Genomic DNA, 57,671 nt, shown 5'->3' with positions numbered 1-57,671 from the left:
GAGACCCGGCCGGCGGATGCGCACAGGCAGGGGGAGGCATCTCGTGGGCGCTGACCGCGAGGGGCGCGGCCGGCGCAGGCACGCGCGCGTGACGGCGTTCGCCACTGGGGGCGTCCTGGTGCTGGCGGGGTGTGCCTCGATGCCGGACAGCGGCGATCTGAGGGACGTGGAGTCCACGCCGCGCCAGGAGACCCAGGTGCGGGTGTTCGCCGTGCCGCCGGGCGAGGACGCCAGGCCCCAGGACATCGTGCAGGGCTTCCTCGAGGCGCTGACCAGCGACGATCCCGACTACAAGACGGCACGGCAGTACCTCACGGGCGACGCCGCGAAGACATGGCGTCCCGAGGTGTCCACCACCGTGCTGACGGACGGGCCCGGCGCGAAGGCCGTGGGCGCGGACGGCCGGGAGGACACCGGCGAGATGTCGTACATGCTGACCGGCACCAAGGTGGCCACCGTGGACGCGCAGCAGTCCTACGCGCCGGCGACCGGGGCGTACGGCAGGACGGTGCACCTGACGCAGGACCGCAAGCGGCAGTGGCGGATCGACGCACTGCCGCAGGGGGTCGTCATGGGGCAGTCGGACTTCCAGCGCAACTACATGTCCGCCAGCAAGTACTACTTCGCCTCGAACACCGCCGAAGCGGCCGCGGACAGCCAGCCCACGGCCGTCGCCGACCCCGTGTACGTGCGCAGGCGCGTCGAGCCCGTGAAGCAGATGGTGAACTCCCTGCTCAACGGGCCGAACCGGTGGCTCGGGCCGGTGGTCCGGTCGAGTTTCCCGACCGGCACGGCACTGGCGAAGAACGCGGGCGCGCTGACTCCCGACGACCGCAACCGGCTGACCGTCCCGCTCAATGACAAGGCCGCGGGCGTCGGCACCAACCGGTGCGAGGAGATGGCGGCCCAGCTGCTGTTCACGCTGCGGAACTTCAGCCCCACCGTGGAATCGGTCGAGCTGCGGGCCGGCGGGGCGGAGCTGTGCACCCTCGCGCGGGAGGGAGCCGACGCGGCCGCCTTCCGCACCACGGCACGCCCCCCGAACTTCCTGTACTTCCTCGACGGCAAGCACCGGCTCGTCCGGACCTCGGTCGGCAACGGCACCGACACCGACCCGGCGCCCGGGGCGCTCGGCGACGGCGAGACGGCCCTGCGGTCGGCCGCGGTCTCACGCGACGAGCACAGGGCGGCCGGTGTCGGTCTCGACGGCAAGTCGCTGTACGTGGGGTCGCTGGTCTCGGGCGGGTCGCTGGGCGAGCCAGTGCTGCGCAGCGCGGGCCCGAGCGAGACGGACCGGCTGACGACGCCGAGCTGGGACGCCGACGACGGCCTGTGGATCGCCGACCGGGATCCGGACGACCCCCGGCTGCTCCTGCTGGAGGAGGGGAAGGGCGAGCCGGTCGAGGTGCGCACCCCGGAGCTGGACGGGCGGATCCAGTCCGTCCGGGTCGCCGCGGACGGGGTGCGGATCGCGCTGGTCGTGGACAAGGGCGGCAAGAAGACGCTGCTCATCGGGCTGATCGAGCGGGACGAGAGGGCCGACGGGCAGCCCGACGTGCGGGTCGTCGAACTCCGCTCCCCCACGCCCGAGCTGGAGAAGGTGACCACCGTGTCGTGGGCCGGCGACAGCCGGCTCGTGGTGGTCGGCCGCGAGCACGGCGGCGTGGAGCAGATGCGGTACGTGCAGGTCGACGGTTCCACGCCGGACGTGCCGGCGCCCGCGGCCCTGTCGGGCGTCAAGGAGGTCACGGCCTCCGAGGATGACCAGTTGCCGCTGGTGGCGAACTCGGTGGACGGCATCGTGCGGCTGCCGTCGGGGGCGCAGTGGCAGAAGGTGACGGAGGGGACGGCGCCGGTCTATCCGGGGTGAGGCGGTCCCGTCTGCCCGCTTGCCCGCTTGCCCGCTTGCCCGCCTGCCGGTCCGGTGGTCGGTGACCTCCCCGGGGGCGGGCCCTTGCGGGGCGGCCCGTCGCGGTTGCCTGCCGCGGGTGCTCGCCGTGGCTGCTCGCCGCGGTTGCCTGCGTGGCTGCCCGCCGGAGGGTTGCCTGCCGTGGCTGCCCGCTGTCGGCTGCGGGCGTGAGATGCGTGCCCTGGGCCGGGAGCCGGCCCGACCCGGGCTGTGTGCCTCACTCGTGTGAGTGACGGGCTTGTCTGTCCGCCCCGGCTTGTCCACAGGCCGTTTTCCACAGGGGTGGCAGGGTCGTGGCCCGGTCGGCAGAGTGGTGGCCGTGCGGGGGTGATGGCCATGGCGATGGCGATGCGGGACTGGTGGCGGGAGCTCTCGGAGCTGGTGCTGCCGGGGGAGTGCGGGGGCTGTGGGGCGCCCCGTGCGGTGCTGTGCGGGCCGTGCCGTGCGGTGCTCGGCCGGACGGGGGCGTGCCGGGTACGGCCGGACCCGGAGCCGCCCGGGTTGCCTGAGGTGCACGCGGCGGCACCGTACGAGGACGAGGTGAGGGCCGCGCTGCTGGCCCACAAGGAGCGGGGTGCGCTGGCGCTGGCCGGACCGCTCGGTGTGGCCCTGGCCGGGGCCGTGCGGGCGGGTTTGGGCGGCCTCTCGGACGGTGCGGCAGCCCGGCCTCGGCCGACGGCGGGAAGAGGCGTGGGCAGCGGGGCTCCGGTGCTGCTCGTACCGGTGCCGTCCGGGCGGCGGGCGGTCCGGGCCCGGGGACATGATCCGGCCCGGCGCATCGCCCTCGCGGCGGCGGGCGAACTGCGCAGGTGCCGGGTGGCGGCCCGGGTGCTCGCGGTGCTGCGGCAGCGGCGGGCCGTCGCGGACCAGTCGGTGCTCAACTCCCGGCAGCGGACGGAGAATCTCGCCGGCGCACTGGCGGTGGTCCCCGCGGGAGCCGGGCTGCTCTCCGGCGGGCGGGTCGTCCTTGTCGACGACCTGATGACCACGGGGGCGTCCCTCGCGGAGGCCGCTCGTGCCCTGCGCGCGGCCTCGCCCGGGCCGGCGGCGGGGCCGATTCCGAACGCCACGGGCAGCTCGTCCGTGTACGGGGGAGAGACCTGGGAAGGCAGAGAAGAACAGAACGTCGGATCAAGAGGGGAGAGGACGGGTCGACGGTCCGGGCGGCAGGAAAACGCGAGCGTGAACGGCGTCTGCCGGGGCGTCGATGTGGTGTGCGCGGCAGTGGTCGCGGCGCCACCGGACTCTTTCGAAATAAACCGGAACTGACTGAGATCTTGTGTCGTTGCAGGTAATGAGAAGACCTATTCACCTGAACGGAGGTACGCCGCAGTAGAGGGTGACGACATCCGTCCGGGCGAGATATGTTCGGTTGAGAGGGAAAGCCGCAGGCCACACCTCTTCGAATCCGAATGCCGTGCTGCGGGTTTTGTGTTCATCACCCGCACCGGTGGAGTGGAGATCTCGCTCATGGGGGAGGAGGTGGAAGTCACCGAGTCCGAGGTTCCGGGACTCACCGGAACCTGGTGCAAAAGGGAGACGCTCCGCAGAGAAGCGGAGCGATCCGGGAACGGAGTTCTGCGTGGACATCGTCGTCAAGGGCCGCAAGACCGAGGTGCCCGAGCGGTTCCGGAAGCACGTGGCCGAGAAGCTGAAGCTGGAGAAGATCCAGAAGCTCGATGGCAAGGTGATCAGCCTCGACGTCGAGGTGTCCAAGGAGCCCAACCCCAGGCAGGCCGACCGCTGCGACCGGGTGGAGATCACTCTCCGCTCCCGCGGTCCGGTGATCCGGGCGGAGGCAGCGGCGAGCGATCCGTACGCGGCGCTCGACCTGGCGGCGGAAAAGCTGGAGGCCCGGCTGCGCCGGCAGCACGACAAGCGCTTCTCGCGTCGTGGCGCGCGCCGGATCCCGGCCGCCGAGGTCGCCGACCACGTCCCGGGTGTGGCGACGCTCAACGGCAACGGCCTGGCGACCTCCGCCGACCAGGAGGAGTCCGAGTCGGCCGTCCCGACGAAGAAGATCGGCTCGCTGGAAGTACAGGGTGACGGCCCCATCGTCGTCCGCGAGAAGACCCACGTCGCAGCACCCATGACCCTCGACCAGGCTCTCTACGAGATGGAGCTGGTCGGGCATGACTTCTACCTTTTCGTCGACTCCGAGACCAAGGAACCGAGTGTCGTCTACCGGCGGCACGCCTACGACTACGGCGTGATCCACCTCAGGACGGACACGATGGTCACCCAGTCGCACTCTCCCGAGGCGGGCGGTGCGCTCGGCGGCTGACCACGCCGGGTGACAGCGGAGCAGGTGCCCCTGGAGCGCGTGTGCGCCCCCAGGGGCACCCCTGTGCGACCACTTCGCGCCCCGCTCCGTCACCCCGGTGCCGCCCGGGCATGGAATCATGAGGGCCACGGCCCAACCGGTGGGTCGTTGCTCTGGGTTGGCGATGGCTCAGGACCACAGGCCACAGCCTCAGGGGGAGGAACGATGGCGGACAGCTTCGGACCGATGCGTGACGGTGATGCCGGCGGCGTCGTCGGCATGGGCCCGGACACGGGGACTCCACGCAAGGAACCGATCAGAGTCCTCGTGGTGGACGACCACGCGCTGTTCCGCCGGGGTCTGGAGATCGTGCTCGCGGCCGAGGAGGACATCCAGGTCGTCGGGGAGGCGGGTGACGGCGCCGAGGCCGTCGAGAAGGCCGCCGATCTGCTGCCGGACATCGTTCTGATGGACGTGCGGATGCCCAAGCGCGGGGGGATCGAGGCCTGCACCTCCATCAAGGAAGTGGCTCCCAGCGCGAAGATCATCATGCTGACGATCAGCGACGAGGAAGCCGACCTCTACGACGCCATCAAGGCGGGCGCGACCGGTTATCTCCTCAAGGAGATCTCCACGGACGAGGTGGCCACCGCCATTCGCGCGGTGGCCGACGGGCAGTCGCAGATCAGCCCGTCCATGGCGTCGAAACTGCTCACCGAGTTCAAGTCGATGATCCAGCGCACGGACGAGCGCCGGCTGGTGCCCGCCCCGCGTCTGACGGACCGTGAACTCGAAGTCCTCAAACTCGTCGCGACGGGTATGAACAACCGGGACATCGCCAAGGAGTTGTTCATCTCCGAGAACACCGTGAAGAACCATGTGCGCAACATCCTGGAGAAGCTGCAGCTGCACTCCAGGATGGAAGCGGTGGTGTACGCGATGCGCGAGAAGATCCTCGAGATCCGCTGACGCCGGACGGGCGCGGACTGACGGCCGTCGCGCAACAGCCGTCGCACGACGGCCGTCACACAAAGGCCATCACACAACGGCGGTCGCGCAACGGCCACGTCTCGCGATCACGCGGTCAGTCGGGCCAGCTCCGTCACGAGGGCGGCGCGCAGGTCCGGGGCGTCGACCCGCTCCACGCGGACGTCCGTGCAGTCCACCCAGGTCGCCGCCTCGGCCAGGGCCTGGGCGACGGCGGGAACCGCCTTGGGACCGTCGAGCGTGACCTGCTTCGCCACGAGCGTGCTGCCCGCGCGGGCCGGGTCCACGCGGCCGACTAGCCGGCCGCCTGCCAGGACCGGCATCGCGAAGTAGCCGTGGATCCGCTTCTGCCGGGGCACGTAGGCCTCCAGGCGGTGGGTGAAGCCGAAGATCCGCTCCGTGCGCGCCCGTTCCCAGATGAGGGAGTCGAAGGGGGACAGCAGGGTCGTGCGGTGACGGCCGCGCGGGGGAGACGCCAGCGCCGCCGGATCGGCCCAGGCCGGCTTCGACCAGCCCTCGACCGTGACCGGGACGAGCCCGGAGTCGGCGATCACCGCGTCGACCTGCTCGCCCTTGAGGCGGTGGTAGTCGGCGATGTCCGCCCGCGTGCCCACCCCCAGGGACCGGCCCGCCAGAGCCACCAGGCGGCGCAGGCACTCCGCGTCGTCCAGCTCGTCGTGCAGCAGCGGCTCCGGGATCGCGCGCTCGGCGAGGTCGTAGACGCGCTTCCATCCGCGGCGCTCCACGCACACCACCTCGCCGTACATCAGGGCGCGCTCCACGGCGACCTTCGAGCCCGACCAGTCCCACCAGTCGTTCGTCTTCTTGGCGCCACCCAACTCCGTCGCCGTCAGGGGGCCTTCGGAGCGGAGCTGCTTGATGACCTGGTCGTAGGCGCCGTCCGGCAGCTGGTGGTTCCAGTGCGGTCGGTTGCGGTAGGCGCGGCGGCGGAACGCGAAGTGCGGCCACTCCTCGATGGGCAGGATGCAGGCGGCGTGCGACCAGTACTCGAAGGCGTGCGTGTCCCGCCAGAAGGCGTCCTCGACGGTCCTGCGGCCGACCGCGCCCAGCCGGGCGTAGGGGACCAGCTCGTGGGAGCGGGCCAGGACCGAGATGGTGTCGAGCTGTATCGCGCCCAGGTGGCGCAGGACGCCGCGGACACCGGCGCGGCGGTCGGGGGCGCCGAGGAAGCCCTGGGCGCGCAGCGCGATTCTGCGGGCCTCGTCCGCCGAGAGCTCTGTGAGAGGGCGCGGGGTGGTCATGCTCCGCACGATAGGGGGTGGGACTGACAGTCCGCGGTGACCTGGGGAGAAACCGGCGGCCTCACGGCTGCGTCCGTTCCGCGGGCAGGTACGGGGCCGTGGACGGCAGGCCCAGGTCGCAGGGGAGCAGGGAGCCCACCCAGGTGTCGCGGCGTACTCCCTTGTTGTTCGTGGCGGCGCGCAGCGTGCCCTCGATCGTGAAACCGGCGCGTTCCGCCACCGCGCGGGAGGCCCGGTTGCCCACCTCGGCGCGCCACTCGACGCGGTCGAGCCCGAGATCCGTGAAGGCCCAGCGGCACACCGCGAGGGTGGCCTCGGTGATGTAGCCGCGGGAGCGGTGCCGCCGCGTTCCCCAGAAGCCGATCTCGGCCGTGCCGAGGCCGCGCATCGTGAGGCCGAGCATGCCCGCCAGCTCTCCGGAGCGCAGGAAGACGCCGAAGGTGAACATGGAGCCGTCCGCCCAGCCGTCCGGGGCCATCTGCTCCGTGAAGCTCTCGGCGTGTTCGCGCAGGTAGGGAGAGGGGATCGTGGTCCAGCGCCGGATGTCGGGGTCCTGGCAGGCCTCGTACACCGCGTCGGCGTCCTGAGGGCCGACCGTGCGCAGCAGGAGGCGGTCCGTGGAGAGGGTGACGGGGTCCATCGGCCGATTCTGCTCGGAGTGGGTCCGTGGGGGCCATCCCTTTGCCCGTGGTGACGTGTCGATCACGCTTCGTGCAAGTCCGCGGGGGGATGCGGCACCATCCGAGGGCCCCGGGCGTTGTCCTTCATGGAACACACGTGAATCAGATTGGAAGCAGCGGACGGTAGCCGTCACGGCAGGCCCTCCCGGCGCGGCGGGGTCCTCGCATACGATGGCCGTTGCTCAGTACGTCAAGTGGTAACCAACCGTCCCAGGCCCGACCGGCAAGGAGACCAACCCCCGTGTCCGTCCTCTCGAAGATCATGCGTGCAGGCGAAGGCAAGATCCTGCGCAAGCTGCACCGCATCGCGGACCAGGTCAACTCCATCGAAGAGGACTTCGTCGACCTCTCCGACGCCGAGCTGAGGGCCCTCACCGATGAGTACAAGCAGCGGTACGCCGACGGTGAGAGCCTGGACGACCTGCTGCCCGAGGCCTTCGCCACCGTCCGCGAGGCCGCCAAGCGCGTCCTCGGCCAGCGTCACTACGACGTGCAGATGATGGGCGGCGCGGCCCTGCACATGGGGTACGTGGCCGAGATGAAGACCGGTGAGGGCAAGACCCTCGTCGGCACGCTGCCGGCGTACCTGAACGCGCTGTCCGGCGAGGGCGTCCACATCATCACGGTCAACGACTACCTGGCCGAGCGCGACTCCGAGATGATGGGCCGCGTCCACCGCTTCCTGGGTCTGAGTGTCGGCTGCATCCTCGCCAACATGACGCCGGCCCAGCGCCGCGAGCAGTACGCCTGCGACATCACCTACGGCACGAACAACGAGTTCGGCTTCGACTACCTGCGCGACAACATGGCGTGGTCCCAGGACGAGCTCGTCCAGCGCGGCCACAACTTCGCCATCGTCGACGAGGTCGACTCCATCCTCATCGACGAGGCCCGGACGCCGCTGATCATCTCCGGCCCGGCCGACCAGGCCACGAAGTGGTACGGCGACTTCGCCAAGCTGGTCAAGCGCCTCAAGCGCGGCGAGGCCGGCCAGCCCCTCAAGGGCATCGAGGAGACCGGCGACTACGACGTCGACGAGAAGAAGCGCACGGTCGCCATCCACGAGTCCGGCGTCGCCAAGGTCGAGGACTGGCTGGGCATCGACAACCTCTACGAGTCGGTGAACACCCCGCTGGTCGGCTACTTGAACAACGCCATCAAGGCGAAGGAACTGTTCAAGAAGGACAAGGACTACGTCATCATCGACGACGAGGTCATGATCGTCGACGAGCACACCGGACGTATCCTCGCCGGCCGCCGCTACAACGAGGGCATGCACCAGGCGATCGAGGCGAAGGAAGGGGTGCCGATCAAGGACGAGAACCAGACGCTCGCCACGATCACGCTCCAGAACTTCTTCCGCCTCTACAAGCGCCACGACCACAGCGGCAAGGAACAGCCGGGTCTGTGCGGCATGACCGGTACGGCCATGACGGAGGCCGCCGAGTTCCACCAGATCTACAAGCTCGGCGTGGTGCCGATCCCGACCAACCGGCCGATGGTCCGCAAGGACCAGTCGGACCTGATCTACCGGACCGAGGTCGCCAAGTTCGAGGCGGTCGTCGACGACATCGAGGAGAAGCACCGCAAGGGCCAGCCGATCCTCGTCGGCACCACCTCCGTCGAGAAGTCCGAGTACCTCTCGCAGCAGCTCAGCAAGCGCGGCATCCAGCACGAGGTGCTCAACGCCAAGCAGCACGACCGGGAGGCGACGATCGTCGCCCAGGCCGGCCGCAAGGGCGCGGTCACGGTGGCCACGAACATGGCCGGCCGCGGTACGGACATCAAGCTCGGCGGCAACCCCGAGGACCTCGCCGAGGCCGAGCTGCGCCAGCGCGGTCTGGACCCCGAGGAGCACATCGAGGAGTGGGCGCAGGCCCTGCCCGAGGCGCTCGAGCGGGCCGAGAAGGCCGTCAAGGCCGAGAAGGACGAGGTCGAGAAGCTCGGCGGCCTCTACGTGCTCGGCACCGAGCGGCACGAGTCGCGGCGCATCGACAACCAGCTGCGCGGTCGTTCCGGCCGTCAGGGCGACCCCGGCGAGTCCCGGTTCTACCTCTCCCTCGGTGACGACCTGATGCGGCTGTTCAAGGCGCAGATGGTCGAGCGCGTGATGTCGATGGCGAACGTCCCGGACGACGTGCCGATCGAGAACAAGATGGTCACGCGCGCGATCGCCTCCGCGCAGTCGCAGGTCGAGCAGCAGAACTTCGAGACCCGCAAGAACGTCCTGAAGTACGACGAGGTCCTCAACCGCCAGCGCGAGGTCATCTACGGCGAGCGGCGCCGCGTCCTGGAGGGCGAGGACCTGCACGAGCAGGTCCAGCACTTCATGGACGACACCATCGACGCCTACGTCCAGGCCGAGACCGCCGAGGGCTTCCCGGAGGACTGGGACCTGGACCGGCTGTGGGGCGCGTTCAAGCAGCTCTACCCGTGCAGCGTCACGGTGGAGGAGCTGGAGGAGGCGGCCGGCGACCGCGCCGGGCTGACCGCCGAGTTCATCGGCGACTCCATCAAGGACGACATCCACGAGCAGTACCAGGCGCGGGAGACGCAGCTCGGCTCCGAGATCATGCGTGAGCTGGAGCGCCGGGTCGTGCTGTCGGTCCTCGACCGCAAGTGGCGCGAGCACCTCTACGAGATGGACTACCTCCAGGAGGGCATCGGCCTGCGCGCGATGGCGCAGAAGGACCCGCTGGTGGAGTACCAGCGCGAGGGCTTCGACATGTTCACCGCGATGATGGAGGGCATCAAGGAGGAGTCCATCGGCTACCTGTTCAACCTGGAGGTCCAGGTCGAGCAGCAGGTCGAGGAGGTCCCGGTCGAGGACGCCAAGCCGGTGGCCGACCTGGAGAAGCAGGACGCGGTGCCGGCGCAGGCCGGTTCGCGGCCGGAGATCCGCGCCAAGGGGCTCGACGTCCCGCAGCGGCGCAACCTCCACTTCTCCGCGCCGACGGTCGACGGCGAGGGCGGCACGATCGAGGGCGACTTCACCGAGGACGGCGAGCCGGTGCGCTCCGCCGCCGACGGTCTCACCCGCGCGGAGCGGCGCAAGCAGGCGAAGGGCCGGGGCCGCCGCAAGAAGTGACGGACACGGCAGCGCCGTGACGGTCCGACGGGCCGGACACCCCTGGGTGTCCGGCCCGTCGCCATGCCCGGGCCAACCTCGCCGGAGCGGACCCAGGGGGCCGGTCAGTCCGCGGCGGTGCGGGGCGGGCGGGGGCCGCCGAGTTCGACCGCCGTGCAGCGCCAGCGCAGGTCCTGGCCGAGTTCGAGGCGGAAGGCCATCGCGCGCAGCCGGTCGCCGGCACCGATGCGGGCGAAGGCCTCGATGGCCCCCGGGCGGGGCTCGCAGTAGCCGATGTCCCGCACGACCGGCCGGGCGCCACGGGTGCGCAGCGGGCCGCGCTCGGCCAGCCAGGCCAGTTCGTCGTAGGCGCGGCCACGGGTGTGGCGCAGCATCGAGTGGACGGGGCGGTGGCCGCTCAGCACGGCGAGGAGCAGGTCGGCGAAGCGGTCGGTGGGAAGCGGGTGGGGGACCGGCCTACGGGGCGTCCGGGACGGCACGCGGGGTGTGGCGGGCAGCGGGACCGGGGTCTGGGTGGCTCCTCCCGGGGGCGCCTCCGCGAAGGGCGTGTGCGTCCCCGTGGGAACAGGCGCGGTGCCCCGCTGCGCCCCGGCGACGGCACGCGAGGGGGTGCGGCGGGTGCCGGAGGGAGTGGGCGGGCGGGTGTCGCCGGGGCGCGTGTGGGAACGCTTGCCGCGCGTGGAGGCAGGGGGCCGGCCCCCGGCAGCGGTCGTCCGGGTGGTGCCGCCGCCGGGGCTGCGGGGCGGGGCGGTGCCGGCGGAGGTGCGGGGCTGCTGGTCGGTGCGGGCAGAGGACGTGCGGGTGATGCCGCCACCGGGGTTGCGGGGTGGGGTGGTGGTGTCGGAGGTGCGGGTTCGGGGGTCGGCTTCCCGGTTGCCCGGAGGGGGTGTGGCGGGTCCTGCGGTGGGTGGAGTGACGGCCGGGCGCCAGGCCCTGGTCATGACCTTGTACATGGGGGTCCCCGTTCGCGGGCCCGGTGGGTACCGGGGAGTAACTTCGTGGTCGGTGATCTTGTACGGGCTGTGCGAAGCCCACGGCAAGGCGACCGGCACCCGTGTCGAGGACCCCGGCGGTTCACTTATCCGGGTGGTGTCCGAGGTGTGGAGCCCGCCGCCACGGGGCCGACAAGGGTGAATCCCGGGAGCGGGGTGGACGCCGCCGGCGGCACGGGGCGGGACTCGAAAGGGGACACCGCGCACGTATCCTGAGGGCCGTCCAGGCCTCCCCGGCACCCGCGGCGGGTTCCGGCACCGAGGCCGGCCCGCACGGCCCGTCCAGGGCCGGCCCGGCCCCCCGCAGACCCCACCACCGACCGACCCTCCGACCCCCTCCAGGAAAGCGGCCAGCCATGCGTGTCTACGTGCCCCTGACCCTCCCCGCCCTCGCCGAGGCGCACACGACGGGCGAGCTGGGAGGCGGGCCGTTCGTCGCCTACGCCGTGACGCCCGCACTGCGCGAGTGGTACCTCTCCGACGACATCGAGGAGCTGGAGTACGCCGCGCTGAGCCGGGCCGCCCTGGCCTCGCTGCGCCTGCTGGCCGCCGACCCGCAGGCGCAGCGGCGCCGGGTCGTGGTCGCCGTGGACGTCGCCGACCGGGCCGCGACCACCGACCCCGGCCGGGGGCTCGACCCCGCGGCACTTGGCGAGGTGCGGGTCGCGGGGGCGGTCCCGCTGGCGAAGGCGGCGGCGGTGCACGTCGACGCGGCGGACGCGGAAGCGGACGTGGCGGCGGCGGCCGACGCCCTGCCGGCGGCGGACGGCGGGGACGACGACGCCCAGTTCGTCGTGGACGGCGCGGAGGACCACGAGCTGCTCTGGTTCGCCACCCAGGAGATCCCGAATCTGGTGGGGCGCGGGAACTGAGCCGGCCGGGCTCCCGTCCGCCGGGGGCGCTTCGCGGCCCGATCTCCTGTTTGTCAGTGGGGCCGGGTACGTTTTGGGCATGGGGACGAAGACGGGCGGGCACATCGTCTGGGACTGGAACGGCACGCTGTTCCACGACATCGACGCGATCATCGGGGCGACGAACGCGGCCTTCGCCGAGCTGGGGCTGGAGCCGCTGACGCTGGAGAAGTACCGGGAGCTGTACTGCGTCCCGGTGCCGAAGTTCTACGAGCGGCTGATGGGGCGGCTGCCGACCGATGCCGAGTGGCTGGTCATGGACGACATCTTCCACCGGTACTACGCGGAGCACCGGGTGGCGTGCGAGCTGACCGTGGGGGCGGTGGAGCTGCTGGCCGGATGGCGGTCGGCCGGGCGCAGCCAGTCGATCCTGAGCATGTACGTGCACGAGGAGCTCGTGCCGCTGGTGCGCGGATTCGGCATCGAGCCGCACTTCATACGGGTGGACGGGCGCACCGGGCCGTCCGGGGGCAGCAAGGCCGAGCACATGGTGCGCCACCTGAGGTCGCTCGGCGGCGTGGACCCCGAGCGCACGGTGGTGATCGGCGACGCCGCGGACGACGCGGTGGCCGCGCTGCACGTCGGGGCGAGAGCGGTGCTGTACACGGGGGGTTCGCACAGCCGGGCGAGTCTGGAATCCGTAGGGGTGCCTGTGGTGGACACCTTGGAGGAGGCCGTCGCCGAGGCGGAGCGCCTGGCGGCCTAGCGGGAGGCCCGGCACGGGCCGACGGCCTGCGGGAAAGCGCCCCGACTGTGCAGAACGTCAAAGTTCACGGCCTGCTTTTGTACACATACGGCTCATGACGGGGGCCCTGTGGAGAGCGATAGCCTTGGTGGCGTGATCAGCGCGATAGCTCGCGGGGACATCGTCGTCCCTGCCCTGCGCCCGGAGAGCACGGACGACATCCGTGTCCGGGCGGCGGTCGCTGGTCTTTGCGGGCGGGACGGGGCGTCGAGGACGCCCGGGACGCCGAGCACCTCCCGGGTCCGGGCGTCGCACCGAGCGGCGTCACACCGGTGGAGCAGCTCAAGAATGGCTCAGACACCCCCGCTCATCTCATCTTGCGGCATACCGTCGGATCAGACCGGATACTCCGTGTCACGACGTGAGGTCGTAAGCGCAGAGGCCGTACTTCCTTCTACGTCACGCAACGGCGCGCGACAGGAGCCAGAGGACAATGCAGACCAAGCTGGACGAAGCCAAGGCCGAGTTGCTCGAGAGGGCCACCCGGGTAGCTGAGAACAGCCCGGTCGGGGGGCACCTACCGACCGGGTCGACGGGCGAGGAGACCCCAGACGCCCCGCACGCCCCGGACCGCGAGTCCCTGCTCACGTTCCTCCAGCGTTACTACCTGCACACGGCCCCGGAGGACCTCACCGACCGCGACCCGGTCGACGTCTTCGGCGCGGCCGTGTCGCACTACCGGCTGGCGGAGAACCGCCCCCAGGGCACGGCCAACGTGCGGGTGCACACACCCACCGTCGAGGAGAACGGGTGGACCTGCAGCCACTCGGTCGTGGAGGTCGTCACCGACGACATGCCCTTCCTCGTCGACTCCGTCACCAACGAGCTGACCCGGCAGGGACGCGGGATCCACGTCGTCATCCACCCCCAGTTCGTGGTGCGGCGCGATGTGACCGGCAAGCTGATCGAGGTCCTGCCCACGCCCGCCACCGGCGCCTTCGACCTCCCGCACGACGCGCACGTCGAGTCCTGGATCCACGTCGAGATCGACCGCGAGACCGACCGCGCCGATCTGAAGCAGATCACCGCGGACCTGCTGCGCGTGCTGTCCGACGCCCGCGAGGCCGTCGAGGACTGGGGCAAGATGCGGGACGCGGCCATCCGGCTGGCGGAGGGGCTGCCGGACGAGCCCATCCCCGGCGACCTGCCCGGCCCGCAGGTGGAGGAGGCCCGCGAGCTGCTGCGCTGGCTGGCCGACGACCACTTCACCTTCCTCGGCTACCGCGAGTACCAGCTGCGCGACGACGACTCCCTGGCCGCCGTCCCCGGCACCGGGCTCGGCATACTGCGCGCGGACCCGCAGCACGCCGCCGAGGAGAGCCACCCGGTCAGCCCGTCCTTCGAGCGGCTGCCCGCCGACGCCCGGGCCAAGGCACGCGAGCACAAGCTGCTCGTGCTGACCAAGGCGAACAGCCGCTCGACCGTGCACCGGCCGTCGTACCTGGACTACATCGGCGTCAAGAAGTTCGACGCCGAGGGCAACGTCGTCGGTGAGCGCCGGTTCCTCGGACTGTTCTCCTCCGCGGCCTACACCGAGTCCGTGCGCCGCGTGCCGGTCATCCGGCGCAAGGTCGAGGAGGTCCTCAAGCAGGCCGGGTTCTCGCCCAACAGCCACGACGGGCGCGACCTGCTGCAGATCCTGGAGACCTACCCGCGCGACGAGCTGTTCCAGACCCCGGTCGACGAGCTGCGCGCCATCGTCACCTCCGTGCTCTACCTCCAGGAGCGCCGCCGGCTGCGGCTCTACCTGCGTCAGGACGAGTACGGGCGCTACTACTCCGCCCTCGTCTACCTCCCGCGCGACCGCTACACCACGGCCGTGCGCCTGCGGATCATCGAGATCCTGAAGGAGGAGCTCGGCGGCATCAGCGTCGACTTCACGGCGTGGAACACCGAGTCGATCCTGTCCCGGCTGCACTTCGTGGTGCGGGTGCCGCAGGGCACCGAACTGCCGCAGCTGTCCGACTCCGACAAGGAGCGCATCGAGGCCCGGCTGATGGAGGCCGCCCGCTCCTGGGAGGACGCCTTCGCCGAGGCGCTCAACGCCGAGCTGGGCGAGGAGCACGCGGCCGAGGCCATGCGCCGCTACGCGCACGCCTTCCCCGAGGGCTACAAGGCCGACCACAACCCGCGTGCCGCGGTCGCCGACCTGGTCCACCTGGAGCAGCTGAACACCGAGGCGGGCGAGGACTTCGCGCTCAGCCTGTACGAGCCGGTGGGCGCCGCCCCCGAGGAGCGGCGCTTCAAGATCTACCGCACGGGCGACGCGATCTCCCTGTCGGCCGTGCTGCCGGTCCTCAACCGGCTCGGCGTCGAGGTCGTCGACGAGCGGCCCTACGAGCTGCGCTGCTCGGACCGCAGCGTCGCCTGGATCTACGACTTCGGCCTGCGCATGCCCCGCGCGCAGAACGGCGGCGGGGACTACCTCGGGGACGACGCCCGCGAGCGGTTCCAGGACGCCTTCGCCGCCACCTGGACCGGCAAGGCCGAGAACGACGGCTTCAACGCGCTCGTGCTGAGCGCCGGGCTCACCTGGCGCCAGGCCGTGGTGCTGCGCGCGTACGCCAAGTACCTGCGCCAGGCCGCGTCGACGTTCAGCCAGGACTACATGGAGGACACCCTCCGCAACAACGTCCACACCACCCGGCTGCTCGTCTCCCTGTTCGAGGCGCGGATGTCGCCGGACCGGCAGCGGGCGGGCCACGAGATCGTGGACGCGCTGCTGGAGGAGGTCGACGCGGCGCTCGACCAGGTCGCGAGCCTCGACGAGGACCGGATCCTCAGGTCCTTCCTCACGGTCATCAAGGCGACCCTGCGGACCAACTTCTTCCAGGAGGCCGCGGGCGGGCACCCGCACGACTACGTCTCCATGAAGTTCGACCCGCAGGCCATCCCCGACCTGCCGGCGCCGCGCCCCGCGTTCGAGATCTGGGTGTACTCGCCGCGCGTGGAGGGCGTGCACCTGCGCTTCGGCAAGGTCGCCCGCGGTGGCCTGCGCTGGTCCGACCGGCGGGAGGACTTCCGCACGGAGATCCTCGGCCTGGTCAAGGCGCAGATGGTCAAGAACACGGTCATCGTGCCGGTCGGCGCCAAGGGCGGCTTCGTCGCCAAGCAGCTGCCCGACCCGAGCGTGGACCGCGACGCGTGGATGGCCGAGGGCATCGCCAGCTACAGGACGTTCATCTCGGCCCTGCTCGACATCACCGACAACATGGTGGCCGGCGACGTCGTCCCGCCCGCCGACGTCGTCCGGCACGACGAGGACGACACCTACCTCGTCGTCGCCGCCGACAAGGGCACCGCGACCTTCTCCGACATCGCCAACGAGGTCGCCGAGAAGTACAACTTCTGGCTCGGCGACGCCTTCGCCTCCGGCGGCTCCGCCGGCTACGACCACAAGGGCATGGGCATCACCGCCCGCGGCGCCTGGGAGTCCGTCAAGCGGCACTTCCGGGAGCTGGGCGTGGACACCCAGAGCCAGGACTTCACGGTCGTCGGCATCGGCGACATGTCCGGTGACGTGTTCGGCAACGGCATGCTGCTCTCCGAGCACATCCGGCTGGTGGCCGCCTTCGACCACCGGCACATCTTCATCGACCCCAGCCCGGACGCCGCCACCTCCTACGCCGAGCGCCGCCGCCTGTTCGAGCTGCCCCGCTCCAGCTGGGAGGACTACAACACCGAGCTGCTGTCGCCCGGAGGCGGCATCTTCCCGCGCACGGCCAAGGCGATCCCGGTCAACGCGCAGATCCGCGAGGCCCTCGGCATCGAGGCCAAGGTCACCAAGCTGACCCCGGCCGACCTGATGAAGGCGATCCTCCAGGCCCCGGTCGACCTGCTGTGGAACGGCGGCATCGGCACGTACGTCAAGTCCTCCACCGAGTCCAACGCCGACGTCGGGGACAAGGCCAACGACGCCATCCGCGTCGACGGCCAGGACCTGCGCGTCAAGGTCGTCGGCGAGGGCGGCAACCTGGGCCTGACCCAGCTCGGCCGGATCGAGTTCGCGCTGCAGGGCGGCCGGATCAACACCGACGCCATCGACAACAGCGCGGGCGTGGACACCTCCGACCACGAGGTGAACATCAAGATCCTGCTCAACGGCCTGGTCCGGGACGGCGACATGACCGTCAAGCAGCGCAACAAGCTGCTCGCCGAGATGACCGACGAGGTCGGCCGCCTGGTGCTGCGCAACAACTACGCGCAGAACACCGCGATCGCCAACGCCCTCGCCCAGTCCGGCGCCATGCTCCACGCCCAGCAGCGCTTCATGAAGCACCTGGTGCGCGAGGGGCACCTCGACCGGGCGCTGGAGTTCCTGCCCACCGACCGGCAGATCCGCGAGCGGCTCGCCCAGGGCCAGGGCCTGACGGGGCCGGAGACGGCCGTGCTGATGGCGTACACGAAGATCACGGTCGCCGAGGAGCTGCTGCACACCTCGCTGCCGGACGACCCGTACCTCAGCACGCTGCTGCACGCCTACTTCCCGACGAAGCTGCGCGAGCAGTTCCCCGAGCACCTGGTCGGCCACCCGCTGCGCCGTGAGATCACCACGACGGTCCTGGTGAACGACACGGTCAACACGGGCGGCACGACCTACCTGCACCGGCTGCGCGAGGAGACGGGCGCGTCGCTGGAGGAGATCGTGCGGGCGCAGACCGCGGCCCGGGCGATCTTCCGCCAGTACCCGGTGTGGGACGCGGTCGAGTCCCTCGACAACAAGGTCGAGGCCGAGGTCCAGACCCGCATCCGGCTGCACTCGCGGCGCCTGGTGGAGCGCGGCACCCGCTGGCTGCTCAACAACCGCCCGCAGCCGCTCCAGCTGGCCGACACGGTCGACTTCTTCGCGGACCGCGTCGAGCAGGTCTGGGGGCAGCTGCCGAAGCTGCTGCGCGGCGCCGACCTGGAGTGGTACCAGAAGATCTACGACGAGCTGTCCGGCGCGGGCGTGCCGGACGAGCTGGCCACGCGCGTGGCGGGCTTCTCCTCCGCCTTCCCGACGCTGGACATCGTCTCGGTCGCGGACCGCATGGGCCGGGAGCCGATGGACGTCGCCGAGGTCTACTACGACCTGGCCGACCGGCTGCGCATCACCCAGCTCATGGACCGCATCATCGAGCTGCCCCGCGCCGACCGCTGGCAGTCCATGGCCCGCGCGGCGATCCGCGAGGACCTGTACGCGGCGCACGCGGCGCTGACCGCCGACGTCCTGGCCGTCGGCGACGGCACCTCGACGCCGGAGCAGCGCTACAAGGCGTGGGAGCAGAAGAACGCGGCGATCCTCGGGCGTGCCCGCAGCACGCTGGAGGAGATCCAGAGCTCCGACGCGTTCGACCTCGCCAACCTGTCGGTGGCGATGCGCACGATGAGGACGCTGCTGCGCACGCACTCCTAGCGCACACGGCGTGACGAAGCGCCCCGGGCCGCGACCGGCCCGGGGCGCTTCGTTCTCGCGGCGCCCGGGCGGTTCGAGTGGAGGACCGGCCGGATCCGGCCGAGGCTGGGTGCGTGACCGTGAACGCGTCCCCGGAGCGGGCCTCCGCTCCCGCCACGCCGGCCCCGCGCGCCGCGTCCGGACCGGCCGTCCTCGCCGTCCGGGCCGCCGCCGCGCTGGTGGTCGTGCTGCTGGTCCTGGTGATCCTCCGGCTGCCCTGGGCGGGCGACCTCGGCATGCACGCGGCGACGGTCCAGCGCCTGCGGCACAGCCTCGTCGCCCCGGGCGATCCGCTGGTCGACGCGGACGTGCCGAGCCCGTACTACTCGCCGTGGACGGTCGTCCTCGGCTGCCTGGCCCGGGTGAGCGGCCTGTCGGTCTTCGTGGTGCTGCGGCTGGCGGCGTTCACCGCGCTCGGGCTGCTGCTGACCGGGGTGTGGCGGTACGTGCGCACGCTGAGCGGCCGTCCCGCCGCACCCGCCCTGGCCCTGCTGAGCCTGCTGCTCCTGTGGGGCACGTCGGTGTTCACCTGGAGCGGCTTCCACGGGCTCGACTCGCTGGCGCTGACGGTGTCGTACCCGAGCGTGTTCACCCTGGGGCTGGCCTTCCACCTGTGGGCGTGGCTGGGGCGGGCGGTGCGCGGTGACGCGGGGACGGGGACGTGGCTCGGGCTCGGGGCGCTGGGGTCGGTGATCCTGCTGTGCCATCAGTTCATGGGCGTGGTGGCGTCGCTGGGGGCGATCGCCACGGTGGTGGCCGCCCGGCCCGGGCGCCCGGTGTGGCCGCGGCTCGGTGCGGGAGCCGTGACCGGGCTCGGGGTGCTGCTGGTGTGGCCGTACTACGACGTCCTCGCGCTGCTCGGGTCGGGCGGCGGGCTGGAGGCGGTGCACCGGCCGCTGTACGACGACCTGCCGGGGCGCTACTGGCTGGTGCTGCTCGGGGTGGTGGCGCTCGGGGCGCGGTGGCGGCGGGACCGGTGGGACGCGCTGGTGCTGTTCTTCGTCCTGGGGACGGCCGTCGTGGCGGCGGGCGGGCTGAGCGGGCACTACTCCTGGGGGCGGGCTCTGCCGGCGGTACTGATCCCGGCTCAGCTCGCCGCGGCGCTGGAGGTGCTGGAGGCCGGGCGGCGCGCACTGCGGGCCGGGTGGGCGTGCGTGCTGGGCGCGGCGCTGACGCTCGGGGCGTGGACGCAGGCCGGGGCGCTCGGCCATGTCGTCGACCCGCACGACCTGCCGGCCGCCGTCGCCGAGAAGTACCGGCGGCCCTGGGCGGGCTACCACTGGCTGACGCCGTGGGTGCGCTACGGGGACGTGGTGATGGCCCGCCCGGGACGCCCGGCCCGGCAGATCCCGGCGTACGGGGCGTACACGGTCGCGCCCGGGTACCCCGACGTCTTCCTGCCCGACGAGGCGGCGCGGGAGCGGGCGGTACGGCGCTGGTTCGCCCCGGGGACGCCCGGCGAGGAGCGCGCGCGGATCCTGCGCACGTACGGGGTGCGGTGGGTCGTGGCGGGGGCGGGCGCGGGGCAGCCCGGGCTGAGGGAGGTGACCCGGGGGCCGGAGGGGCAGGTCCTCTACCGGGTGCTGCGGTGAGCGGCACGGCCCCGGAGCGCACGGGGCGTGCGGCTACTTCAGCGCGCTCGCGATCAGGCGCGCCGCCCGCTTCACCCGCGGCCGGGCCACCTTGCGCACGGCCGGCCCGATCAGCCTCGCCGTGACACCCGTCGGCTCCCAGCGCACCTGCAGACGGCCCGGGCCGTGGCCCTCCGGCTCGACGGTCAGCACGTGGGAGGGCACGCGGGTCGTCAGCGTCGGGAAGTCGAGCGGGGCGAGGAGCAGGCCGGTGTTGGCCAGGCCCTGGTGGTGCAGGCGGAGCAGGGGATGGCGCACACCCGCGAAGCCCTGGAGGGGCAGGGCGGCCGCCGCCAGGTCGAGGTGGACATGCCCCTCGAAGACGCCGGGCCGGACGGGGGACAGCCGGAAGGGGACGCTGAGGCGGCGGCCGCCCGGGGCGATGAGCAGGGTCGCGCGCTGCGGCCCGACCGGCAGGCGCAGCGCCGGGTCGTAGGTGCGGACCGCCAGGTCGATCGAGGCGCCCGGGCCCCGGGTGATCTCCGTGATCTCGTGGCGGAACTGGGCGCCGGTGAACGGCCGGGTCTCCAGCTCCAGGTCGCCGAGGTCCAGTTCGCGGCGTGCCCACTCCGTCGCCGGCACCTCCTCGCCCCAGTAGGTGCGGCCCTCGGCGTCCGTCGCGATGTGCCGGGGGGCGACACCGTGGCCCAGGCCCCGGGACGCCAGCCGGGCGTCGGCCAGCCGTCCGTCCCGGATGAGCTGGACGACCACCCGCTCGGCGCGCGGAAGGCGCGCGTACGCGCCGGGAGCGAGCGTGTCGAGGTACGGCGTGACGAGACCGGCGAAGGACGCGAGCCAGTCGTCGTCCCGGTAGGGCAGGTCACCGGCGTACATGCGGAAGTCGTGCTTGAGGAACTTGTGGTCCTTGGCCTCCCGCAGCGACTCGTGCCCGCTCTCGGCCAGGAACGCGTCGATGAGGTGCTGGACGTGGATGCGGTCGCGGACGTTGGCGAGCTTGTGCCGCTGGTTGGATATCGAGGCCGCCTCGGACGCCGCGAAGGGGGCCACGTACCAGCGGTAAACCGGCTCCGGGACGACGGTGAAGCTCTTGGCCAGGCAGTACGCCTGCGCCGAGAACAGCTGGTCCTCGTAGTGGATGCCCTCGGGGAAGCGCAGGCCGTGCCGGTCGAGGAAGGCCCGGGCGTACATCTTGCTGGTCGACAGGTGCTCGAAGAACAGGCGCGGGTCGGACTCGATGCCGTCCAGGGTGCGCCGCTCGGCGACCAGATGGGGCATCCAGGTCGAACGGCGGCCGCTGTCCACGCGGATCCGTTCCACCGCGCCCATGGCGAAGTCGATCTCGCGTTCGCGGTGCGCCGCGAGCAGCAGGGCGACGGCGTCGGGGGGCAGTTCGTCGTCGCTGTCGAGGAACATCACGTAGGGGGCGCGCGCGATGTCCAGGGCGCGGTTGCGGGGGGCGCTGCACCCTCCGCTGTTGCGCTCCAGGCGCAGGTAGCGGACCCGGGGATCGCGGGCCTGGAGCTGCCGTGCCACGAACGGGGTGCCGTCGGTCGAGTGGTCGTCGCTGATGACGATCTCGATGTTCGCGTGGGTCTGCCGGCGCACCGAGTCGACGGCCCGGGTGAGGCGTTCGGCGTCGTTGTAGACGATGACCGTCACGGTGACGTCGGGGGTGCTCATGCGGTCGCCTCCTGCGGGCTCGGGGCCGGGGTGCGTTCCTCGACGGGCAGGACCGGGGGCAGGTCCCGCTCGTCCTGGCCGAGGAAGACCCGGCGCACGACGCGTTCGGCGGCGCGTCCGTCGTCGTACTCGCAGAACCGGCGGCGGAAGACGGCCCGGGTCTTCGCCGCGTTCTCGTCGTGCCAGGCGTCGCCGGCCAGGATGTCCGCCAGCTCGCGCTGGGTGCGCGCCACCGGGCCGGGCGCCTCGGCCATCAGGTCGAAGTAGACGCCGCGGGTGGTGCGGTAGGTCTCCCAGTCGTCGGCGTAGACGACGATCGGCCGGTCGAGGTTGGCGTAGTCGAACATGATCGACGAGTAGTCCGTGACGAGGGCGTCCGCCGCCAGGCACAGGTCCTCGACCGGGTCGTAGGAGGAGACGTCGATGATGCGGCCCGTGCGGCGCAGGTTGGTCAGCGGGGAGGCGGCGCCGCCGTAGAAGTAGTGGCCGCGCACCAGCAGGACCGTGTCCTCGCCGAGGCGGTCCGCGAGGGCGGCGAGGTCCAGCCGGGGTGTCCAGCCGGCCTCGTAGTCGCGGTGGGTGGGCGCGTAGAGCACTGCCCGGCGGCCCGGGGTGATGCCCAGGCGGTCGCGGACCGCGCGGATCTCGGCGGCGCCCGCGGTGTAGTACACGTCGTTGCGCGGATAGCCGTGGTCCAGGGAGACGTAGCGCGAGGGGTAGGCGCGCTCCCACATGCGGGTGGTGTGGCTGTTGGCGGAGAGGCTGTAGTCCCACTTGTCGATGCGCTCCAGCAGCGCCTTGAAGTCCAGGCCCTGGGCGGCGGCCGGGAACGCCATCTGGTCCAGGCCCATGCGCTTCAGCGGGGTGCCGTGGTGGGTCTGGAGGTGGATCGCGTCCGGGCGCTTGACCACCGCGTTGGGGAAGTTGACGTTGTTGACCAGGTACCCGGCGCTCGCCAGCACCTCCCAGTAGCGGCGGGTCCCGGGCACGACGTGGTCGGTGCCGGGCGGGAGGAGGGCCGCGTTCTCGGCGGTCACCACCCACACCGGGTGGATCTGCGGGGCGAGTTCGGCGAGCTTGGCGGCGATCGCGGCGGGGTTGCAGGCCACGCCGCGGTTCCAGTAGGACGCGAACACCGCCAGGCCGGGATCGACGGGGCGGCCGAGCGCCCTGCGGTACTGGTGGTCGCGGAGCCGGGCGCCGACCTGGCGCTTGCGGGTGCGCACGGCGGACCGGGCCGTACGCCGCGTGCGGTTGACGGTCTGGAAGGCCCGGTACCTGGTGTACGCGTCCTCCTCCAGCAGGGAGCGGCGCACGCCCTCCAGGCCGCCCGGGCGGTGGTGGTTCTCGGGGCGGTGGCGCACGGCGGCCAGGGACGCGCGGTGGAAGAACTCCCGGGCGACCTCCTCCGCCATGCCGCCGCGGGCGAAGGTGCGCAGGCAGTCGCGGACCATGACGTCGTACAGGACGGTGTGCGCGGCGCGGCGGCCCCGGGTGAGGCCGAGGAGGGACTCGTAGCGGGCGACGAGGCCGTAGCGCTGTTCGGGTGTGACCGGGGGCAGGCTCGCCGGGCGCAGTCTGCGGTCCTCGTAGGCGACGTGCGGCAGGCAGGCGACGCGGCCGGCCAGCAGCAGGGCGGCCAGGGCGGCGTACGGCTCGTCGTCGGTGGCGAACCGCTGCTCGTGCTCCCGGTAGAACTCCGCGCGCAGCACCCGGGTGCCGAGCAGCGGGGTCAGCCGCAGCAGGGGCGCGCAGTCGTCGAGGGCCACGTCGGCGCGGCCCGCCCGGGCCAGCAGCGGGCCGTCCGGGGAGGGCAGTCCGGAGGTGTGCCAGGTGCTGCGCAGATGGTCCAGGAGCAGGACGTCGACCTCGCCGGGGAGCTCGGCGACCCGCTCGGCGACGGTGCGCGGGGTGCCGGCGGGCAGGTCGTCCTTGGCGTGCACGAAGTGCAGCCAGCGCCCCGACGCCCGGGCCGCGCCGGCCGCCCGGGCCGCCGCGTCGCCGGTGCCGGCCGGCAGCGGGACCACCTGGATGTCCGGGGCGTGCCGCTCGGCCGTCTCCCGGGCCCAGTCGCCCACCGCGGCCACGATCAGCTCGGCGTCGGGCAGGGGGTGGGCGGCCAGGGAGTCGAGCAGCTCCGTCAGATGGCCCTGCACGTTCGGTCCGTGCACGACGACGCTGAGCTCGGCCATCACCGGACCCCCTTCTCACAGACACGCCGTACTCGGTCATGGTGTCATCAATGCGACAAAATGACCGAGCGGGTTGCGCCTCACGAGGGAACGGCGGCCCCGGGTTCGGCTGCCGGCTCGGGCCCGGGCCCGGGCTCGGGCTTGGGCTTGGCCTTGGGCCGGGGCTTGGCCGGCTTCTCCCCGGTGAACGCCTCGTACTCCTTGAGCACGTCCTCCGTGGGTCCGTCCATGCGCAGCTCGCCGCGCTCCAGCCACAGCACGCGGTCGCAGGTGTCGCGGATGGACCTGTTGTTGTGGCTGACCAGGAACACCGTGCCCGCGTGCCGGCGCAGCTCGCGGATGCGCTGCTCGGAGCGCTTCTGGAAGGACCGGTCGCCGGTGGCCAGCGCCTCGTCGATCAGCAGCACGTCGTGGTCCTTGGCGGCGGCGATGGAGAACCGCAGCCGGGCGGCCATGCCGGAGGAGTACGTCCGCATCGGCAGCGTGATGAAGTCGCCCTTGTCGTTGATGCCGGAGAAGTCGACGATCTCCTGGTAGCGCTCCCTGATCTGCTCGCGGGACATGCCCATGGCCAGCCCGCCGAGGTGCACGTTGCGCTCGCCCGTCAGGTCGTTCATCAGGGCCGCGTTGACGCCGAGCAGGGAGGGCTGGCCGTCGGTGTGGATGCGGCCGTTCTCCACCGGCAGCAGCCCGGCGATTGCCTTCAGCAGGGTCGACTTGCCCGAGCCGTTGGTGCCGATCAGGCCGATGGCCTCGCCCCGGTACGCGACGAAGGACACGTTCCGCACGGCGTGCACGCGGCGCACGCCCGAGGCCTTCTCGGTCTGCCTGCGGCGCACGATGCGGTTGAGGGCGGCGGTCGCGCTGCCGCGTCCGGCACCGGTGCCGTTGACGCGGTAGACGATGTCGACGCCGTCGGCGACGACGGTGGGGATCTTCTCGCTCGGGTGCTCAGCCACGGCCGTACGTCTCCTCAGCCTTCCAGAAGTAGATGAAGCCGCCGACGCCCGCGACCAGCGCCCAGCCCGCGGCGATTGCCCACACGTGGGCGGGCAGCCGGTCCGCGTGGAAACTGTCGATCAGGGCGAAGCGCATCAGGTCGATGTAGACCGCGGCCGGGTTGGCCTCCAGCAGGACGGTCACCACCCGCGGCAGGCTGTCCTTGTCCGCCAGCTGGTCGATGCTCCACATGACGCCCGAGACGTACATCCAGGTGCGCAGCACGAACGGCATCAGCTGCGCGATGTCGGGGGTCTTGGCCCCCATCCGGGCCACGACCATGGAGACGCCCGCGTTGAACGTGAACTGCAGGAACAGCGCCGGCACCGCCAGCAGCCACGACATGCCGACCGGCACGCCGAAGCAGAGCAGGATGACGACCAGGGCGGCCATCGAGAACAGCAGCTGCTGCAACTGCTGGAGGCAGAACGACAGCGGCAGCGCGGCGCGCGGGAAGTGCAGGGCCCGCACCAGACCGAGGTTGCCGGAGATGGCGCGGGTGCCCGCCATGATCGAGCTCTGCGTGAACGTCCACACGAACACGCCCGTGACCAGGAACGGGACGTAGTCCGGCACGCCGTGCTTGGTGCCGAGCAGGACGCCGAAGATGAAGTAGTAGACCGCCGCGTTGAGCAGCGGGGTCATCACCTGCCAGACCTGGCCGAGCTTCGCCTGGCTGTACTGGGCGGTGAGCTTGGCGGTGGCGAACGCGGTGATGAAGTGCCGGCGGGCCCACAGCTGCCGGACGTACGCGGGCAGGGAGGGGCGTGCGCCGCTGACCGCGAGGCCGTGCCGCGCGGCGAGCGCGGCGAGGTCGTCGTCGGCCGGGGCGGGGGCCGGCGCCGGGGGCGGGGTGTGGAGGACCTGGCTCACATCCGCTGCCTTCGTGTGGAGGGGGAGGGGACCTTCTTACCGGTCTCTTCACGACGTCTTACGTCGGGACGGGACCGTTTCGTCGTGACGGGAGCGTACGTCCGGCCGACGTCGGAACGCAACCGTTTCGTCGTGACGCCCTATGCTGTCCGCATGACGACGAAGCCCGACGAGCCACAGCAGCCGCCGCGCCGCCGGGCCCCCGCGGGGGCCGCCGTCCTGCGCGAGGACGTGACGGAGGCGATCCGCTCGGCCGTGCACGAGGAACTCGCGGCCGTCGGCTACGCGCGGATGTCCATCGAGGGGATCGCCCGCCGGGCGGGCGTGGGCAAGACGGCGGTGTACCGCCGCTGGCGCTCCAAGCTGCACCTGGTGCTCGACATCGTCTCGGCGCTCGCGGTGCAGGGCCTGCCCGCGCCGGACACCGGCTCCCTGGAGGGCGATCTGCGGCTGCTGTACGAGGTGACGTCCCGGGCCCTGCGCCACCCGGTCGCCTCGCAGATCATCCCCGACCTCCAGGCCGAGGCCGCCCGCAACCCGGACATCGCCGAGGCGCTGCAGAAGGCCCTGCGCGAGGGCCAGGACGGGGTCGCCACCGGCATCGTCACGGCGGCGCAGCGCCGCGGCGAGCTGAGCGAGGGCCTCGACCGCGACCTGGCCCTCGACCTGATCTCGGGTCCCCTGTACTGGCGGTCGGTGGTGATCCGCGCCCCGAAGCCCCCGAAGGGGTACCTGGAGGCCCTGACCCGGGCGACGGCGGCGGCGCTGCGGGCGCTGTAGCCCGGGACACCCCGCTCCACCGGACCCGAGGGGCCGGGGGTGAGGGCTCGGGCATGCCCGCCCGGCGGGCGAGGACTCGGGCATGCCCGCCCGGCGGGCGGTCGCGGTCAGGGCCGTGCGGCCTCCGGGTGCAGCCGCACCCAGCCCTGCCACGCCGAGGTGACCATGTCCCGGACGTCGTGCCGGGCCTTCCAGCCCAGTTCGGCGGCCGCCCGGTCGGCGGAGGCGACGACGCGGGCGGGGTCGCCCGGGCGGCGGGGCGCGACCTCGGGCGGCAGGTCGTGGCCGGTCACCGCGTGGACGACGTCGATCATCTCGCGCACCGACACCCCCTCGCCGCGGCCGATGTTCAGCGTGAGGGAACCGCCGGGGGACGCGCGCAGGGCGCGGGCCGCGGCGACATGGGCCTCGGCCAGGTCGACGACGTGGATGTAGTCGCGCACACAGGTGCCGTCGGGGGTGGGGTAGTCGTCGCCGAAGACACGCGGCGGCGCGTGCCGCGTGAGCCTCTCGAACACCATGGGCACGAGGTTGGACACGCCGACGTCCGCGAGGCCGGGGGCCGCCGCGCCCGCCACGTTGAAGTACCGCAGGCACGCGGTCGACAACCCGGTCGCCCGGCCCGTGGCCCGCACCAGCCACTCCCCGGCGAGCTTCGTCTCGCCGTACGGCGACAGCGGCGCGCACGGCGTCTCCTCCGTGACCAGGTCCACGTCCGGCATGCCGTACACGGCCGCCGAGGAGGAGAAGACGAACGCCCCGGCCCCGGCCTCCGTCACCGCGTCGAGCAGGACGCGCAGGCCCTCGACGTTCTCCCGGTAGTAGCGCAGCGGCTGGGCGACCGACTCGCCCACCTGCTTCTTGGCCGCGAGGTGGACCACGCCGGTCACCTCGTGGTCCGCGAGGGCGCGGGCGACGCGCTCGCCGTCCAGCGTGGAGCCCACGACCAGCGGCACCCCGTCCGGCACGCGCTCGGCGATGCCCGTGGACAGGTCGTCGTAGACCACCGCCCGTTCCCCCGCCGCGGTCATCGCCCGTACGACGTGTGCGCCGATGTAGCCGGCGCCGCCGGTGATCAACCAGGTCATTGCGGCCGTCCCCTCGTCAGTTGGCCCGTGGCGGTGCTGTGCCGGTGCGTCGTCGTGGTCTCTCAGTGAAGCAGTCGGCGCACCCTTCCGCGGACGACCGAGAGCACCCCGCGGACGCCGGGCGCCACCCGCAGCGCCAGCGCACCGGAGTGGGTGGCGTAGGGCTGTACGAGTACCACGCCGCGCCGGGCGCTGGGGACGGCGCGGCGGCGCAGGAATCCGGCGCCCGTGAGGGCGTGCGCCGTGACGTCCCGGGTCGCGCCGTCGCGGAAGCGGATCCGCAGGCGCAGGTCCCAGGTCCCGGCGCCGAACGCGGCGAGGGCGGACAGGTCGACGGCGGTCTCGGCCGTCCAGCCGCCGTCCCGGTCCGGCCCGGAGGGCTGCGGGCCGGGCACGAGGTCCGCCGTGCCGCCCGGGACGAGCAGGTCCCCGGCGTCCCGGTGCAGCCACTCCACCTCCGCGCTCAGCGGCCCCGCCTCGGCCACCCGCCCGTACAGCTCGTGCAGGCGCAGCCGCAGCCCGGTCCCGCGCGCCCGGGGCCGCAGCACCGCGTCGACGGCCAGCGGCAGCGCGCGCACCGGCCGGGTCAGCAGGGGTTCGAGGGAGACCTGCGGCAGGTCGGCGGACCACACGGGCGTGCCGTCGGCGGCGCGGGCGTACGGCGGGCGCAGCCGGGCCGGCCGGGCCGCGAGCTCCCGCAGCCGGGGCAGGTCGCGCGGCTCCGGGCCGGCCAGGACGACCCGCCCGGCCAGTGCGCCCGGGGCGGCCGGGTTGCGGGCCCAGTCGTCGGCGTCGTACCCGGCCAGGTGCTCCCGGGTGAGGTCCCACCACGCGCGCCGGTACGCGGCGTCGCGCAGCCCCAGTTCCCGCAGGTACATCCGCAGGTCGTGGTCGAGGAACTTGGCGCGTGCCGCCCGCGCGAGCTCCTTCTGCCCCGCGCCCAGCAGGATCTCGTACGCCTGCCGGCACGCCTCCGTGCGGGCCCGCCAGTTGACGATCCCGGCCCGGTCCAGGGAGATCGACAGCCGCTCGGCGGACCGGCGCACGTGCCAGACGTAGACCCGCTCCGGGATCAGGGCGATGCGGGGGGCCGCGGCCAGCACGCGCGCGGTGAACACCACGTCCTCGTACGGGAAGCGGCCCTCGGGGAAGCGGATGCCGTGCTCGCGCAGGAAGGCCGTGCGGTAGAGCTTGTTGACGCAGAGCGTGTCGTGCACGAGCCGCGGCCGCCGGGCGGGGTGCGGCACGGCGGAGTGCAGGGCGTACAGGCGCGGCTGCCAGGGCACTTCGCGGCCCGAGGGCAGTTCCCGGCGGACGCACAGGCCGCTCGCCACCTCCGCGTGCGCACCGGTGGCCGCCTCCAGCAGCGCGTCCGCCGCGCCGGGCGGCAGCACGTCGTCGCTGTCCAGGAACATCACGTACGGCGAGGTCACCGCGTCGAGCCCGGTGTTGCGTGGGGTGCCGCAGCCGCCGCTGTTGACCCGGCGGCGGATGACCCGCAGCCGGGGTTCGGAGGCGGCGAGCCGCTCCAGCAGGCCGGCGCTGCCGTCCGTCGAGCAGTCGTCGACGGCCACCACCTCGCGCACGGCCCGGCCCTGGGCGAGCGCCGAGCGCACGGCGTCGGTCACATGGGCGGCGTCGTCGTAGCCGATGACGACGACGGCGATCTCGGCGAGCGGTGCGGCGGCAGTACTGCCGGTGTCCCTGTGGGCGTTCATCACGGCGGATCGTAAGCCGGGCGAATGACATGAAAGTGGTAACACACCATTGAACGCCTGCAAAGAGGAGGTAACGCCACAGAATCGGCGGGTGACGAGCGGACAGTCGACGGGGAGCGGCCGGTTCGGCGGGAGCACGTCGGCCGTGGCGGTGCCCATGGCCGTGATGCTCGCGATGGGCTCGTGGGGCCTGGACCGCGGCGGCATGTGGGGCGACGAGAGCGTCACCTTCCAGGTCGCGCGGCGCACGGTGCCGCAGATCTGGCGGCTGCTGCACGACGTGGACGCCGTGCACGGCCTGTACTACCTGTGCATGCACGTGGTCCTGGCCGTCCACCCGGACGAGGTCGTCCTGCGCCTGCCGTCGGTGTGCGCGGCGACCGTCACGGCCGGACTGGTCGCGGCCCTCGGCGTGCGCCTGTCCGGACCGCGGCTCGGCCTCCTGGCCGGGCTGGTGTACGCCCTCACCCCGATGGCCGGCCACTACGCCCAGGAGGGCCGCTCGTACGCGCTGGTCGCGGCCGGTGTGGCGGGGGCGACCCTGCTGCTGGTGCGGGCCGCGGACGGGCCGGGTGCCCGGGCCTGGTGGCCGTACGGCGTGGTCCTGGGGGCGACGTGCGTGCTGCACGAGCTGGCGGTCCTGGCGCTGTGCGCGCACGCGGCGACGCTGGCCTGGCTGCGGGTGCCGCGGGGGGTGTGGCGCGGCTGGCGGCGGGCGGCCGGCGCGGTGGCGGTGCTCCTGCTGCCGCTGGTGTGGGTGTCGCAGGGGCAGTCCGGGCAGGTGGCGTGGCTGGTCGCGCCCGGCTGGGACCGGGTGGAGCGGCTCGCCCGGAACGTCGCCCCGGGGCCGGAGGGCGTGGTGTTCTGGGCCTCGCTGCTGCTGATGGCCCTGGGCCTGCGCGAGCGGCGGACCGCGGCGGTCGCGCTGCCGCTGCTGCTGGTGCCGCCCGGCCTGCTGATGACGGTGTCGCAGGTGCGCCCGCTCTACCACGACCGCTACGTGCTCTACGCGCTGGCGGGGGCGTCGCTGCTGGTGGCGGCCGGGGCCGTGCGGGTGGCCGGGGCGCTGGGGCGGGTGCGGTTCGACGGGCGGCGGGTGCGGCTCGGCCGCCGTCGGGTGCGCGCCGCGGTCGGGCTGTGCGGCGCCCTCGCGCTCACCGCCGGCTTCCTCGCCCAGCTCCCCGTGCACCGTCAGGACCGCACGGCCGCGCACCGCCCGGACAACCTGGCCGTGGTCTCCGCTCTCGCCGTCCGGCGGGTGCGTCCCGGCGACCCGGTGCTGTTCGTGCCGTCGGTGGGCAGGCTCGCGGCGCTGGCCTACCCGAAGGGCTTCCGGCGGGTGCGGGACATCGCCCTGGCGGAGTCGGCGCCCCGGTCGGGGACGCTGTGGGGCCGGGAGGCGACACCCGCCCGGCTGCGGCAGCGGCTGGCCGGGGTGGACCGCGTCTGGGTGGTCACCGAGCGGGACGCACCGGCCGCGCACCGGCCCCCGGCCGACCCGGTCGAGCGCACCAAGCTGGCCGTGCTGGCCGCGGAGTTCGCCGTCCGCGAGGAGCACACCGAGGGCGAGGTGGTGCTGCGCCTGCACGTCCGGCGGCGGCCCGCCGAGGTGCCCGGTGTGCCGCCGGGCGCCGCTACGAGCGCTCGTCTGCCGGCGGAGCGGCCGGCGGCTGGGCGAGCGCGGCCGCGTCGAGCGCGGTGGTGAGCTCGTCCAGGGACGCGCGCAGGGCGCGGATCCCCTCGGCGTCGAAACCGGTCGAGGTGGCGATCCGGCGCGGCACCTGAAGCGCCCGCGCGCGCAGCGCGACGCCCTCGGCGGTCAGCCGCACCACCACCGACCGCTCGTCGCGGGCGCTGCGCTCGCGGACCACGAGGCCGGCCGCCTCCAGCCGCTTGAGCAGCGGCGACAGCGTGCCGGAGTCCAGGCGCAGGTGTTCGCCGAGCTTCTTCACGGGCAGCTCGTCGTGCTCCCACAGGACCAGCATCACCAGGTACTGCGGGTAGGTGAGCCCGAGGTCCTTGAGGATCACGCGGTAGACGCCGTTGAAGGCGCGCGAGGCCGCGTGCAGGGAGAAGCAGATCTGCTGGTCCAGGCGGAGCCAGTCGTCGTCCGGCGTGTTCATGCTTCCAGGGTAGCTCGGGCCCACCATTCAATTGCGCACAACTTAATTGTGTGCTCTAATTCTGGGTGTCGGGCGGCCCGGACGGGCCACCGAACGACGACCGAGAGGGAAGGTTCTTCCATGGACGCGCTCTACACCGCTGCCGCCACCGCCACCCACGGCCGCGACGGCCGGGCCGTCAGCTCCGACGGCGTGCTCGACCTCGCCCTGGGCGTGCCCCGGTCGATGGGCGGCAACGGCCAGGGCACCAACCCCGAGCAGCTCTTCGCCGCCGGTTACGCCGCCTGCTTCGGCAGCGCCCTCGGCCTCGTCGGGCGCCAGGCCAAGGTCGACGTCAGCGACGCCGCCGTGACCGCCGAGGTCTCGATCGGCAAGCAGGGCGAGGGCTTCGGCCTCGCCGTCACCCTGCGCATCGAGCTCCCCGAGAGCGTGGACGAGGTCACCGGCCGCAAGCTGGTCGACCAGGCCCACCAGGTCTGCCCCTACTCCAACGCCACCCGCGGCAACATCGACGTCGACCTCGTCATCGAGTAGTCACCGGCGCCTCACCTCGCCCCGACCCGCGCCAGCACCTCCCCCGTCCGTCCGCTCCACGCCACCACCACCGCCTCCTCGGGCACCGGGTGCCAGCGCGTCAGCAGCAGCCAGCGCACGTGGTAGCGGCGGACGACGGCCGACCGCTCGGCGCGGGTCGAGCCGTGCGCCAGGTAGGCGCGCACATCGGCCGCCCGGCGCCGCCGCTCCCGCTCGTCCAGGGCCGGGTCCGGCCAGATCGGGGCGGCGAGGTTCGGCCCGTACCCGGCGATGGCGTGACTGGCGAAGTACCCGTCGGTGATCACCACCTCGCCGGGGCCGATGTACCGGGCCGCCCAGTCGTACGACGGCCAGCGCGTCGGCTGGGTGAACCCCACCGGGTCCACCGAGCGCGGCACGACCGCCCCGGCGTGCACGGTCAGGAACCCCGCGCACGCCCCGGCCACCGCCGCCCCGCCCAGCACCTTCCGGGCCCGCCGCCACGGCCGGGGCGCCGCCAGCTCCACCGCCAGGGCGAACTGCGGCGGCACCAGCACGGCCCACAGCACCCGGGCGTACGTGTAGTGCCCGCCGGCCCAGCCGTAGGCGAGCAGCAGGCACTCCAGGGCGAACAGCACCACCAGCGGGTCACGCCGCGACCTGCGCGCCCGCGCCCACAGCGCGGGCAGCCCGATCAGCGCCAGCCAGGAGTTGGCGAACAGCCTCTCGTACAGCTGCCGGTGCATGGCGTCCATGCCGGTGTCGCCCACCAGCGTCAGCACGTCGTAGTACGGCCAGGCCACGGCCACCCCCGCGCAGACCAGCCCGGTGAGCGCCCAGCGGGCCAGGACCGGCGCGCGCCGGCCCCGCTGCCGGGACAGCACGAGCGCCACCCCGCCCGTCAGCGCGGACGCCGCCGTGACGGGGTGGGTGAGCAGGATCAGCGCGTACAGGACGCCGATCCCGGCGTACCCCCACCAGCCGCCCAGCCCGCTCGGGCCGACGAACCGCACCGCCGGGGCGTCGTCCCCCGCGCGTGCCGCGGTCCAGGCCCACGCCCAGAAGGTCAGGCCGATCGCGAGCGCGGACGGATACCCCAGGTTCGTCGTCATCGGCATCAGCCCGAGGTAGCCGCTCCACAGGATCCGGGCGGTGCCCCACAGCAGCGTCATGGACAGCAGCGCCCACACCGGCGCCCACCGCCGGGCGGTGAGGGTCCTGACGAACCGGCCGAGCCCGGTCAGCAGCACCACCAGGTGCACCGGCCCGGCCAGCTTCACGACCTCCCAGCCGGTCAGCCCCGTCAGCCGGGCGACCACGGCCTGCGCGACCGCGTACGGCCCGTAGTACGGGCTGCCCGCGCCCGGCAGGTCCGCCATCGTGTGGGCCGGGTGCAGCAGGTCGGCCTTGAGGCGCTCGACGACCGCCGCGTGCTGCCCGGCGTCGCAGCACAGCGGCACCCGCCAGTACGCCAGCGTCATCACCAGCCAGAACAGCGCGCCGTAGAACTGGTACGGGGTGAGCCGCCGCATCCGGCCGCCGCGCAGCGCACTCGCGCCGCGCACGGTCCGGCGGACGAGGACCGGGGCGCTCACCGGACGGCCGGCAGGGGCAGGGGGGTCACAGGCATGCGCCGATCGTTCCCGCCCCTACGCCTGCCCTGACCCCGGATCACTTCATCGGGTGAGGCGGCTTGGCCCACCTGCCCGCTGTCCGTCGCACAGCGCCCGCTCGGCGGCCGCCGGCCAGCGCGCGAACCGGAACCGGGTCCGCTCGAACGCCCCGGTGAGGTTGTCCCAGAACCGCTGCGCGGTCAGCGGCGCCCGCACCGACTCCCTCAGCTCGGCCAGCTCCCCGCAGCCCAGCGCGGCCCGGGCCGCCCCGACCGTCTCCCGCGAGACCCCGGCCCGCAGCAGGTCGCGCCGCGGCGGGTCGGCGAGGGCCCACTCCGCGAACACCCAGTGGTTGCGCAGGAACTTCTCGTGCCCGGGCCAGCTCCACCGCTCCAGCGCCAGATGCGCGCCGACCGGACTGGCCAGCCCCCAGGCGTCGTTGACGTACGCGTCGAGCGGCGCCGCCGCACCCGTGACACCGAGGTGCCGGCCCACCATCACCACGTGGTACGGCGCGTCCGGCCGCATCGGCGTGGCGTGCAGCCGCCGTCCGGCGTCGAAGTACAGCAGGGTCGGCCGGGGCGAGCGCACGGCCTCGGCCAGCATGCGCCGCCCCTCGGGCAGGGCGGGCCAGTTGCGCACCCAGGTGTCCGTGCGCACCGGGTTGTGGTCGCCCAGCCCCTCCACGTCGGAGCTGCGCACGTTGAACGACCCCGGGGTGCTGCGCACGTCGAACGGCGCCCGCAGCGGGCTGACCGCCGCGCACAGCCACACCACCAGCAGCGCGCTCGCCGCGCCGGTGACCCGGTTCGCCGGGACGACCAGCACCGGCAGGAGCAGCAGCAGGAGCGCCGGGAGGATCATGCGGGCGTGCATGTAGTCGCCGCCGACCCGCACGACGTACCCGGCGAGCAGTGCACCCGCAGCGAGCGGCGCCAGCAGCACCACCAGCGAGGAGCGGCCCGCGACGCGGTCCCGCCGCAGCCGGCGGGTGCGGCGCGCCAGCAGCACCGCCAGCGAGCCGAGGACCGGCACCACGGGCCACAGCCAGTACGGCCCGAGCGTCTCCTGCACGTACCCGGCCCCTCGGCTCCAGTCACTGGCGCTCGCCTCCTTGGCGATGGCCGGCAGCGGCACCAGGATCCCGTAGTACCCGGCCCGGAACACCTCGTAGGCCAGCGGCAGCGCCCCCGCCGAGGCGAGCACGGCCGCGGTGCCCCGGCGCGAGGGCCGCAGCACCCACCACTGCGCGGCCAGGAAGCACACCGTGACCACCGCCAGGTCCGGCCGGACCAGCGGCCCCAGCCCGAACACGAACGCGGCCGCGTACGTCTCGCGGCGCTCCTGCCCCCGCCGCGTGCGCGTCAGCAGCCACCACGCCAGGCCGGTCCAGAAGGCACCGAGCCCGCTCTCCAGCCCGGAGGTCATGTACGACCAGAACGGCGGCACCGCCAGCAGCACGCACACCCCCGCGGGCAGCAGCAGCCCGGCCCCGCGGTGCAGCCGGCACGTGGCGAGCAGGGCGAGCGCGAACCCGGCGGTGCTCAGCAGCAGTCCGGTCCCCACCGCGAGGAACGCCGGGTCCGCTCCGGTGACCCAGGTGGCGAGGGCGAGCAGCCACTGCCACAAGGTGCCCGTCGAACTCTCCGCGCGCTCGCCCACGTTGAACACCGGTCCGTTGCCCGCCAGGATCTGCCGGACCGGCCGCAGGTAGATCAGCCCGTCGTCGCAGATCCAGCGGCGCCGGTAGCCCAGCACGAACAGGGCCGCGGTCGGCACGGCCACCAGGGCCGCGTGCCACCACCGCACCGGCCCCGGCGGCCCGGGCACCGGCGCGGGCCGGGCCGAGGGGGCGCGCTGGCCGGGCAGCGACGGAAGCGCCTCGGGGGTGGTCGGAGTCGTCATCCCTCGATCAGCGCCCCGGACCGCACGGCCACCGCGGAGGTCCTGCGGGCCGCGGGCAGCAGCGCCCCGCCCCGCTCGCCCAGCATCAGCAGGCGGACGACCCGCTCGGCGGCCCGCCCGTCCTCGAACTCGCAGTACCGGGACCGGAAGTCCGCCCGCAGCCGGGCCGCCTCCGCGTCCTGCCAGGTGCCGGAGGCGAACAGCCGCGCCAGTTCCGGGTAGGAGCGGGTGACGTGCCCGGGGGCGTCGGCCGTGACGTCGAAGTAGGCGCCCCGGCTGGCCACGAACGCGCCCCAGTCGTCGGCGTGCACCACCACCGGCCGGTCCAGCAGCACGTAGTCGAACATCAGGGCCGAGTAGTCGGTGACCAGCACGTCGGAGGCGAGCATCACGTCCTCCACGTGCGGCTCGTCCGTCGCGTCGACCACCACGCCCCGCCGGTGCAGGTCGGACAGGCCCAGCCCGCGCGCGATGCCCCCGGCCAGCGAGGGGTGCAGCCGGACGACCAGCGTGTGGCCCGGCCCGAGGTCCTCGGCGAACCGGGCCGGGTCGAACCGGTCGACGTGGCCGCCCTTGCGGTAGTCCCGGCGGGTCGGCGCGTACAGCACCACCGTGTTCCCCGCCGGGATGCCGAGCCGCTCGCGCACCGCCGCACCCCGCTCCGGCCCCGCTCCGACCAGCACGTCGTTGCGCGGGCTGCCCGTGCGCAGCGACGTGAAGTGACACGGGTAGGCCCGCTCCCAGGCCAGCTCCGCGTGCCGCCCGGCGACCAGGCTGTAGTCCCAGCGGTCGGCCCGGCGCAGCATCTGCGGCACGTCGAAGCCGTGCCGGGCACCCGGCTTGGACAGCAGGTCCGCGCCCATGTACTTCAGCGGGGTGCCCTGGTGGGTGTGGATGTGCACGCTGCCGGGCCGCTTGGCCAGGGTGCCGGGCCAGTTGACGTCGTTCACCCAGTACGTGGCCCGGGCCATGACCTCGTGGTAGCGGCGCGAGCCCGGGGTGACGTGGTCGACCCCGGGCGGCAGCGCGTCCACGGCGTCCTCCCGCACCACCCACACGCCCCGGATGTGCGGGGCGAGTTCCCGGGCCGCGGCGTGGATCGCGGCCGGGTCGCCGCTCACCCCGCGGTGGTGGTTCGCCGCGTAGACCGCCAGGTGCGGGTCGAGGGACCGGCGGGACTGGGTCGCGTACCAGGTGCGCAGCGCGCTCTGCGCGGCCTTCTGCGCCACCTTGCGCTGCCTGCCGCGCGCGGCCCCCCGCACCTCGCGCAGCCCGCGCACCGCCGCGTAGGACGGGTAGGGGGCCGACGCCAGCAGCCGCATCTCCAGCCCGCGCCAGCCGTCGGGCCGGCGGAAACCGCCCTCGGGCAGGTGACGGCGGTGGAAGGCACGGATCTCGCGGTAGAACGCGGCCCGGTCGGCGGGCCGTACGCGGTCCTCGCGGGCCAGCACGAACAGCATGTGGTCCAGGGCGCGCTCCAGCAGCAGCGGGCGCGCCCAGTCCAGGTCCGGCCGCTCCTCCAGGAACGCGAACAGGCCCCCGTACTGCCCGAAGATCTCGAAGTGCCGGCGACCCGGCGTCCTGGTGATGGCCCCCTGCCGGCGCTGCCGGTACTCCACGCCGATCCGGTCCAGGCAGGCGATCCGCTCCGCCAGCACCATCGACCGGTAGGTCACCGGCGCGTCCTCGTACAGTCCGGGCGCGTACCGCAGGCCGTGGCCCTGGAAGAAGTCCCGCCGGTAGGCCTTGTTCCAGGCGACCAGGAACAGGTTCAGGTACGCCGGTTCGTCCCGGATGCGGAAGGTGCCCAGGCCCGCCGCGGCCAGCAGGTCCGCCGCCTCGCTGCGGCCGCCCCGGCCCCACCAGTGGGTGCGCACGTGGTCGAAGACCAGGATGTCCGGGTCGCCCGCCGCCGCCAGCCGCGCGGCGACGGCGGCCAGCAGCCCCGGCGTGTAGCGGTCGTCGCTGTCGAGGAACAGCACGTAGTCGCCCGCCGCCTCGTCCAGACCGGCGTTGCGGGCGCGGCCCAGGCCGACGTTCTCGGGCAGGTGCAGCACCCGCACCCGCGGGTCGCGGGCGGCGTACTCGTCGAGGATCGCGCCGCTGCCGTCGGGGGAGCGGTCGTCCACGGCGATCACCTCGAAGTCGCCGTGGGACTGGCCGAGCACCGAGTCGAGACACTCGCGCAGGAACCCCTGCACGTTGTAGACGGGCACGATGATGCTGAAGCGGGGCACTTCTTCGGTCAGCTCCTTACGAGGGCGGCGGCCGCGGGGGCCGGGACCCGCTGCGCGAGCGGGGTCACGGGCGGGATCGACTCGGGCGGCTCGCCCAGCAGCACCCGGCGCACGACGCGCTCCGCCGCGCGCCCGTCGTCGAACTGGCAGAACCGCTCCCGGAACGCGGCCCGCAGCGCCGCGGCGCGCTCGTCCGCCCAGGTGCCGTCGCGGAACACCGCGGCCAGTTCCTCGGGCGTGCGGGCGACACGGCCGGGCGCGCACTCCATCAGGTCGAAGTAGACGCCCCGGGTCTCGCGGTAGACGTCCCAGTCGTCGGCGTACACCACGATCGGGCGGTCCAGGTTGGCGTAGTCGAACATGATCGACGAGTAGTCGGTGATCAGCGCGTCGGCCGCCAGGCACACGTCCTCCGACGAGCGGTGCCCGGTGACGTCGATGATCCGGCCGCCCCCGCGGCTGCCCGGCCCCCGGTCGTAGAAGTAGTGGGCGCGCAGCAGGACCACGTACTCGTCGCCGATCGCCTCGCAGAACCGGGCCAGGTCCAGGCCCGAGGCGAAACCGGTGGCGTAGTCGCGGTGGGTGGGCGCGTACAGCAGGGCCTTCCTGCCGTCCGGGACGCCGAGTTCCTTGCGCACCCGGGCCACGTCGTCGGCGGACGCGGTGCAGTACACGTCGTTGCGCGGATAGCCGTACTCGAGGGTCTCGTGCGCCCCGGGGAAGGCCGACTCCCACATCTGCGTGGAGTGCCGGTTGGAGGTGAGGTTGTAGTCCCAGCGGTCCACCCGGGCCAGCAGTCTGCCGATGCTGCCGGTCGCGGCGGCGACCACCGGGTACGTCGACTGGTCGGCGCCCATCTTCTTCAGCGGGGTGCCGTGCTGGGTCTGCAGGTGCACACTGCCCGGGCGCTTGACCACGGCGTCCGCGAAGTTGGCGTTGTTCACCAGGTACTTGGCCCGGGCCAGCACCCGCCAGTACTCCCGGCTGCCGATCACCGCGTACGCGACGTCCTCCGGCATGCTGCCGGCCGCGTCCGGCTCCACCAGGAACACCGCGCGCAGGTGCGGGGCGAGTTCGCGGGCCTTGGCGTGGATCGCGGCCGGGTTGCAGGCGTAGCCGCGGCCCCAGTAAGCGCAGTACACGACCAGGTTCTCGTCGATCGGCAGCCGCAGGTCCGCCGCGTAGCGCAGCCGGGTGCGCAGGCCGCGCGGGCGGGGCAGCAGCGCGGCGGCCCGGGCGGCGCGCCGGTTGGCGGCGCGCAGGGCGCGGAAGCCGGCGTACGAGCCGGACGCCAGCAGCCGGTGCTGCACGCCGAGGCTGCCGCCGGGCGCCCGGTACCCGGCGGGGCGGTGCCGCCGGTACAGCAGGCTCGCCCGCCGGAAGAAGGCCCGCCGCCCGGCCGGCAGCCGCCCGGGGTGCGCGGCGGTCCTCAGCACGGCGGCGAAGAGCTGCTCGAACAGCGGCCCCCGCCGCTCGGCCGGCACACCGAGTTCCGCGGCCCGCGTCAGCACCAGCTCGCACTGGTCGAGCAGTTCGCCGTGGTGCTCGCCGGGCAGGTTGAGGCGGTTGCCCTGGCGGCGCAGGTGGTGGCGGACCACGACCGAGCGCAGGACCGCCACCCGCCGCGCCCGCAGCGCGACCTGGCCGCCGAAGCCGATGTCGGTGAAGTGACCGGCGGGGAAGGTGATGCCCTCCTCGGTGAGGAAGGCCCGGCGGTAGGCCGCGCTCCACGCCGGGTGCGCCACCCCGGTCAGGCGCGGGGCCCGGTCGGGGGTGAAGGCACCGGCCGGTGTCCCGGCCAGGACGGCCGCGGCCGGGTTGGCCGGCTCGCCCTCCCACCACGGGACGCGCTCGTGCTCGAAGTGCAGGACGTCGGCCTCGCCCACCGCGTCCAGCCGGGCGGCCAGTGCCGCCAGCGCCCCCGGGGCCAGGACGTCGTCACCGTCGAGGAACAGCACGTGTGCGCCGGCCGCCGCCCGCAGCCCGGTGTTGCGCGCCCCGGCCAGCCCGTCCGGCGCGGGGGAGTGCACCACCGTCACGCGGCGGTCCCGTTCGGCGTACCCGGCGGCGACGTCCGCCCCCGGCGCGTCGGGTGCGTCGCACACCGGGATCACCTCGAAGTCGCCGAAGGACTGGGCGAGGACCGAGTCGAGTGCCAGGGACAGCCGGCCCGCGACCCCATGGGACGGGACGACGATGCTGAAGCGGGGCATTCTGCTCTCTCTGTCGGGGGTTGGCCTGTCGAGGGTGGGCGGGTGGGACGGGGCACGGGCACCGGCCACGACGGGCCGCACCGCATGCGGGCCGCCCGGGCGGGCGTGGTCACAGGACGTCGGTCACGACCCCGGGGCCCGCCGGCCGCGGCACCGTGGCGAGCGGCTCCCGGGGCAGTGCGGCCGCCGCCGACGGCACCGGGCAGCGCTCCTCCAGCGGCACGACCGGGGGCAGTTCGGTCTCCCCGAGGACGACCCGGCGCACCACCCGCTCGGCGGCCCGGCCGTCGTCCCAGGTGCAGAACCGCCTGCGGAACGCCGAGCGCAGCTGAGCGGAGCGGGAGCCCCGCCAGTGGCCGGTGGCGAAGATGTCGATCAGTTCGTCCTCGCCGCGGGCGATGGCGCCGGGCGGGAAGGCGCGCAGGTCGAAGTAGGTGCCGCGGGCCGCCTCGTAGGCCTCCCAGTCGTCGGCGTGGATGACGATGGGCCGGTCGAGGTTGGCGTAGTCGAACATCAGCGACGAGTAGTCCGTGACCAGGGCGTCCGAGGCCAGGCAGAGCGACTCCACGCTCGGGTGCCCGGAGACGTCGACGACCCGGCCGCCGCCCTCGGTCAGCGGGATGCCGTAGGCGTGGTGGGCGCGGGCCAGGACCATGTAGCGCGGGCCCAGGCGGCGCACGATCCGCTGCAGGTCGAGGCTGTGGCGCTGGGAGCGGCGGTAGTCGCGGTGGGTCGGCGCGTACAGGATCGCCACCGTCCCCTCGGGGATGCCCAGGGAGGAGCGCAGCCGGGTCACGTCCGCCGCCGTGGCCGTCCGGAACACGTCGTTGCGCGGGCAGCCGTACTCCAGCGTGGTGTAGCGGCCGGGGTGGACGCGCTGGTGCGTTAGGGTCGTGTGGCGGTTGGCCGACAGCACGTAGTCCCAGGCGTCGACGTCCTTCAGCAGCCGCCGGAAGTCCCGGCCGCGGGCCGCCGCCGGGCGCTCCTGGAGGTCCAGGCCGATGTGCCCGAGCGGGGTGCCCTGCCCGGTCTGGATCAGGACCTGGCCCCGGCGTTTGGCGAGGCCGTGGTCGAAGCCGGTGTTGCTGACCAGGTACCGGGAACGGGCGAGCGCCGTCCAGTAGGCGGCCGTACCGGGCACCAGCCGGCGGGGGCCCGGCGGGATCGCGTGGTGGTGCTCGGGACGGGCGGCCCACGCGGTGCGCACATGCGGGGCGAGGCCGCGGAACGCGCGCTCCAGCGCCCCCGGGCTGCAACTGTGGCCGCGCCCGTCGTAGGCGCTGAACACGGCCCGGTCGGCGCGCAGGGGCAGGCAGCGCTGCACGCGGTAGTGGGCCCGCAGCCCGGCCGACCGCAGGCCGCGCCGCAGCCGCCGCGTGGTCCTTGCGGCGGCGCGGTGCACGGCGGACGCCAGTTGCAGGACGCGGTAGGTGCGGTGCAGGCCGAAGCGGATCAGGGTGTGGTGGATGCGGCACCGCAGGGGGACGGGGGCGCCGGGAGTGCGGTAGCGGCGGTAGTGGGCCCGGGCCCGCCGCAGGAACCGTGCGCGGGAGCCGCGGGGCAGCCGGTCCCGCCGCGCGTAGACGATCGCCAGGTGGTGGACCATGCGGCGGAACAGCACCGGCCGCCACCGGGCCAGCTCGGGACGCCCGTCGAGGAACGCGAAGACCCGGTCGTACTGGTCGAAGACGTCGAAGTGCCGGTCGCTGGTGGTGCGCAGGATGCTGCCCTGCCGCCGCTGCCGGTAGTGCACGCACACCCGGTCGAGGGTCGCGAGGGAGTCCGCCGTCATCAGCACCGGGTACGTCCAGGGCGTGTCCTCGTACCAGCCGGGCGGGAACGCGAACCCCTTCGCCTCGACGAACTCGCGCCGGTAGGCCTTGTTCCAGGCGACCATGAGCAGCCGCAGCAGACCGGGGCGGTCCTCCAGGCGGAACGGGGCCGGGCCCTGCTCGCTCAGGTGCAGGGCCGCCTGGTTGCGGACCGCCTCCCCGGTCCAGTAGGTGCGCGCGTAGTCGAAGACGAGGACGTCGGGCTCGCCCGTCTCCTTGAGCCGGTCGGCGATGAAGCGCAGCGAGTCCGGGGTGAGGGTGTCGTCGCTGTCCAGGAAGAGCAGGTAGTCGCCGCAGGCCTGGGCCGCCCCGGCGTTCCTGGCGGGACCCAGGCCGACGTTCTCGGGCAGGTGGACGGGGCGAACGCGCGGGTCGCGCGCGGCGAACTCGTCGATGATCGCCCCGCACGCGTCCGGTGAGGCGTCGTCGACGACGATCAGTTCCAGATCGGGACAGGACTGGGAGAGCACCGATTCGAGGCACTCGTGCAGGTACGCCTGAACCTGGTACGCGGGGACAATGACACTGAACCTGGGCAAGAGGCATCCATCGGTCGGCGCGGGCGTTCGGCCCGGGAACGGCCGGTGGGGCCGGTTGGTTACGGCGGCTACGTCATCCGGGGGAACGCCGAAGGGGCGGGCCGCTCCGGACCCGCCCCTTCAACTCGCGCCTTGCATCGCCTACTTGACCGCTCCGGCCATGACGCCGGACACGAACTGCCGCTGGAACGCAAAGAACACGGCCAGCGGGACCACCATCGAGATGAACGCGCCGGGCGCCAGCACGTCGATGTTGTTGCCGAACTGCCGTACCTGCGTCTGGAGTGCGACCGTGATCGGCTGGCTCCCGGAGTCGGAGAAGATCAGCGCGACCAGCAGGTCGTTCCACACCCACAGGAACTGGAAGATGCCGAGCGCGGCGATCGCCGGGGCCCCCAGCGGCATGACCACCCGGAAGAACAGGCGCAGTTCACCCGCGCCGTCCAGCCGGGCCGCCTCCAGCAGCTCCCGCGGGATCTCCGCGAAGAAGTTCCGCAGCAGGAACACCGCGAACGGCAGTCCGAAGCCGACGTGGAACAGCACCACGCCGAGCACCGATCCGAAGATGCCGATGGTGCCGAACAGTTCGGCGATCGGGATGAGCGCGACCTGCACGGGCACCACCAACAGCCCGACCACGCCCAGGAACCACCAGTCCCGGCCGGGGAACTCCATCCACGCGAAGGCGTAGCCGGCGAGCGAGCCGATGATCACGACCAGCACCGTCGCCGGCACGGTGATCCAGACGGTGTTCAGCAGGGAGCCGGTGATGTCCTCGTTCTGCAGCAGCTTCGCGTAGCTGTCGAAGGTGATCTGCGAGGGCTCGGTGAACACCTTCCACCAGCCGCTCGCCGCGATGTCCTCGGGCGAACGGAGACTGGACAGCAGCAGCCCGATGGTCGGCACCAGCCAGAACAACCCCACGACGACGAGGAACACCCGCAGCACCCCGCCGCTGACCGCCCCCGCGAGCCGCGATCCCAGTGACTGCCGCCCGGCCTTCATCGCCGCACCTCCCGCCTGAGCCGGCGTACGTTGAACCACATCACCGGGATGACCAGGAGCAGCAGGAACACCGAGATGGCACTGGCGATGCCCGGCTGGTCCTCGGAGAAGCCCTTGCGGTACAGCTCCAGGGCGAGGACGTTCGCGTCGTCCTGGGAGGAGCCCGGGGCGATGATGAAGACCAGGTCGAAGACCTTCAGCACGTTGATCATCAGGGTGACGGCGACGACCGCGAGGACCGGCGCCAGCAGCGGCACCGTGACGCGTCTGAACACCTGCCACTCACTCGCACCGTCGACCCGGGCCGCCTCCATCAGCTCCCGGGGCACACTCGCGAGCCCGGCCGCGATCAGCACCATCGCGAAACCCGCCCACATCCAGATGTACGAGCCGATGATGGCCGGGGTGACCAGGGACGGGCCGAGCCAGTCGACGCCGTTGTACGGTTCCTTGAAGTTGCTCGCCGGGAGCCGCAGTTGCGCCCCGTCGGCCGCCGCGGGCAGCGTGAAGGTGCCGTCGCCCGCGGCCGTCGTGGAGGCCACGACCCTGCCGTCCTTCACGGCCTCGATCCGCATCCCGGCGTAGCCCAGCTCGGACGGGTCGACGCCGTTCAGCGTGCCGACGCCCTTGCCGCGCGTGAAGTCCTGCCAGGTCGTGCCGGTCACCTTGCCCGGCTCGGGCTCCGGCGCCGCGGCCGGTTCCGCGTCGTCCGGCATCAGGTCCGGCGCCACGCCCACCAGCGGCAGCGAGACGGCCTCGCCGGCGCGCACCGGCGACGTGGTGACGAACGCCCCGCCCCCGGCCGGCGCCAGCGGCGACTGCCGGCCCGGGTGGGCCTTGGGGAACGCCGAGGACTGGGCGAAGGTGTCGTGGACCCCCACCCACACCGCGTTCGCCACGCCCTTGTCCGGGTCCTGGTCGTACACCAGGCGGAAGATGATGCCCGCCGCCAGCATGGAGATCGCCATCGGCATGAAGACGACCAGCTTGAACGCCGTTCCCCAGCGCACCCGTTCGGTCAGCACCGCGAAGACCAGGCCGAGGGCCGTCGCCACCGTGGGCGCGAACACCACCCAGATGATGTTGTTCTTCAGCGCGGTGCGGATGCCCTCGTCGGTGAAGAGGGCCTTGTAGTTGTCGATGCCGGCGAAGCCGTCGCCGGACTGGTCGTAGAAGCTGCGGACCACCGAGTACCCGATCGGGTACACCACGAGCGCGCCGAGCAGGACGAGGGCGGGCAGCAGGAACAGCGCCGCGACGGTCCTGCGGGTGCCGGTCACACTCTTGCGCGACTTGGGAGCGGCAGGGGGCGTGGTGCCCCCTGCCGCCGTGGCCGACGTCATGACATCAGTTCCCGTACGCCGCGGCCGCTTCGGCCTCCAGCTTCGCCTGCGTGCCCGCCACGTCCTTGGGGTTCTTCAGGAAGTCCTGAAGGATCTTCCACTCACCCTTGCCGGGCGTGCCGCCGAAGGCCTGCGGTGCCTGGTCGGACATGTCGAAGCGGAAGTCGTCACCGGCGTCGATGAGCGCCTTGGCGATCTTCTGCTGCACCGGGTTCGGGTAGGCGGAGTTCGGCACGTTCTTGTTCGGCGAGAGGTAACCGCCGAGCTTCGCCTGGATGGTCGCCGCGTCCGGCGAGGCCAGCCAGGTGGCGAGCGCCTGCGCCCCCTTCGAGTCCTCCAGGATCACGGCCGCGTCACCGCCCGAGACGACCGGGCCGTTGTCGCCGACCGCCGGGAAGGGGAACACCTTCGCGTCCGTGCCGACCTTCATGCTCTTGGGGATGTTGACCTGGGCGAAGTCGCCCGCGGCGACCATGGCGGCCTTGGGCTGGTCCCCGCCGGTGAACACCTGCGTGACGGAGGCCGGGAAGTCGGTCTGCAACGCCCCGTTCGCCTCACCCGCGATCCAGTCGGGCTTGCCCCAGACCTGCGCGAGGGTGGTGAGCGCGTCCTTGACGGACGGGTCCGTCCACTTGATCTCGTGCTTGGCCAGCTGGTCGTACTTCTCCGGCCCGGCCTGGGAGAGGTAGACGTTCTCGAACCAGTCGGTGAGCGTCCAGCCCTCGGAGCCGCCGACCGAGAACGGTGTGACGCCGGAGTCGAACACCGTCTGCGCGGTGTCCAGCAGCTCCGGCCAGGTCTCGGGCTCCTTCGCCCCGGCGTTCTCGAAGACCTGGTTGTTGTACCAGATCAGCGACTTGTTGGCGGCCTTGTAGTAGACCCCGTACTGCTTGCCGCCGACCTTGCCGATGTCCTGCCAGCCCTGTGAGTAGTTCTCGCCGAGTTCCTTGAGGGCCTCGGAGCCCAGCGGCTTGGCCCAGCCCTTGTCGACGGCCTGCTTGATGGCACCGGGCTGCGGCAGCATCGCGATGTCCGGCGGCTGCCCGCCGGCCACCTTGGAGCCGATGAAGTTGATGATCGGGTCCTGCGCGGGCACGAACGTCACCTTGGCGCCCGTGCGCTTCTCGAACTCCTGCAGCACCTTCTTGAAGTTCGCCTGTTCGGTGCCGCTCCACACGGCGGCGACCTCGAGGCTCGTCCCGTCCAGCTTCGGCAGGGTGACGTTGCTTGCGGTCTCGTCGGAGTCGGGCGTGCTGCCACTGCTGCCGTCGTCGCTGCCTCCGCAGGCGGAGAGCGAGAGCGCGAGCGCTCCCGCGGCGACGGCCGCCGCGGCCCTGGTGGCCGTGCGGCTGTGGGGGGTCGTCCCGTCCCGCTCGGGCGACCGGCGTGTCCGGATGGTCTTGCTCGTCATGCGCATGACTGCCCCGTTCTTCGTTCCTCGTCGAACGTCGAGCGCGCTCCCGTGCGATCTGGTCTACGCCCGGGTGTGTGGGGGCGGCAAGATGGCGTCCGCTGTCAACCGGGCGATCGTGACTCCCTCGTGACCAGGGGCGTGGCCGGGGCCGTCCGGTGGGACCGGGGGCCGTGCCCTGTCACAGGAGCGACGGCACCCGCACCGCCGCGACCTCCCGCGCCGCCCTTTCCAGCGCGCTGGCCAACAGTGCCAGGTCGGTCGGGCCGTTTCCGAGCTCCCGCACCGGACGCCGGGCCGGAGGGTCACCCATGCGGTGCCATTCCAGGCGTACGACCGTGGGGCGCAGCGTCGCCGTCCGCGGGATCCGGCCGGTGACCCGCCCTCCCTGGAACGGGATGCCGCGCCCGTCCGCCCCGGTCAGGCTGCCGCGGCCCGGCGCGGGTTCGTCCGGGCCCGGGGCGGGTTCGTCGAGCGTGACGCGCAGGGTGGCCCGGCGGGCCGGTTCGGTCTCCGCGGTGCGCGGGCAGGGGCCGGTGGCGGCCACCAGGTGCACCCCGAGCCGCTCGCCCTCACGGGCCACGGCCTCCAGGGCGCGCATCACCGACCCGGCCGCGGGCCGCCCGGTCGAGCCGAGTGCGGGGGAGACCAGGGCGTCCAGGTCGTCGACCACCACCACGAGCCGGGGCAGCGGGGGCGCCGCCGCCTCGGTCTGCCGGCGTGCGGCTCCGGGGCGCAGCCGGATGGTCGAACTGGACGGCGAGTCCAGGTCCCCGGCTCCCTCCGCCGGGGTCTCGGCACCGCCCCGGCCGGTCGCGGTGCGCTGGGTGACCATCCGGCCCGACAGCTCCCGCCCGGTGTGCCACTCGGCGAAGCCGGATCGCCCCAGCAGCTCGCTGCGCCGCTTCAGCTCGGCGCTCAGCGACTGCGCGAACTCCCGCATCAGCACCGGGTCGTGGGCCGTGAGGTAGGTGGTGACGTGCGGTACGTCCGTGCACAGCCGCAGACCGTCGCCCGGTCCGCCGCCCGCGCCCGGCCCGCCCCGGCCGTCGACCAGGACGATGCCCAGCCGGTCCGGCCGCTCGGCGGCGGCCAGCGACGCGACGACCGCCCGCAGCAGCTCCGTACGGCCGCTGCCCGGCGGGCCCTCGACCAGCAGATGCGGTCCCTGCGCCGCGAGGTCCGCACACACCGGGCCGCGCGGCCCGGCGCCCAGCACCGCGCGCACCCGGCCGCCCAGGGCCTCGGTGTCGTCGGCGGCGTCCGCCCAGCGCGCCATGAGGGAGGCGGGCGTGGCCCGGGCCAGGCCCAGTTCGTCCAGCAGCCGGGCCGACTGGGGCAGCGGGGCGGAGACCCGCGGCTGCCGTTCGCCGCCCGCCTCGTCGGTGCGCAGTGGTGCGAGCGCCCGGGCGAACCGCTCCGCCCAGGCGGGGGACACGGCGTCGACCGTGGCGATCGTGCCGTGCCCGACCGGCCCGGCGGGTGCGCCGTCGCCGCCGGCCCTGGCCACCCGCACGAGCCGCAGGGCCGTCGCCACGTCCCCGCTGAGCAGGGCGACGGCACCGCACTGCCGGAACGTCGGCGCCACGGCGCAGGCCGCCTCGTAGGTGTCCGTCACGGGGGAGGCCGGGGAGGCGGCGGCGGTCTCGGCCAGGCACAGCACGTGGATCCCGGCCCGGGGCCCCTCCAGCGCCAGCCGCGCCACGGCCCCGCGCAGATCCGCCCCGCCCGGGTCGCCGTCGACGACGAGCACGGTGTACGGGCCGGGGAAGGGGGCCGCCCCGCCGGTGCCGGCCTCGTCGTCCCGGGCCCACGAGGGGCGGCGCGGCGCGGGCACGGAGGGGCCGTCGCCGGGTGCCGGCACCGCGTCGGCCGACTGGTCCTCCAGCCGGCGCGTGAGCTCGTCCGTGCGGGCCGCGGCCTGCTCACGGTCGTGGGCGAGGAGCAGCCGGCAGTCCTGCCCGTGCCCCGGGCGGACGTGCGGCAGCCAGCCCAGCCAGGACCACTCGGCCGCGCGCTCCTCCAGGGGCCGCGAGCGGTCCGCGGCGATCAGGACGATCTCCAGCGTGTCGGGGGAGTGCAGCGCGGCGAGCTGTGCCAGTACCGCCCGGGCGAGCCCGGCCAGCCGCGCCCGCGGCCCGGCCAGCCCCAGCGCGCCGACCTCGCGCAGCCCGACCGTCATCGGCACGGCGGGCAGCAGGCCCGAGCCGTCCGGCGCGGGCCGGTCGGCCGTGCCCAGCCGCACGGCCAGCGCCTCGGAGTGGCCCGGCCCGCGCTCCCAGAGCCGGGGCCCCGGGCCCAGGGCCGTCAGCAGCAGCGCGGCCGGGTCCGGCCAGGTCTCCCGCACGGGCGCGGCGGCGAACACCGAACGCTCCTGCGCGACCACCGCGGTCGGCTCGTCCCCGTCCACCTCGTCCACCTCGTACGGGTCCGGGGCCTGCTCCCCGCGGCCACCGGCCAGTCGCCGCGCCCACGCTCCCAGCCCGCGCCGGCGGGCCCCCGACGGCACGTCCGTGCCCCGCAGGGGAGTGCCCTTACGCCCGCCGACGCGCTCGTCGGACACCGCGGGGCCGTCGATGCGGGCATCGGCGGCATGGATGCCACGCTCACCGGCACCCTCGTCCCGGCGATCACCGGCACCCTCGTCCCGCCGATCGGACACCCGCCCTCCGGACCGGTGGTCGTCCCGCCGGCCTGTGGTGTCGTCCCGATGGCCGGGGCCCCCGGCTCCGGGCCGGTGGGTGCCCCGCGCTCCCGTGCTGTCGTCCCGGTGGTGTGGGTCTGCGGCTCCGGCCCAGGGGGCGTCCCAGGGGTCTGCGCCGCGGTCGGGGTGGTCGGTGGCTCCGGGACGGTGGGTGCCCCGCGCTCCCGTGCTGTCGTCCCGGTGGTGTGGGTCTGCGGCTCCGCCCCAGCGGGCGTCCCAGGGGTCCGCGCCGCGGTCGGGGTGATCGGCGGCTCCGGACCGGGGGGCGTCCCAGGGGTCTGCGCCACGGTCGCGGGGGTCTGCGGCTCCGGGACGGCGGGTGCCCCGCGCTCCCGTGCTGTCGTCCCCCTGGCCGGGCACTCCGGCTCCGGCGCGAGCCGTCGGCCGGTGGGTGTCCTGCCCGCCCACGCGGTCGTCCCGCGCGGCGCCGGTCGCCGCGCCGTCCGTGGTCCGGGGTTGCGGCACGGCGGGACGGGCTTCGGCCCGCCCGGGCGCGGCGGCGGTCCCGCCGGCGTCGGCCGCCTCGCCGAACACCCCGAAGCCGGAACGCCCCGCGTGCGTGTCCCCGTCGCCGCCCGACGACGCACGGGACTCACCCGGACGGCGGGACGGCCCGGACCTCTCCTCCGGCGGCCGCACCGCGAAACCGGACGGCCGTACTTCGAAGGACGTGCGCGGGGCCCTGCCCGGTCCCCCTCCGTCCGCGGACTCCCGCGTCGGCGCCGCGCCCTCGTTCTCGATCCGGGGCGCCGCCCCCTGCCCGGGCACCACCCCGGGCGCCCCGGAGCCGCCCGATGCGCCCCAGGACCCCGGACCGTAGCCGTGGTACGTCGGACCCGAAGGGCCCCCGGGCGCCGTGGAGGGCTCGCTCCCCCCGCCCGACGGGCCCGGCACGCGCACGTGCCCCTCGCCGTCGGGCGTCGTCGCCACCCGGCCCCCGGGCCCGCCCGCAGGAGCCAGCCGCAGCGCGGACTCGCCGATCCGCAGCAGCGCGCCCGGCGCGAGGCCGACGGCACGGCCGCCCACCCGGACGCCGTCGAGGGTCGTGCCGTTCGTGGAGTCCAGGTCGGCGACGGAGACACGGCCGTCCGCCCCGACCGTCACCGCGCAGTGCAGCCGGGAGACGTCCGGGTCGTCGAGGGGCACGTCGGCGTCGGCCGAGCGGCCGATGCGGATCTCGCCGCCGTGCAGGAGATGGACACCGCCGGCGTCGGGGCCCGCGACGACCTGGAGCTGCGCCGGGGCGTCCGCCAGCTCGGGGTGCGGCTCGGGCTCACCGGGCGCGCCCACGGACAGCACGGCACCGTCGGTCAGCGGGGGCTCGCCGAGCGTGCAGCGCTGGGCGTCCAGCCGCTGCTCCCCCGCGTACAGCACGGGCGTGCCCGAGCCGTCCCCGCCGGAGACCGCCTGGGCGAGGGCGGAGGCCACCGCCGCGAGCGCCGTGCCGGCCGGTGCCGTGACCAGGACGTCGCTGCGTGGGGCGCGGTCCCGCCCCGGAGCCGATGCGCCCAGCGGATCTACGACGGTCAGCCGGATCTGCATCGCCGTCAGCGGTCCCTTCTGCCCGGGCGCGGAGTCCCCCACCCCGCCCCAGCACGTCGGCCAGTACTGCACGCATCCTCGCACCTGCCACCGACAACGCGCCCGCCCCTCCGGAAAAGGTGATCTTGATTGGTCGGCTCTGCCCGCAAAAGTGCCGGAGAACGCCCCGCAGGGCGACCGCTTGAGATCGGTCACGCCCGGAACCGGCAACCACGAGACCGAGGTGCGCGTCTTTCCTTCGAACGAGCGTGGGGGCGGTGACGTAAGACCCACAGAAAGACGACACTCCGGTCTCGGGCGCCCGGCACTACAGTGGGGCGGACAGGCCAGCAGGCAAGGCAAGCACCAGGGAGCGCATGACGTGCGGCCGGTAGGCAGCAAGTACCTGCTCGAGGAGCCGCTCGGACGCGGCGCCACGGGCACCGTCTGGCGAGCCCGCCAGCGCGAGACCGCGGGCGCCGAGGCGGCCGTGCCGGGGCAGCCCGGCGAGACCGTCGCGATCAAGGTCCTCAAGGAGGAGCTGGCCGGCGACCCGGACATCGTCATGCGGTTCCTGCGCGAGCGGTCCGTGCTGCTCCGGCTCACCCACCCGAATATCGTCCGGGTCCGCGACCTGGTCGTCGAGGGCGAGCTGCTGGCCCTGGTCATGGACCTCGTCGACGGTCCCGACCTGCACCGCTACCTGCGCGAGAACGGGCCCTTCACACCCGTCGCGGCGGCCCTGCTCACCGCCCAGATCGCCGACGCGCTCGCCGCCAGCCACGCCGACGGCGTCGTCCACCGCGACCTCAAGCCGGCCAACGTGCTGCTCAAGCAGTACGACGGGCAGATGCACCCGCTGCTCACCGACTTCGGCATCGCCCGCCTCGCCGACTCGCCGGGCCTGACCCGCACCCAGGAGTTCGTCGGCACGCCCGCGTACGTCGCCCCCGAGTCCGCCGAGGGCCGTCCGCAGACCTCCGCCGTCGACATCTACGGCGCCGGCATCCTGCTGTACGAGCTGGTCACCGGCCGTCCGCCGTTCTCCGGCGGCTCCGCCCTCGAGGTGCTGCACCAGCACCTGAGCGCCGAGCCGCGCCGCCCCTCCACCGTCCCGGACCCGCTGTGGACGGTCATCGAGCGGTGCCTGCGCAAGAACCCCGACGAGCGGCCCAGCGCCCTGAACCTCGCCCGGGGCCTGCGCGTCGTCGCCGAGGGCATCGGGGTGCACGCGAACTCCGCGCAGATCGCCGCCGCCGAGGGCGTCGGCGCGCTCCTGCTGCCCGACCCGGCCCCCGCGCCGGTGCCGGACACGCCGGGGGCGGCCGACCCGACCCAGGTCCTTCCGCAGGGCGCCGGCTCCTACGACCCGAACGCCGCGACCAGCGTCCTGCCGCACACCGGCGGCCCGGCCGGCGCGGCCGACCCGACCGCCGTGCTGCCCCACCGTGGCGCGGCCGACCCGACCGCCGTCATGCCGCCGGTCCCGCCCGGCGCGCCCGGCCACCCCGGACAGCAGAACCAGCAGGGCGGTCCCGACGACCCGCACCCCTGGCAGAACCAGCTGCGCGCGGCCCGCGACCGCAACGAGCAGACGCAGGTGCAGTACCTCGACCCGAACGAGGACCCGCTGCGCCGCCGTCCGCAGCGCCAGGTCGCCCGGCCCCAGCAGCCCCCGCGCCGCCAGGCGCCCCCGCCGGCCCCCGGCTACGGCTACCCGCAGCAACAGCAGCAGCAGTACGCCCCGCAGCCCCAGCAGTACGCCCCCCAGCCGCAGCGGCCGCAGCCGCCGCAGCGCTACGCCCCGCCCGCGCCCCCAGCCCAGCCGCAGCAGCCGCAGCGGCCCCAGCGCGAGCCACGCCAGCCCCGGCAGCGCAGCGCCAACCCGATGCGCATCCCCGGGCTCGGCTGCCTCAAGGGCTGTCTGTTCACGCTCGTCATCCTGTTTGTCGCTGGCTGGCTGGTGTGGGAACTGAGCCCGCTCCAGGAGTGGATCGGCACCACCAAGGGCTACTGGGACCAGCTCACCGACTGGTTCTCCACGGTGACCGGCTGGCTCGAGAAGCTCGGCGGGAGCGGTTCCGGCACGAACTGACCGGAACCGGCCCGCCAGGTTGGAGATTTGTCGACATCTGGCGGGTGATTTCCGCCTCCCCGGTGAAGGTTGGCTCCCCGGACGCGTAGTTTTAACGACAACACGCGTCGGTAGGAGCAGCCTTGGCACGGAAGATCGGCAGCCGGTACACCGCCCACCAGATCCTCGGGCGGGGCAGCGCCGGCACGGTGTGGCTGGGCGAGGGTCCCGAGGGCCCCGTCGCCATCAAGCTGCTGCGCGAGGACCTCGCGTCCGACCAGGAGCTGGTGGGGCGCTTCGTCCAGGAGCGCACGGCCCTGCTCGGTCTGGAGCACCCGCACGTGGTGTCCGTGCGCGACCTGGTCGTCGACGGCAACGACCTCGCGCTCGTCATGGACCTCGTCCGCGGCACGGACCTGCGCACCCGCCTGGACCGCGACCGCCGGCTCGCGCCCGAGGCCGCCGTCGCGATCGCGGCCGACGTGGCCGACGGACTGGCCGCCGCGCACGCCGCGGGCGTGGTGCACCGGGACGTGAAGCCGGAGAACGTCCTGCTCGACATGCAGGGGCCCCTCGGCCCCGGCGGCTCGCACCGCGCGCTGCTGACCGACTTCGGTGTGGCCAAGCTCATCGACACCCCACGCCGCACCAAGGCCACGAAGATCATCGGCACCCCCGACTACCTCGCCCCGGAGATCGTCGAGGGCCTGCCCCCGCGCGCGGCCGTCGACATCTACGCACTCGCCACGGTCCTCTACGAGCTGCTCGCGGGCTTCACCCCGTTCGGCGGCGGCCACCCCGGCGCGGTCCTGCGCCGGCACGTCACGGAGACGGTCGTCCCGCTGCCCGGCATCCCGGACGAGCTGTGGCAGCTGCTCGTGCAGTGCCTCGCCAAGGCCCCCGCCTCCCGGCTGCGGGCGTCCGAGCTGGGCGCCCGGCTGCGGGAGCTGCTGCCGATGCTCGCGGGCATGCCGCCGCTGGAGGTGGACGAGCCGGACACCGACTCCGGCGAGGACACCGGCCGCCCGGAGCAGCCCGTGCCGGCGGCACCGGCCGGGGAGCGGGTCCGCCGCCGCGGGGCCGTCCCCCTGGTGCCGGGCGCGAAACCGGCCGACTCCAACCGCGACACCCACACCTCGATGCGCGTCCCGGCCCCGGACGAGCTGGCCGGCGGCGCCCACGGCACCGCCCGGGCGCCCCGCGCCCCCGGCGCCCCCCGCCCCGGCTCGGCCCGCAACCGCGCGGCGGCCCGGCGCCGCCGGGTGGCCCTGGGCGCGGGCGCGGTCGCCCTGGCGGCGGCGCTGGGCGTCGGCGCCTGGCTGACCACGGCCGGTGACGACGGCGACACCCCGCCCCAGGACACCAGGAACTCGGCGCCGCAGTCCCCCTGAGCCGCCCGCGACGGCCGCCCGGCGATGGCCGCCGGGCGGAGCCGTTACGCTGGAGGGCGTGGCAGTCGTCGATGTATCCGAAGAGCTCAAGTCCCTCTCCTCGACCATGGAGTCGATCGAGGCCGTTCTGGACCTCGAGAAGATGAGGGCAGACATCGCCGTGCTCGAGGAGCAGGCGGCCGCGCCGTCCCTGTGGGACAACCCCGACGAGGCGCAGAAGATCACCAGCAAGCTCTCCCATCTCCAGGCCGAGGTGCGCAAGGCCGAGGCCCTGCGCGGTCGCATCGACGACCTCGGTGTCCTGTTCGAGATGGCCGAGGAGGAGGACGACCCGGACACCCGCGCCGAGGCCGAGTCCGAGCTCGCCTCCGTCAGGAAGGCGCTGGACGAGATGGAGGTCCGCACCCTCCTGTCCGGCGAGTACGACTCCCGGGAGGCGCTGGTCAACATCCGCGCCGAGGCCGGCGGTGTCGACGCCGCGGACTTCGCCGAGAAGCTGCAGCGGATGTACCTGCGCTGGGCGGAGCAGAAGGGCTACAAGACGGAGCTCATCGAGACGTCGTACGCGGAGGAGGCCGGCATCAAGTCGACCACCTTCTCCGTGCAGGCGCCCTACGCCTACGGCACCCTCTCCGTCGAGCAGGGCACGCACCGGCTGGTGCGCATCTCGCCCTTCGACAACCAGGGCCGGCGCCAGACCTCCTTCGCGGGCGTCGAGGTGCTCCCCGTCGTCGAGCAGTCCGACCACGTCGACATCGACGAGTCCGAACTGCGCATCGACGTCTACCGCTCCTCGGGCCCGGGCGGCCAGGGCGTGAACACCACGGACTCCGCGGTGCGCATCACCCACCTCCCGACCGGCATCGTGGTCTCCTGCCAGAACGAGCGCTCGCAGATCCAGAACAAGGCCACGGCGATGAACGTCCTCCAGGCCAAGCTGCTGGAGCGCCGCCGCCAGGAGGAGCAGGCCAAGATGGACGCCCTCAAGGGCGACGGCGGCAACTCCTGGGGCAACCAGATGCGTTCGTACGTGCTGCACCCCTACCAGATGGTCAAGGACCTGCGCACCGAGTTCGAGGTCGGCAACCCGGAGTCCGTGTTCAACGGTGAGATCGACGGGTTCCTCGAGGCCGGGATTCGCTGGCGCAAGCAGCAGGAGAAGTAAGTTTGTCGACAAGGCAACTGCCGCCCCAGTGGCGGCAGTTGCCTTTTGCGTAGGCGGGTGGATGGGTTCTGCGTCACATCCACACATGCGGACTTCCGGCATAGCCCCCGTAGCCGGACATGGCGCCAGCAAACGGCCTTGACGTGTTCTTGAAAAGTGGGAAGGGTGAAGTGCGGCATGCGTGTATCCGGGGCGCATGTGAACCGGGGGGCCTCTCACCGCGGCCGTCCCCGTCGAGCACAGCCCCGAGCGCTGCCTAATGACGATGAGCTACTGGGGGTAGCAACCACATGACGAAGAAGACGCGGATCCGTGTCGCGCGCATAGCGGCCGGTGCCGTCATCGCGGCCGGTGCCTCGCTGACCGCGGCGGGTGCCGCATCCGCTCTCGACCTGGGCGTGAACGTCGGTGTCGGGGTGAACGTCGGCAACGACCCGACCGAGCCCGCCCCGACCGACCCGGCCCCGACCGACATCCCGACGGACCTGCCGACGGACCCGGCCCCGACCGACCCGGGCCCCACGGACCCGGAGCCGACCGTGGACCCCGAGCCCACGGACCTGCCCACCGAGCCGACGGACGAGCCCACCGAGCCGACCGAGGACCCGACGAACCCGGGCAACGGCGGCGGCAATGGTGGCGGTAACGGCGGCGGCAACGGCAACGGCGGGGGCAACGGTGGCGGCAACGCCGCCGACCCCGACGGCGGCACCTCCCCGCAGCAGGAGGGCTCCTCCGCGCTCACCGACACCGGCTCGGACAACGCGCCGGCGCCGCAGGCCAAGGGCAACGGCGAGGAGCTCGCCGAGACCGGTGCCGCGCAGACCACCTTCCTGGTGATCGGCGCCGCCACGATGATCGCCGGCGGTGTCGGCTTCCGCCTGCTGCCGCGTCTCGCCGGCGGCCGCGGCGGCGCCGCCGCCTGACGACGGCGCCCGTAGGGCACCGTCCGCACAGCGCAACACCGAGGGCCCGGAGCGTCACGCTCCGGGCCCTCGGCCGTGTCCGGGAAGTCCCGCCGCCGCGGGCGGGCCCGCTACGACGTCACGCGGTCTGGTGCGCCAGCAGTGCCACGGCCGCGATCAGCACCGTCAGCAGGGCGATCAGCGCCATGGGGTTCAGATTCCCGAGGAAGTTCTCCTGCTGAAGGCGCTCGCGGTTCGCGCGGCACACCGGGCAGCGGCCCTCGCTCACGGGGGCCGCGCAGTTCGCGCACACCAGCCGGTCGTACGTCATGCGCTCGCCCTCCTTGCGCCGGTTCCACGTGTCCAACGTGTGGGGGGACGGGAATGTTCCCCCCTCCACTGTGCCAGGTTCCCGGGCGCGCCGCGCGGTCGCCGCCGAACGTCACCGCGGGCGCACGGCCCCGCCGCCCAGGGGCACCACGGCCGGGCGCGCCGCTCCCCGCGCCCCCGACGGACGTACAAAACGGCACATCCGCTGCGCAACCGCGACCGGTGACTGCGGCCCCCTGCCCGGTTCGCGTAAGGTCACGCTCATCTACCCCCGGCGACCCGTGGTGCATCCGTGATCCGATTCGACAATGTCTCCAAGGTCTACCCCAAGCAGACCCGCCCCGCCCTCAGGGATGTCTCCCTGGAGGTCGAGAAGGGCGAGTTCGTCTTCCTCGTGGGGTCCTCCGGCTCCGGAAAGTCCACCTTCCTGCGGCTGATCCTCCGCGAGGAGCGGTGCAGCCACGGACAGGTGCACGTCCTGGGCAAGGACCTCGCCCGCCTGTCCAACTGGAAGGTGCCGCAGATGCGGCGCCAGCTCGGGACCGTCTTCCAGGACTTCCGCCTGCTGCCGAACAAGACGGTCGGCGAGAACGTCGCCTTCGCGCAGGAGGTCATCGGCAAGTCCCGCGGCGAGATCCGCAAGTCGGTGCCGCAGGTGCTCGACCTCGTCGGCCTCGGCGGCAAGGAGGACCGGATGCCCGGCGAGCTGTCCGGCGGCGAGCAGCAGCGCGTGGCGATCGCGCGGGCGTTCGTCAACCGGCCGAAGCTGCTCATCGCCGACGAGCCCACCGGCAACCTCGACCCGCAGACCTCCGTCGGCATCATGAAGCTGCTGGACCGCATCAACCGCACGGGCACGACCGTGGTGATGGCCACGCACGACCAGAACATCGTGGACCAGATGCGCAAGCGCGTCATCGAACTGGAGAAGGGCCGCCTCGTGCGCGACCAGGCCCGCGGTGTCTACGGCTACCAGCACTGAGACCGCACCCGAGATCCACGGAAAGGCATAACCAGCCGCCATGCGCGCCCAGTTCGTCCTGTCGGAGATCGGCGTCGGTCTCCGCCGCAACCTGACGATGACCTTCGCGGTCGTCGTCTCCGTCGCCCTGTCGCTCGCCCTGTTCGGCGGGTCGCTCCTGATGAGCGACCAGGTCAACACCATGAAGGGCTACTGGTACGACAAGGTCAACGTCTCGATCTTCCTCTGCAACAAGAGCGACGCCGAGTCGGACCCCAAGTGCGCCAAGGGCGCGGTGACCGACGACCAGAAGAAGCAGATCAAGGCCGACCTCGACAGGATGAACGTCGTCCAGACGGTCACCTACGAGACGCAGGACCAGGCGTACAAGCACTACAAGGAGCAGTTCGGCGACTCCCCGCTGGCCGCCTCCCTCACGCCGGACCAGATGCAGGAGTCCTACCGCATCAAGCTGAAGGACCCGGAGAAGTACCAGGTCATCGCCACCGCCTTCAACGGCCGCGACGGCGTGCAGTCCGTGCAGGACCAGAAGGGCCTGCTGGACAACCTCTTCAAGCTGCTGAACGGCATGAACTGGGCCGCCCGCGCGGTGATGGCGCTGATGCTGGTCGTCGCGCTGATGCTGATCGTCAACACCGTGCGCGTCTCGGCGTTCAGCCGCCGGCGGGAGAC

39 protein-coding genes (2 of these 39 only partly in view) are annotated in these 57,671 nt (G+C 73.3%); 19 read left to right on the top strand and 20 right to left on the bottom strand.

Annotated features, from left to right (window positions below; all coding sequences use genetic code 11):
- The 5 genes from mtrB to ACZ6ZN_RS12820 all read left to right on the top strand — a co-directional run.
- A protein-coding gene (gene mtrB, locus ACZ6ZN_RS12840) for an MtrAB system histidine kinase MtrB (protein WP_469645613.1) crosses the window boundary here: on the top strand, positions 1–54 show its final stretch. The gene continues 2,121 nt to the left of window position 1, outside the view; the window shows 54 of its 2,175 coding nt (coding positions 2,122–2,175); the start codon falls outside the window, past its left edge; the stop codon is at positions 52–54.
- Positions 44–1,870, top strand: coding sequence for an LpqB family beta-propeller domain-containing protein (locus tag ACZ6ZN_RS12835; protein ID WP_451880101.1), 1,827 nt, complete (start codon positions 44–46; stop codon positions 1,868–1,870). Before mtrB ends, ACZ6ZN_RS12835 begins: the two co-directional genes overlap by 11 nt.
- Before the next feature lie 387 nt (positions 1,871–2,257).
- Positions 2,258–3,178, top strand: coding sequence for a ComF family protein (locus tag ACZ6ZN_RS12830; protein ID WP_469645702.1), 921 nt, complete (start codon positions 2,258–2,260; stop codon positions 3,176–3,178).
- Positions 3,179–3,491: 313 nt separating this feature from the next.
- On the top strand, positions 3,492–4,193 hold the full coding sequence (gene hpf / locus ACZ6ZN_RS12825) for a ribosome hibernation-promoting factor, HPF/YfiA family (protein ID WP_398109957.1): 702 nt from the start codon (positions 3,492–3,494) through the stop codon (positions 4,191–4,193).
- 204 nt (positions 4,194–4,397) lie between these two features.
- Positions 4,398–5,141, top strand: coding sequence for a response regulator (locus ACZ6ZN_RS12820; protein WP_398109958.1), 744 nt, complete (start codon positions 4,398–4,400; stop codon positions 5,139–5,141).
- 107 nt (positions 5,142–5,248) lie between these two features.
- Here the strand turns inward: ACZ6ZN_RS12820 and ACZ6ZN_RS12815 are convergent, their stop codons facing one another.
- Together ACZ6ZN_RS12815 and ACZ6ZN_RS12810 are read right to left on the bottom strand one after the other, a co-directional pair.
- Positions 5,249–6,421 carry a winged helix-turn-helix domain-containing protein gene (locus ACZ6ZN_RS12815; RefSeq protein WP_469645609.1) on the bottom strand — a complete coding sequence of 391 codons (1,173 nt, stop codon included), beginning with the start codon at positions 6,419–6,421 and terminating at the stop codon, positions 5,249–5,251.
- Between the two features lie 61 nt (positions 6,422–6,482).
- Entirely contained in the window at positions 6,483–7,061 is a 579-nt protein-coding gene (locus ACZ6ZN_RS12810) for a GNAT family N-acetyltransferase (protein ID WP_469645607.1), read from the bottom strand.
- A 281-nt stretch (positions 7,062–7,342) separates the two neighbouring features.
- On the opposite strand from ACZ6ZN_RS12810, the gene secA reads away from it, so the two are divergent.
- The gene (gene secA / locus ACZ6ZN_RS12805; protein WP_398109961.1) at positions 7,343–10,189 is read left to right on the top strand and encodes a preprotein translocase subunit SecA; all 2,847 of its coding nucleotides are present in this window, start codon (positions 7,343–7,345) and stop codon (positions 10,187–10,189) included.
- Between the two features lie 104 nt (positions 10,190–10,293).
- Here secA and ACZ6ZN_RS12800 read toward each other — a convergent pair whose 3' ends face one another.
- The gene (locus ACZ6ZN_RS12800; RefSeq protein WP_469645603.1) at positions 10,294–11,142 is read right to left on the bottom strand and encodes an Rv3235 family protein; all 849 of its coding nucleotides are present in this window, start codon (positions 11,140–11,142) and stop codon (positions 10,294–10,296) included.
- A 395-nt stretch (positions 11,143–11,537) separates the two neighbouring features.
- On the opposite strand from ACZ6ZN_RS12800, the gene ACZ6ZN_RS12795 reads away from it, so the two are divergent.
- From ACZ6ZN_RS12795 to ACZ6ZN_RS12780, 4 genes are all read left to right on the top strand, one after another.
- Complete coding sequence (locus tag ACZ6ZN_RS12795; RefSeq protein ID WP_469645601.1) at positions 11,538–12,053, top strand: DUF6912 family protein; 516 nt, start codon at positions 11,538–11,540, stop codon at positions 12,051–12,053.
- Positions 12,054–12,132: 79 nt separating this feature from the next.
- Positions 12,133–12,798, top strand: a complete 666-nt coding sequence (locus ACZ6ZN_RS12790; protein ID WP_398109964.1) for an HAD family hydrolase — start codon at positions 12,133–12,135, stop codon at positions 12,796–12,798.
- 472 nt (positions 12,799–13,270) lie between these two features.
- The gene (locus ACZ6ZN_RS12785) at positions 13,271–18,232 is read left to right on the top strand and encodes an NAD-glutamate dehydrogenase (RefSeq protein WP_398109965.1); all 4,962 of its coding nucleotides are present in this window, start codon (positions 13,271–13,273) and stop codon (positions 18,230–18,232) included.
- Between the two features lie 119 nt (positions 18,233–18,351).
- On the top strand, positions 18,352–19,863 hold the full coding sequence (locus ACZ6ZN_RS12780) for a hypothetical protein (protein ID WP_469645700.1): 1,512 nt from the start codon (positions 18,352–18,354) through the stop codon (positions 19,861–19,863).
- Positions 19,864–19,896: 33 nt separating this feature from the next.
- On the opposite strand, the gene ACZ6ZN_RS12775 is transcribed toward ACZ6ZN_RS12780, so the two are convergent.
- The 4 genes from ACZ6ZN_RS12775 to ACZ6ZN_RS12760 all read right to left on the bottom strand — a co-directional run bounded on the left by ACZ6ZN_RS12775 (position 19,897) and on the right by ACZ6ZN_RS12760 (position 25,607).
- Positions 19,897–21,543: a glycosyltransferase family 2 protein gene (locus tag ACZ6ZN_RS12775; protein WP_469645599.1), complete on the bottom strand. Its 1,647-nt coding sequence runs from the start codon at positions 21,541–21,543 to the stop codon at positions 19,897–19,899.
- Positions 21,540–23,735, bottom strand: a complete 2,196-nt coding sequence (locus ACZ6ZN_RS12770; protein ID WP_469645598.1) for a CDP-glycerol glycerophosphotransferase family protein — start codon at positions 23,733–23,735, stop codon at positions 21,540–21,542. Before ACZ6ZN_RS12770 ends, ACZ6ZN_RS12775 begins: the two co-directional genes overlap by 4 nt.
- Before the next feature lie 80 nt (positions 23,736–23,815).
- Complete coding sequence (locus ACZ6ZN_RS12765; protein WP_469645596.1) at positions 23,816–24,694, bottom strand: ABC transporter ATP-binding protein; 879 nt, start codon at positions 24,692–24,694, stop codon at positions 23,816–23,818.
- Complete coding sequence (locus ACZ6ZN_RS12760; protein WP_398109969.1) at positions 24,687–25,607, bottom strand: ABC transporter permease; 921 nt, start codon at positions 25,605–25,607, stop codon at positions 24,687–24,689. Before ACZ6ZN_RS12760 ends, ACZ6ZN_RS12765 begins: the two co-directional genes overlap by 8 nt.
- Before the next feature lie 153 nt (positions 25,608–25,760).
- Here ACZ6ZN_RS12760 and ACZ6ZN_RS12755 point away from each other — a divergent pair, with 153 nt between their 5' ends.
- Positions 25,761–26,387, top strand: coding sequence for a TetR/AcrR family transcriptional regulator (locus tag ACZ6ZN_RS12755; protein WP_369196391.1), 627 nt, complete (start codon positions 25,761–25,763; stop codon positions 26,385–26,387).
- A 107-nt stretch (positions 26,388–26,494) separates the two neighbouring features.
- Here the strand turns inward: ACZ6ZN_RS12755 and galE are convergent, their stop codons facing one another.
- Together galE and ACZ6ZN_RS12745 are read right to left on the bottom strand one after the other, a co-directional pair.
- Positions 26,495–27,475, bottom strand: a complete 981-nt coding sequence (gene galE / locus ACZ6ZN_RS12750; RefSeq protein WP_398109970.1) for a UDP-glucose 4-epimerase GalE — start codon at positions 27,473–27,475, stop codon at positions 26,495–26,497.
- A 62-nt stretch (positions 27,476–27,537) separates the two neighbouring features.
- A complete protein-coding gene (locus ACZ6ZN_RS12745) occupies positions 27,538–29,193 on the bottom strand; it encodes a glycosyltransferase family 2 protein (RefSeq protein ID WP_469645593.1) in 1,656 nt (551 codons plus the stop codon).
- Between the two features lie 157 nt (positions 29,194–29,350).
- On the opposite strand from ACZ6ZN_RS12745, the gene ACZ6ZN_RS12740 reads away from it, so the two are divergent.
- Positions 29,351–30,898 carry a glycosyltransferase family 39 protein gene (locus ACZ6ZN_RS12740; protein WP_469645698.1) on the top strand — a complete coding sequence of 516 codons (1,548 nt, stop codon included), beginning with the start codon at positions 29,351–29,353 and terminating at the stop codon, positions 30,896–30,898.
- Here ACZ6ZN_RS12740 and ACZ6ZN_RS12735 read toward each other — a convergent pair.
- Positions 30,828–31,343, bottom strand: a complete 516-nt coding sequence (locus tag ACZ6ZN_RS12735; protein ID WP_398109972.1) for a MarR family winged helix-turn-helix transcriptional regulator — start codon at positions 31,341–31,343, stop codon at positions 30,828–30,830. The genes ACZ6ZN_RS12740 and ACZ6ZN_RS12735 overlap by 71 nt on opposite strands.
- 93 nt (positions 31,344–31,436) lie before the next feature.
- Here ACZ6ZN_RS12735 and ACZ6ZN_RS12730 point away from each other — a divergent pair, with 93 nt between their 5' ends.
- Positions 31,437–31,850, top strand: a complete 414-nt coding sequence (locus tag ACZ6ZN_RS12730) for an organic hydroperoxide resistance protein (RefSeq protein ID WP_451879567.1) — start codon at positions 31,437–31,439, stop codon at positions 31,848–31,850.
- An 11-nt stretch (positions 31,851–31,861) separates the two neighbouring features.
- Here the strand turns inward: ACZ6ZN_RS12730 and ACZ6ZN_RS12725 are convergent, their stop codons facing one another.
- The 9 genes from ACZ6ZN_RS12725 to ACZ6ZN_RS12685 form a co-directional block, all read right to left on the bottom strand.
- Positions 31,862–33,424 (bottom strand): hypothetical protein, encoded by a 1,563-nt coding sequence (locus ACZ6ZN_RS12725; protein ID WP_469645589.1) that lies wholly within the window; start codon positions 33,422–33,424, stop codon positions 31,862–31,864.
- An 81-nt stretch (positions 33,425–33,505) separates the two neighbouring features.
- Complete coding sequence (locus ACZ6ZN_RS12720; RefSeq protein WP_451879565.1) at positions 33,506–35,347, bottom strand: arabinofuranosyltransferase AftB family protein; 1,842 nt, start codon at positions 35,345–35,347, stop codon at positions 33,506–33,508.
- A complete protein-coding gene (locus tag ACZ6ZN_RS12715) occupies positions 35,344–37,584 on the bottom strand; it encodes a bifunctional glycosyltransferase/CDP-glycerol:glycerophosphate glycerophosphotransferase (protein WP_469645587.1) in 2,241 nt (746 codons plus the stop codon). Before ACZ6ZN_RS12715 ends, ACZ6ZN_RS12720 begins: the two co-directional genes overlap by 4 nt.
- An 8-nt stretch (positions 37,585–37,592) precedes the next feature.
- Positions 37,593–39,797 carry a bifunctional glycosyltransferase/CDP-glycerol:glycerophosphate glycerophosphotransferase gene (locus ACZ6ZN_RS12710; RefSeq protein WP_469645585.1) on the bottom strand — a complete coding sequence of 735 codons (2,205 nt, stop codon included), beginning with the start codon at positions 39,795–39,797 and terminating at the stop codon, positions 37,593–37,595.
- Positions 39,798–39,906: 109 nt separating this feature from the next.
- A complete protein-coding gene (locus tag ACZ6ZN_RS12705) occupies positions 39,907–42,168 on the bottom strand; it encodes a bifunctional glycosyltransferase/CDP-glycerol:glycerophosphate glycerophosphotransferase (protein WP_469645583.1) in 2,262 nt (753 codons plus the stop codon).
- Positions 42,169–42,309: 141 nt separating this feature from the next.
- Positions 42,310–43,173 (bottom strand): carbohydrate ABC transporter permease, encoded by an 864-nt coding sequence (locus tag ACZ6ZN_RS12700; RefSeq protein WP_398109979.1) that lies wholly within the window; start codon positions 43,171–43,173, stop codon positions 42,310–42,312.
- Positions 43,170–44,516 (bottom strand): carbohydrate ABC transporter permease, encoded by a 1,347-nt coding sequence (locus ACZ6ZN_RS12695; protein ID WP_469645581.1) that lies wholly within the window; start codon positions 44,514–44,516, stop codon positions 43,170–43,172. Before ACZ6ZN_RS12695 ends, ACZ6ZN_RS12700 begins: the two co-directional genes overlap by 4 nt.
- Before the next feature lie 4 nt (positions 44,517–44,520).
- A complete protein-coding gene (locus ACZ6ZN_RS12690; RefSeq protein ID WP_469645579.1) occupies positions 44,521–45,933 on the bottom strand; it encodes an ABC transporter substrate-binding protein in 1,413 nt (470 codons plus the stop codon).
- A gap of 175 nt (positions 45,934–46,108) precedes the next feature.
- Positions 46,109–50,173, bottom strand: a complete 4,065-nt coding sequence (locus ACZ6ZN_RS12685) for an FHA domain-containing protein (protein WP_469645695.1) — start codon at positions 50,171–50,173, stop codon at positions 46,109–46,111.
- Positions 50,174–50,534: 361 nt separating this feature from the next.
- Between ACZ6ZN_RS12685 and ACZ6ZN_RS12680 the strand changes: the two genes are divergently transcribed.
- The 4 genes from ACZ6ZN_RS12680 (at position 50,535) to ACZ6ZN_RS12665 (ending at position 55,708) form a co-directional block, all read left to right on the top strand.
- On the top strand, positions 50,535–52,247 hold the full coding sequence (locus ACZ6ZN_RS12680) for a serine/threonine-protein kinase (protein ID WP_469645578.1): 1,713 nt from the start codon (positions 50,535–50,537) through the stop codon (positions 52,245–52,247).
- Positions 52,248–52,369: 122 nt separating this feature from the next.
- Complete coding sequence (locus tag ACZ6ZN_RS12675) at positions 52,370–53,617, top strand: serine/threonine-protein kinase (protein ID WP_469645576.1); 1,248 nt, start codon at positions 52,370–52,372, stop codon at positions 53,615–53,617.
- Between the two features lie 58 nt (positions 53,618–53,675).
- Positions 53,676–54,782, top strand: a complete 1,107-nt coding sequence (prfB, locus tag ACZ6ZN_RS12670; protein WP_451877826.1) for a peptide chain release factor 2 — start codon at positions 53,676–53,678, stop codon at positions 54,780–54,782.
- Between the two features lie 290 nt (positions 54,783–55,072).
- On the top strand, positions 55,073–55,708 hold the full coding sequence (locus ACZ6ZN_RS12665; RefSeq protein WP_398109985.1) for an LPXTG cell wall anchor domain-containing protein: 636 nt from the start codon (positions 55,073–55,075) through the stop codon (positions 55,706–55,708).
- 118 nt (positions 55,709–55,826) lie between these two features.
- Here the strand turns inward: ACZ6ZN_RS12665 and ACZ6ZN_RS12660 are convergent, their stop codons facing one another.
- Positions 55,827–56,018 carry a hypothetical protein gene (locus ACZ6ZN_RS12660; RefSeq protein WP_333933659.1) on the bottom strand — a complete coding sequence of 64 codons (192 nt, stop codon included), beginning with the start codon at positions 56,016–56,018 and terminating at the stop codon, positions 55,827–55,829.
- Positions 56,019–56,309: 291 nt separating this feature from the next.
- Here ACZ6ZN_RS12660 and ftsE point away from each other — a divergent pair, with 291 nt between their 5' ends.
- Entirely contained in the window at positions 56,310–56,999 is a 690-nt protein-coding gene (gene ftsE, locus ACZ6ZN_RS12655) for a cell division ATP-binding protein FtsE (protein ID WP_003990615.1), read from the top strand.
- A gap of 40 nt (positions 57,000–57,039) precedes the next feature.
- Positions 57,040–57,671, top strand: partial view of a permease-like cell division protein FtsX gene (gene ftsX / locus ACZ6ZN_RS12650; protein WP_369196409.1) — the 5' portion only. It continues 286 nt past the right edge of the window; the window shows 632 of its 918 coding nt (coding positions 1–632); it begins with the start codon at positions 57,040–57,042; its stop codon lies beyond the right edge, outside the window.

This window comes from Streptomyces sp. NPDC053665, from assembly GCF_055585285.1.
This window is presented reverse-complemented; position numbering and strand designations above follow the sequence as displayed.

Excerpts from the sequence above, each read along its gene's own strand:
- ACZ6ZN_RS12830 (WP_469645702.1), top strand. The coding sequence starts at position 2,258 with ATGCGGGACTGGTGGCGGGAGCTCTCGGAGCTGGTGCTGCCGGGGGAG.
- ACZ6ZN_RS12820 (WP_398109958.1), top strand. The coding sequence starts at position 4,398 with ATGGCGGACAGCTTCGGACCGATGCGTGACGGTGATGCCGGCGGCGTC.
- ACZ6ZN_RS12815 (WP_469645609.1), bottom strand. The coding sequence starts at position 6,421 with ATGACCACCCCGCGCCCTCTCACAGAGCTCTCGGCGGACGAGGCCCGC.
- ACZ6ZN_RS12810 (WP_469645607.1), bottom strand. The coding sequence starts at position 7,061 with ATGGACCCCGTCACCCTCTCCACGGACCGCCTCCTGCTGCGCACGGTC.
- ACZ6ZN_RS12800 (WP_469645603.1), bottom strand. The coding sequence starts at position 11,142 with ATGTACAAGGTCATGACCAGGGCCTGGCGCCCGGCCGTCACTCCACCC.
- ACZ6ZN_RS12795 (WP_469645601.1), top strand. The coding sequence starts at position 11,538 with ATGCGTGTCTACGTGCCCCTGACCCTCCCCGCCCTCGCCGAGGCGCAC.
- ACZ6ZN_RS12790 (WP_398109964.1), top strand. The coding sequence starts at position 12,133 with ATGGGGACGAAGACGGGCGGGCACATCGTCTGGGACTGGAACGGCACG.
- ACZ6ZN_RS12785 (WP_398109965.1), top strand. The coding sequence starts at position 13,271 with ATGCAGACCAAGCTGGACGAAGCCAAGGCCGAGTTGCTCGAGAGGGCC.
- ACZ6ZN_RS12775 (WP_469645599.1), bottom strand. The coding sequence starts at position 21,543 with ATGAGCACCCCCGACGTCACCGTGACGGTCATCGTCTACAACGACGCC.
- ACZ6ZN_RS12770 (WP_469645598.1), bottom strand. The coding sequence starts at position 23,735 with ATGGCCGAGCTCAGCGTCGTCGTGCACGGACCGAACGTGCAGGGCCAT.
- ACZ6ZN_RS12755 (WP_369196391.1), top strand. The coding sequence starts at position 25,761 with ATGACGACGAAGCCCGACGAGCCACAGCAGCCGCCGCGCCGCCGGGCC.
- galE (WP_398109970.1), bottom strand. The coding sequence starts at position 27,475 with ATGACCTGGTTGATCACCGGCGGCGCCGGCTACATCGGCGCACACGTC.
- ACZ6ZN_RS12745 (WP_469645593.1), bottom strand. The coding sequence starts at position 29,193 with ATGAACGCCCACAGGGACACCGGCAGTACTGCCGCCGCACCGCTCGCC.
- ACZ6ZN_RS12740 (WP_469645698.1), top strand. The coding sequence starts at position 29,351 with ATGGCCGTGATGCTCGCGATGGGCTCGTGGGGCCTGGACCGCGGCGGC.
- ACZ6ZN_RS12735 (WP_398109972.1), bottom strand. The coding sequence starts at position 31,343 with ATGGTGGGCCCGAGCTACCCTGGAAGCATGAACACGCCGGACGACGAC.
- ACZ6ZN_RS12730 (WP_451879567.1), top strand. The coding sequence starts at position 31,437 with ATGGACGCGCTCTACACCGCTGCCGCCACCGCCACCCACGGCCGCGAC.
- ACZ6ZN_RS12720 (WP_451879565.1), bottom strand. The coding sequence starts at position 35,347 with ATGACGACTCCGACCACCCCCGAGGCGCTTCCGTCGCTGCCCGGCCAG.
- ACZ6ZN_RS12710 (WP_469645585.1), bottom strand. The coding sequence starts at position 39,797 with ATGCCCCGCTTCAGCATCGTCGTCCCGTCCCATGGGGTCGCGGGCCGG.
- ACZ6ZN_RS12700 (WP_398109979.1), bottom strand. The coding sequence starts at position 43,173 with ATGAAGGCCGGGCGGCAGTCACTGGGATCGCGGCTCGCGGGGGCGGTC.
- ACZ6ZN_RS12695 (WP_469645581.1), bottom strand. The coding sequence starts at position 44,516 with ATGACGTCGGCCACGGCGGCAGGGGGCACCACGCCCCCTGCCGCTCCC.
- ACZ6ZN_RS12690 (WP_469645579.1), bottom strand. The coding sequence starts at position 45,933 with ATGCGCATGACGAGCAAGACCATCCGGACACGCCGGTCGCCCGAGCGG.
- ACZ6ZN_RS12685 (WP_469645695.1), bottom strand. The coding sequence starts at position 50,173 with ATGCAGATCCGGCTGACCGTCGTAGATCCGCTGGGCGCATCGGCTCCG.
- ACZ6ZN_RS12665 (WP_398109985.1), top strand. The coding sequence starts at position 55,073 with ATGACGAAGAAGACGCGGATCCGTGTCGCGCGCATAGCGGCCGGTGCC.
- ACZ6ZN_RS12660 (WP_333933659.1), bottom strand. The coding sequence starts at position 56,018 with ATGACGTACGACCGGCTGGTGTGCGCGAACTGCGCGGCCCCCGTGAGC.